Annotated in this window: 50 protein-coding genes (2 of these 50 cut by a window edge); 26 read left to right on the top strand and 24 right to left on the bottom strand. The window is 65.8% G+C overall.

What is annotated here, in order from left to right; genetic code table 11:
* Positions 1–57, top strand: partial view of a M15 family metallopeptidase gene (locus tag JEY66_RS39630; protein WP_016843293.1) — the final stretch only. The gene continues 213 nt to the left of window position 1, outside the view; the window shows 57 of its 270 coding nt (coding positions 214–270); its start codon lies off the left edge, out of view; its stop codon occupies positions 55–57.
* Between the two features lie 110 nt (positions 58–167).
* Positions 168–1,781 (top strand): glycosyltransferase family 39 protein, encoded by a 1,614-nt coding sequence (locus JEY66_RS39625; RefSeq protein ID WP_026192147.1) that lies wholly within the window; start codon positions 168–170, stop codon positions 1,779–1,781.
* Positions 1,782–1,982: 201 nt separating this feature from the next.
* On the opposite strand, the gene JEY66_RS39620 is transcribed toward JEY66_RS39625, so the two are convergent.
* The 5 genes from JEY66_RS39620 to JEY66_RS39600 all read right to left on the bottom strand — a co-directional run bounded on the left by JEY66_RS39620 (position 1,983) and on the right by JEY66_RS39600 (position 5,979).
* The gene (locus JEY66_RS39620; protein ID WP_016843291.1) at positions 1,983–2,309 is read right to left on the bottom strand and encodes an HPr family phosphocarrier protein; all 327 of its coding nucleotides are present in this window, start codon (positions 2,307–2,309) and stop codon (positions 1,983–1,985) included.
* On the bottom strand, positions 2,306–2,707 hold the full coding sequence (locus JEY66_RS39615; RefSeq protein WP_021076632.1) for a PTS sugar transporter subunit IIA: 402 nt from the start codon (positions 2,705–2,707) through the stop codon (positions 2,306–2,308). Before JEY66_RS39615 ends, JEY66_RS39620 begins: the two co-directional genes overlap by 4 nt.
* Before the next feature lie 214 nt (positions 2,708–2,921).
* Positions 2,922–3,362, bottom strand: coding sequence for an HPr kinase/phosphorylase (locus JEY66_RS39610; protein WP_016843289.1), 441 nt, complete (start codon positions 3,360–3,362; stop codon positions 2,922–2,924).
* A complete protein-coding gene (locus JEY66_RS39605; protein WP_016843288.1) occupies positions 3,359–5,167 on the bottom strand; it encodes a sensor histidine kinase in 1,809 nt (602 codons plus the stop codon). The genes JEY66_RS39610 and JEY66_RS39605 overlap by 4 nt, the downstream gene beginning before the upstream one ends.
* 110 nt (positions 5,168–5,277) lie before the next feature.
* Positions 5,278–5,979, bottom strand: a complete 702-nt coding sequence (locus tag JEY66_RS39600; RefSeq protein WP_016843287.1) for a response regulator transcription factor — start codon at positions 5,977–5,979, stop codon at positions 5,278–5,280.
* A gap of 241 nt (positions 5,980–6,220) precedes the next feature.
* On the opposite strand from JEY66_RS39600, the gene JEY66_RS39595 reads away from it, so the two are divergent.
* The 3 genes from JEY66_RS39595 to JEY66_RS39585 all read left to right on the top strand — a co-directional run bounded on the left by JEY66_RS39595 (position 6,221) and on the right by JEY66_RS39585 (position 9,499).
* Positions 6,221–6,955 (top strand): HugZ family pyridoxamine 5'-phosphate oxidase, encoded by a 735-nt coding sequence (locus JEY66_RS39595; protein ID WP_016843286.1) that lies wholly within the window; start codon positions 6,221–6,223, stop codon positions 6,953–6,955.
* 375 nt (positions 6,956–7,330) lie between these two features.
* Complete coding sequence (locus JEY66_RS39590) at positions 7,331–7,705, top strand: hypothetical protein (protein WP_125459223.1); 375 nt, start codon at positions 7,331–7,333, stop codon at positions 7,703–7,705.
* Between the two features lie 177 nt (positions 7,706–7,882).
* On the top strand, positions 7,883–9,499 hold the full coding sequence (locus JEY66_RS39585) for a phosphoenolpyruvate carboxykinase (RefSeq protein WP_016843284.1): 1,617 nt from the start codon (positions 7,883–7,885) through the stop codon (positions 9,497–9,499).
* A 290-nt stretch (positions 9,500–9,789) separates the two neighbouring features.
* Here the strand turns inward: JEY66_RS39585 and rocF are convergent, their stop codons facing one another.
* From rocF to JEY66_RS39570, 3 genes are all read right to left on the bottom strand, one after another.
* Positions 9,790–10,767: an arginase gene (gene rocF / locus JEY66_RS39580; protein ID WP_018269556.1), complete on the bottom strand. Its 978-nt coding sequence runs from the start codon at positions 10,765–10,767 to the stop codon at positions 9,790–9,792.
* 144 nt (positions 10,768–10,911) lie between these two features.
* A complete protein-coding gene (locus tag JEY66_RS39575; protein WP_018269557.1) occupies positions 10,912–11,733 on the bottom strand; it encodes an acyl-CoA thioesterase in 822 nt (273 codons plus the stop codon).
* A gap of 136 nt (positions 11,734–11,869) precedes the next feature.
* On the bottom strand, positions 11,870–14,413 hold the full coding sequence (locus tag JEY66_RS39570) for a glycogen/starch/alpha-glucan phosphorylase (RefSeq protein WP_172648911.1): 2,544 nt from the start codon (positions 14,411–14,413) through the stop codon (positions 11,870–11,872).
* 268 nt (positions 14,414–14,681) lie between these two features.
* On the opposite strand from JEY66_RS39570, the gene JEY66_RS39565 reads away from it, so the two are divergent.
* Entirely contained in the window at positions 14,682–14,915 is a 234-nt protein-coding gene (locus JEY66_RS39565; protein WP_016843279.1) for a hypothetical protein, read from the top strand.
* A gap of 253 nt (positions 14,916–15,168) precedes the next feature.
* Here JEY66_RS39565 and JEY66_RS39560 read toward each other — a convergent pair whose 3' ends face one another.
* Positions 15,169–15,462: a GIY-YIG nuclease family protein gene (locus JEY66_RS39560; protein WP_016843278.1), complete on the bottom strand. Its 294-nt coding sequence runs from the start codon at positions 15,460–15,462 to the stop codon at positions 15,169–15,171.
* Positions 15,463–15,656: 194 nt separating this feature from the next.
* Between JEY66_RS39560 and JEY66_RS39555 the strand changes: the two genes are divergently transcribed.
* Complete coding sequence (locus tag JEY66_RS39555) at positions 15,657–16,088, top strand: hypothetical protein (protein ID WP_016843277.1); 432 nt, start codon at positions 15,657–15,659, stop codon at positions 16,086–16,088.
* Positions 16,089–16,109: 21 nt separating this feature from the next.
* Here JEY66_RS39555 and JEY66_RS39550 read toward each other — a convergent pair whose 3' ends face one another.
* A complete protein-coding gene (locus JEY66_RS39550; RefSeq protein ID WP_016843276.1) occupies positions 16,110–16,907 on the bottom strand; it encodes a DUF2865 domain-containing protein in 798 nt (265 codons plus the stop codon).
* A gap of 483 nt (positions 16,908–17,390) precedes the next feature.
* Positions 17,391–17,954, bottom strand: a complete 564-nt coding sequence (gene pyrE, locus JEY66_RS39545; RefSeq protein WP_018269561.1) for an orotate phosphoribosyltransferase — start codon at positions 17,952–17,954, stop codon at positions 17,391–17,393.
* 214 nt (positions 17,955–18,168) lie between these two features.
* Between pyrE and JEY66_RS39540 the strand changes: the two genes are divergently transcribed.
* Positions 18,169–18,795, top strand: a complete 627-nt coding sequence (locus JEY66_RS39540; RefSeq protein WP_016841252.1) for a glutathione S-transferase family protein — start codon at positions 18,169–18,171, stop codon at positions 18,793–18,795.
* A 116-nt stretch (positions 18,796–18,911) separates the two neighbouring features.
* Here the strand turns inward: JEY66_RS39540 and JEY66_RS39535 are convergent, their stop codons facing one another.
* The 6 genes from JEY66_RS39535 to JEY66_RS39510 form a co-directional block, all read right to left on the bottom strand.
* Positions 18,912–19,547, bottom strand: coding sequence for a LysE family translocator (locus JEY66_RS39535; protein ID WP_026192149.1), 636 nt, complete (start codon positions 19,545–19,547; stop codon positions 18,912–18,914).
* 230 nt (positions 19,548–19,777) lie between these two features.
* On the bottom strand, positions 19,778–22,816 hold the full coding sequence (gene polA / locus JEY66_RS39530) for a DNA polymerase I (protein WP_018269562.1): 3,039 nt from the start codon (positions 22,814–22,816) through the stop codon (positions 19,778–19,780).
* 200 nt (positions 22,817–23,016) lie between these two features.
* Positions 23,017–23,754: a response regulator gene (locus JEY66_RS39525; RefSeq protein ID WP_016847582.1), complete on the bottom strand. Its 738-nt coding sequence runs from the start codon at positions 23,752–23,754 to the stop codon at positions 23,017–23,019.
* Positions 23,751–25,499: an ATP-binding response regulator gene (locus tag JEY66_RS39520; protein WP_016847581.1), complete on the bottom strand. Its 1,749-nt coding sequence runs from the start codon at positions 25,497–25,499 to the stop codon at positions 23,751–23,753. Before JEY66_RS39520 ends, JEY66_RS39525 begins: the two co-directional genes overlap by 4 nt.
* Positions 25,469–27,535, bottom strand: a complete 2,067-nt coding sequence (locus tag JEY66_RS39515) for a sensor histidine kinase (RefSeq protein WP_016847580.1) — start codon at positions 27,533–27,535, stop codon at positions 25,469–25,471. Before JEY66_RS39515 ends, JEY66_RS39520 begins: the two co-directional genes overlap by 31 nt.
* Positions 27,536–27,569: 34 nt before the next feature.
* Positions 27,570–28,526, bottom strand: a complete 957-nt coding sequence (locus JEY66_RS39510; RefSeq protein ID WP_050994294.1) for a TRAP transporter substrate-binding protein — start codon at positions 28,524–28,526, stop codon at positions 27,570–27,572.
* A 228-nt stretch (positions 28,527–28,754) separates the two neighbouring features.
* On the opposite strand from JEY66_RS39510, the gene ugpB reads away from it, so the two are divergent.
* The 10 genes from ugpB (at position 28,755) to JEY66_RS39460 (ending at position 39,958) form a co-directional block, all read left to right on the top strand.
* The gene (ugpB, locus tag JEY66_RS39505; RefSeq protein WP_026192150.1) at positions 28,755–30,074 is read left to right on the top strand and encodes a sn-glycerol-3-phosphate ABC transporter substrate-binding protein UgpB; all 1,320 of its coding nucleotides are present in this window, start codon (positions 28,755–28,757) and stop codon (positions 30,072–30,074) included.
* A 226-nt stretch (positions 30,075–30,300) separates the two neighbouring features.
* Positions 30,301–31,248 carry an aminoglycoside phosphotransferase family protein gene (locus JEY66_RS39500; protein ID WP_016841545.1) on the top strand — a complete coding sequence of 316 codons (948 nt, stop codon included), beginning with the start codon at positions 30,301–30,303 and terminating at the stop codon, positions 31,246–31,248.
* Positions 31,249–31,495: 247 nt separating this feature from the next.
* Entirely contained in the window at positions 31,496–33,118 is a 1,623-nt protein-coding gene (locus JEY66_RS39495) for an ABC transporter substrate-binding protein (protein WP_026192151.1), read from the top strand.
* 306 nt (positions 33,119–33,424) lie between these two features.
* Positions 33,425–34,438, top strand: coding sequence for an ABC transporter permease (locus JEY66_RS39490; RefSeq protein ID WP_016841547.1), 1,014 nt, complete (start codon positions 33,425–33,427; stop codon positions 34,436–34,438).
* A 2-nt stretch (positions 34,439–34,440) separates the two neighbouring features.
* Positions 34,441–35,340 carry an ABC transporter permease gene (locus JEY66_RS39485; RefSeq protein WP_026192152.1) on the top strand — a complete coding sequence of 300 codons (900 nt, stop codon included), beginning with the start codon at positions 34,441–34,443 and terminating at the stop codon, positions 35,338–35,340.
* 97 nt (positions 35,341–35,437) lie between these two features.
* Positions 35,438–37,153, top strand: coding sequence for a dipeptide ABC transporter ATP-binding protein (locus tag JEY66_RS39480; RefSeq protein WP_016841549.1), 1,716 nt, complete (start codon positions 35,438–35,440; stop codon positions 37,151–37,153).
* A gap of 93 nt (positions 37,154–37,246) precedes the next feature.
* The gene (locus JEY66_RS39475) at positions 37,247–37,426 is read left to right on the top strand and encodes a DUF4089 domain-containing protein (protein WP_018269566.1); all 180 of its coding nucleotides are present in this window, start codon (positions 37,247–37,249) and stop codon (positions 37,424–37,426) included.
* Positions 37,427–37,454: 28 nt separating this feature from the next.
* The gene (locus tag JEY66_RS39470; RefSeq protein ID WP_018269567.1) at positions 37,455–38,831 is read left to right on the top strand and encodes an AtzE family amidohydrolase; all 1,377 of its coding nucleotides are present in this window, start codon (positions 37,455–37,457) and stop codon (positions 38,829–38,831) included.
* A 1-nt stretch (position 38,832) separates the two neighbouring features.
* Positions 38,833–39,225: an oxalurate catabolism protein HpxZ gene (gene hpxZ / locus JEY66_RS39465; protein WP_016845830.1), complete on the top strand. Its 393-nt coding sequence runs from the start codon at positions 38,833–38,835 to the stop codon at positions 39,223–39,225.
* 13 nt (positions 39,226–39,238) lie between these two features.
* Entirely contained in the window at positions 39,239–39,958 is a 720-nt protein-coding gene (locus tag JEY66_RS39460; RefSeq protein ID WP_018269568.1) for a GntR family transcriptional regulator, read from the top strand.
* Between the two features lie 55 nt (positions 39,959–40,013).
* On the opposite strand, the gene atzF is transcribed toward JEY66_RS39460, so the two are convergent.
* Together atzF and JEY66_RS39450 are read right to left on the bottom strand one after the other, a co-directional pair.
* A complete protein-coding gene (atzF, locus tag JEY66_RS39455; RefSeq protein WP_026192153.1) occupies positions 40,014–41,801 on the bottom strand; it encodes an allophanate hydrolase in 1,788 nt (595 codons plus the stop codon).
* Between the two features lie 235 nt (positions 41,802–42,036).
* Positions 42,037–42,567, bottom strand: coding sequence for a MarR family winged helix-turn-helix transcriptional regulator (locus JEY66_RS39450; protein ID WP_016841122.1), 531 nt, complete (start codon positions 42,565–42,567; stop codon positions 42,037–42,039).
* Positions 42,568–42,770: 203 nt separating this feature from the next.
* Between JEY66_RS39450 and JEY66_RS39445 the strand changes: the two genes are divergently transcribed.
* Positions 42,771–44,618, top strand: coding sequence for a feruloyl-CoA synthase (locus JEY66_RS39445; protein WP_018269570.1), 1,848 nt, complete (start codon positions 42,771–42,773; stop codon positions 44,616–44,618).
* 480 nt (positions 44,619–45,098) lie between these two features.
* On the opposite strand, the gene JEY66_RS39440 is transcribed toward JEY66_RS39445, so the two are convergent.
* The gene (locus tag JEY66_RS39440; protein ID WP_016841121.1) at positions 45,099–45,623 is read right to left on the bottom strand and encodes a MarR family winged helix-turn-helix transcriptional regulator; all 525 of its coding nucleotides are present in this window, start codon (positions 45,621–45,623) and stop codon (positions 45,099–45,101) included.
* An 82-nt stretch (positions 45,624–45,705) separates the two neighbouring features.
* Between JEY66_RS39440 and JEY66_RS39435 the strand changes: the two genes are divergently transcribed.
* Together JEY66_RS39435 and JEY66_RS39430 are read left to right on the top strand one after the other, a co-directional pair.
* Positions 45,706–46,908 (top strand): cytochrome P450, encoded by a 1,203-nt coding sequence (locus JEY66_RS39435; protein WP_016841120.1) that lies wholly within the window; start codon positions 45,706–45,708, stop codon positions 46,906–46,908.
* Positions 46,909–46,954: 46 nt separating this feature from the next.
* Positions 46,955–48,181: an ABC transporter substrate-binding protein gene (locus tag JEY66_RS39430; protein ID WP_038373743.1), complete on the top strand. Its 1,227-nt coding sequence runs from the start codon at positions 46,955–46,957 to the stop codon at positions 48,179–48,181.
* 214 nt (positions 48,182–48,395) lie between these two features.
* On the opposite strand, the gene JEY66_RS39425 is transcribed toward JEY66_RS39430, so the two are convergent.
* On the bottom strand, positions 48,396–49,049 hold the full coding sequence (locus JEY66_RS39425) for an isochorismatase family protein (RefSeq protein WP_016841118.1): 654 nt from the start codon (positions 49,047–49,049) through the stop codon (positions 48,396–48,398).
* Positions 49,050–49,199: 150 nt separating this feature from the next.
* On the opposite strand from JEY66_RS39425, the gene JEY66_RS39420 reads away from it, so the two are divergent.
* Entirely contained in the window at positions 49,200–50,150 is a 951-nt protein-coding gene (locus tag JEY66_RS39420; protein ID WP_016841117.1) for an AraC-like ligand-binding domain-containing protein, read from the top strand.
* A gap of 189 nt (positions 50,151–50,339) precedes the next feature.
* Here JEY66_RS39420 and JEY66_RS39415 read toward each other — a convergent pair whose 3' ends face one another.
* Positions 50,340–51,614, bottom strand: coding sequence for an NAD(P)/FAD-dependent oxidoreductase (locus JEY66_RS39415; protein ID WP_018269572.1), 1,275 nt, complete (start codon positions 51,612–51,614; stop codon positions 50,340–50,342).
* Positions 51,615–51,729: 115 nt separating this feature from the next.
* Complete coding sequence (locus JEY66_RS39410; RefSeq protein ID WP_026192156.1) at positions 51,730–53,136, bottom strand: MFS transporter; 1,407 nt, start codon at positions 53,134–53,136, stop codon at positions 51,730–51,732.
* A gap of 181 nt (positions 53,137–53,317) precedes the next feature.
* On the opposite strand from JEY66_RS39410, the gene JEY66_RS39405 reads away from it, so the two are divergent.
* The gene (locus tag JEY66_RS39405; protein ID WP_026192157.1) at positions 53,318–53,626 is read left to right on the top strand and encodes a hypothetical protein; all 309 of its coding nucleotides are present in this window, start codon (positions 53,318–53,320) and stop codon (positions 53,624–53,626) included.
* 50 nt (positions 53,627–53,676) lie between these two features.
* The gene (locus tag JEY66_RS39400; protein WP_016841113.1) at positions 53,677–54,573 is read left to right on the top strand and encodes an RNA polymerase sigma factor; all 897 of its coding nucleotides are present in this window, start codon (positions 53,677–53,679) and stop codon (positions 54,571–54,573) included.
* Positions 54,574–54,748: 175 nt separating this feature from the next.
* Here JEY66_RS39400 and JEY66_RS39395 read toward each other — a convergent pair whose 3' ends face one another.
* Positions 54,749–55,468, bottom strand: a complete 720-nt coding sequence (locus JEY66_RS39395) for a DUF805 domain-containing protein (RefSeq protein WP_129964820.1) — start codon at positions 55,466–55,468, stop codon at positions 54,749–54,751.
* Between the two features lie 221 nt (positions 55,469–55,689).
* On the opposite strand from JEY66_RS39395, the gene JEY66_RS39390 reads away from it, so the two are divergent.
* Both JEY66_RS39390 and JEY66_RS39385 read left to right on the top strand, forming a co-directional pair.
* Entirely contained in the window at positions 55,690–56,862 is a 1,173-nt protein-coding gene (locus JEY66_RS39390) for an ABC transporter substrate-binding protein (protein ID WP_016841110.1), read from the top strand.
* Positions 56,863–57,124: 262 nt separating this feature from the next.
* Positions 57,125–57,525, top strand: partial view of a branched-chain amino acid ABC transporter permease gene (locus JEY66_RS39385; protein ID WP_018269575.1) — the 5' end (the start) only. 517 nt of this gene lie beyond the right edge of the window; only the first 401 of its 918 coding nucleotides appear in the window; its start codon is at positions 57,125–57,127; its stop codon lies off the right edge, out of view.

The raw sequence follows: 57,525 nt of genomic DNA, 5'->3' as shown, positions 1-57,525 counted from the left end.
GCATGCTGGAGGCGTTCTCACGCCAAGCTGATTTCACTGGCCACAAAAACGCGCTAAAGCGCGCTGAAATGCAGATGAGCACCCATCTGCGTTTCCGCTTCCATTCGGGCATGATCCTTCCGGGAAACCGCTTTCCACTTTTCCGGGGCATGCCTCAGGCACAGGCCATGTCGACCGCCTCCACGCTCCCCGCCGCCCGGCGCACCAACCGCAAGCTGACGATCCGGCGGATCGCCGCCTGGATCGCCTCGCGCGCCACCGATCCCGGGACCAGCCTGTGGTTCGTGATCGGCTTCGCGCTGGTTCATGCGGTGCTGTGGACGCTGATCCTGGTCAAGCTCAAGGCCGCGCAGGACATCCATATGGATGTTGCGGAAGCCTATGCCTGGGGCCAGCGCTTCCTGCTCGGCTATGGCAAGCACCCGCCGCTGTCGGGCTGGATCGCCGGGGTCTGGTTCAGGATTTTTCCCGTCACCAACTGGTCGACCTATGCGCTTGCGATGACGACGGTCAGCTTCGCGCTGGTGGTGTGCTGGCTGATCGCGCTGCGCGTCGTCGATCGCCGCCGCGCCTTCTTCATGGTGGTGATGCTCGCGCTCTACCCGATCTTCAATTTCAAGGGCTTCAAATACAATGCCGATCTCGCGCAGCTGGTGCCGCTGCCGCTGCTGGTGCTGGCCTATCTGAACGCGTTCGAGAAGCGCAGCTTCAAATCGGGTCTCTGGCTCGGCTTTGCCGGCATGCTGGCGCTGATGACCAAGTACTGGGTGGTGACGATGATCGGCGCCGTCGGGCTGGCCGCGCTGATCCATCCGCAACGGACGCAATTCCTGCGCTCGCCGGCGCCATGGGTTGCGATCGGCACGATGGCGGTGGCGATGATTCCGCATCTGGTGTGGCTGGAGGAGGTCGACTTCGTGCCGTTCATCTATGCCGGTGACGTCTACGCGCTGTCGAGCCGCGCACTCAATGTGCAGCTCGTGGTCGGCTATGTCGTGCACAATCTCGGGCTGCTCGCGATTCCCGTCGTGCTGGGCCTTGTGGCGCTGCTGCTGGGGTCGGTGCCGTGGCGGCCGTCGGACGTGCTGGCGCGGATCTGGTCGCGCGGACCGAATCCGGCCGTCAATCTTTCGCAGGCACTGAACGTCTGGATCATCCAGCTGATCGTTGCGATCGGGCCGCCGCTCGGCGCGCTGGCGTTCACCGTCTATATCAAGACCGATTGGGGCATCCCGCTGTTCTTCCTGGTGCCGCTTGCGCTGGTTGCGATCCCCTCGCTTCGCTTCCCGCGCATGGCGCTGTTCTCGATCACCGCGATCTGGTTCGTGGCCACGATCGTCACGCTGATCGCCGCGCCCAGCATCGCGACGCAGGAGATCGCGTCCAACCATGTCGGCGGTTCGACCTACGCCGCGCGCTCCGAGCTCGCGCGCGAGCTCACCCAGACCTGGCAGGACAGATTCCATTCGCGCTGGGCCGTGGTCGTCGCGCGGTCCGATATCGGCGAGCCGATGACGTTCTACAGTCCGGACCATCCGGCGTCGCTGGTGCCGGGCGAAGCCTGGTCGTCGGGGCTGACGTCGCTCGATGAAGCCAAGCGTCTCGGCTTCATCGGCGTCTGCGACACCACCGATCCGGTGTTCCTGAAGCCCTGCGAGGCGTGGATGGCGGAGCACGCCAAGGATGCCGAGCCGCTGGTGATGACCACCATGCGCTTCTTCAACGGCCATCCCGGTCCGTCGACGGTCTGGAAGGTCTATCTGGTGCCGCCGGCGAAGTAGCCATTGCCAGGCATCAGTGCCGTGCTGTTCCGTCATCCTGAGGGGCCGCGAAGCGGCGTCTCGAAGGATCGACGGCCACCGGCCGGGCCGTGCATCCTTCGAGACGCGCTTCGCGCTCCTCCAGCGACAAAGGCGAAGCCTTTGCGCGGGGATGACGGGGAAGGCTTTCGCTTAGCGTAGCGGACGAGCGCGCGGCGGCGCTTACGTGCCTTCCTCGTTGAACTTGCTGGCGACGAGTTCGGCGATGGCGTCGAGCGCTTGCTGCGCCTCGTCGCCCTTTGCGGAGACCACGACCGAGGTGCCGGGCCCGGCGGCGAGCATCATCAAGCCCATGATCGAGGTGCCGCCGACGGTCTCGGTGCCGCGGGTGACCCAGATCTCGGCGTTGAAGCGCTCGACCAGCTGGACGAACTTGGCCGATGCCCGCGCATGCAGGCCGCGCTTGTTGACGATCAGAAGCTCACGGGAGATGGCGCCCGCTGGCACGCCCGGGCCGACCTGATTTCCGCCCGGAGCCTCGTCGCTCATTTGCCTGCGAGAACGCGGCTGGCGATGGTGACGTATTTGCGGCCGGCTTCCTGGGCCATCGCGATCGCGTCGGGCAGCGAGCGCTCCTCGCGAACCTTGGCAAGCTTGACCAGCATGGGAAGGTTGATGCCTGCGAGCACTTCCACCTTCGGGCGGCTCATGCAGGAGATCGCAAGGTTGGACGGCGTGCCGCCAAACATGTCGGTGAGAATCGCAACGCCGTCGCCGCTATCGACGCGGTTCACCGCCTCGATGATGTCGCTTCGACAGAGATCGGAATCGTCCTCGGCCCCGATCGTAATCGCTTCAATTTGTTTCTGCGGACCCATGACGTGTTCGAGCGCCGCTCTGAACTCGTCGGCAAGGCGCCCATGGGTCACCAGCACTAGACCAATCATCGGAAACTCCTCGCGGGCGCCCTTTGGTGCACCGCACGAACGCGCCACTTTGACCATCCAGAGGCCCTGCGCAAGAGGGCATCTTGGCTAGTCTCCCGGTTCCTGGCGGTAGAGAGGGGAGGCTGCGCCGGCAAAATCCGACGCGATAGTGGATGTGATATGGTTACCAATTCCCTTCCCACAATTGGCCGCAAGATTACGGGAACATGAACTTTCAGGTTGTCGTCAGCGCAGCGACAACCAGCGGCAGGGGTTGAAAGCCGATGCCGACGGGAATTCGCGGTATCAAAACACCATTAAGGCGAATCGTGAGCGCCTCAGGTGGCGGCAGCCGCTCGGCGTCGTCAGCGGCGAGGTCGACGACCAGCCCCACGACGGCCTCACCTGCGAACGGACAATGGCGGATTCCGAGGCCTCGGATCTCGATCAGACCGGCCAATTGCTGGACCGGACGAACCCACAATTGTTCGCCGGCTGTGTCGAGATGGACACGGTCATCCCCCACCAAAATGGCCGGCGGAAGCGCTCCGGTGCGCCCGGCGAGAATCAGATCGAAGGCGAGACGCGACTTGCCGGCGCCCGACGGGCCGCGGATCAGCACCGCACGCTCGCCGACCAGAACGGCGGATGCGTGCACGCTCGAATTGTCGCTCATAGTGTCGGCAGCCTGACCACGAAACGCGCGCCGGCGACGGTGGGCTTGCCGTCTGCATCCGCAGGGCCGAGGCGGTTCTCGGCCCAGATGCGTCCGCCATGCGCTTCGATGATCTGCTTGGAGATCGAAAGCCCGAGACCGGAGTTCTGGCCAAAACCCTGGTGCGGCCGGTCGGTGTAGAAGCGCTCGAAGATCCGCTCCAGCGCGTCCTCGCCGATGCCGGGCCCGTCATCGTCGACCACGATCTCGACCTCGCCGCGGCTGCGGCGGCAGACGATGCGCACCTTGTCGCCCGGCTTGGAGAAGGATTGGGCGTTCGACAGCAGGTTCGAGATCACCTGGCCGAGCCGTGAATCATGGCCGGGCACCGAGAGCGTATCGGTCGGTCCGCGGCCCTCGAAGCGGGCTTCGACGGCGACGTCGTGGCCGAGCCTTGTCTCGTTGGCGACGCCGGTTAGCGTCGTCAGCAGCCGCCGCAGATCGACCGGCGCCATGTCCTGGCGCTGCATTTCGGCGTCGAGCCGGCTGGCGTCGGAGATATCGGAGATCAGGCGGTCGAGCCGCCTGACGTCATGCTCGATCACGGCGAGCAGCCGCGCGCGGCTGTTCTCGTTGCGCGCCAAAGGCAGCGTCTCGACCGCGGAGCGCAGCGAGGTCAGCGGGTTCTTCAGCTCATGGGCGACATCGGCGGCGAACATCTCGATCGCCTCGATGCGGCTGTAGAGCGCGTTGGTCATGTCGCGCAGCGCGCCGGAGAGATGGCCGATCTCGTCGCGGCGCCCGGTGAAGTCGGGAATCTCGACGCGGGTCTGGATGCGGTGGCGGACGCGCTCGGCGCCGTCGGCGAGCCGCCGCACCGGGCCCGCGATCGTGCTCGCCAGCAGCAGCGACAGCATGATCATGACGGCGGAGGCGACGCCGCCGATCTTGAGGATGGCGAGGCGCTCGGACATCACCAGCTGGTCGATGTCGTCGCCCTGGGTGGTCAGCATCAACGCGCCGCGCACGGCGCGGAAATGCTGCACCGGGACCGCGACCGACACGATGATCGCGCCGCGTTCGGTGACGCGCACGGCGCTGCCCTTCATGCCTTCGAGCGATTGCGCGACTTCGGAATAGCCCCTGCCGCCTTCGGGACCGAGCTCGCGGTAGATCGGCAGGTCGCCGCGGTTGAGCCAGGTCTTGATCGTGGCCTTGGTCTTCTCATAGAGCGACGGCTTGTCCGACGGCGGCGGCAGCTCCATGCGAAGCACGTCGCCGCGCGCGAACAGATTGCGGCTGTCGAGGATCAGGCCGCCATCGCGGTCGAAGATGCGGGCCCGCGTCTTGGTCGGCGCGATCAGGCGGCGCAGGACCGGCGCGACCCGCTCGGGATTGATCGGGAAGTCAGCCGATTCATCCGGCTGGCCATAACTTTCGCCGGGCTTGAGGTCGAGCAGGCGATCGGGATCGATGGTGACGGTATTGCCTTCGACGGTCGCCGAGGCCGCGATCGCCTCCGAGATGATCTCGGCATAGACCAAAAGGCTCTGCGTGCGCGCCTCGATCAGGCCGGCGCGAAACTGCGAGAGATAGAGGATGCTGGCGACCAGCGCGACGAGGCCGGCAAGGTTGAGCGAGACGATGCGGCGCGTCAGGCTCGAGAACGACAGCGCGAAAAAGAACTGACCGGCGCGGCGCAGCCAGCCGAGCGGACGGCGCCAGCCCTTGTCCTGCGCCAAATCTTCGGCAACGGCGTCCTGATCGAGGAGCTGTGACGCGTCCTCGGTATTCAGGCCTTGCTCGAGCTGCGTTCGATCAAGCACTGGCAAAGCTGCCGGTTGGTATGGATGTCGTCCCGCGAAGCAATCGTTCGCCCGAGCTTACCCCAGCCGTGCGGAGCCTGTCAGTTAACAAGCCGCCCGGGAAGCGCAGATCAGGCTTCCTTGAAGCGATAGCCGACGCCGTACAGCGTCTCGATCATCTCGAAGTCGTCGTCGACCACCTTGAACTTCTTGCGCAGCCGCTTGATGTGGCTGTCGATGGTGCGGTCGTCGACATAGACCTGGTCGTCATAGGCCGCGTCCATCAGTGCGTTGCGGCTCTTCACGACGCCGGGGCGGGTGGCGAGCGCCTGCAGGATCAGGAATTCGGTCACGGTGAGCGTCACCGGCTCGTTCTTCCAGGTGCAGGTGTGGCGCTCCGGATCCATCCGCAGCAGGCCGCGGTCGAGGGCGCGGGCGTCCGGCTCCTTCGGCGCGGCGGTCGGATCCTTCGGCTGGCCGCGGCGGAGGACGGCCTTGACCCGTTCGACCAGCAGGCGCTGCGAGAACGGCTTGCGGATGAAATCGTCGGCGCCCATTTTCAGGCCGAACAATTCGTCGATCTCCTCATCCTTCGAGGTGAGGAAGATCACCGGCAGGTCGGACTTCTGGCGCAGCCGGCGCAGCGTTTCCATGCCGTCCATGCGCGGCATCTTGATATCGAGGATCGCAAGGTCGGGCGGCGACGTGCGAAACCCATCCAGCGCCGACGCACCGTCCGTGTAGGTCATGATGCGATAGCCTTCGGCTTCGAGCGCGATCGAAACCGAAGTGAGAATGTTGCGGTCGTCGTCGACCAGGGCGATTGTGGGCATGTGCTGCTTTCACAATGAGAGTGGCTTAGACGGCGGGCACTCTGGCGACGCGCCGTAGAATTGGGCTTCGAACGCGGTCAACGAGCAATGCAAGCTGGGCTGAAGTGTGACCGAGTTCCGCAAAAATCCGCTTCTGCGACCCACGCGATGGGTCCCCATATAGCACCCTTGGACCGTGAGAAAAGGCCCTTTTTTCATAGGGAACCCGCCCGATTCGCCCATAAAATGACCCGATAGGCCCATGCAACCGACCGCCGACTTCGATCCTGCCCACCTTGCCCGCTCGCTGCTCCGCCGCAGCCGCCAGGGCGCCCTCGCCACGTTGATGGCCGACACCGGCGATCCCTATTGCTCGCTGGTCAATCTGGCCAGCCATCCCGACGGCTCGCCGATCCTGCTGATTTCCCGCCTGGCGCTGCATACCAAGAACATCCTGGCCGACAGCCGGGTGTCGCTGATGCTGGACGAGCGCGCCGAGGGCGATCCGCTGGAGGGCGCCCGGATCATGCTGGCCGGTCAGGCGGAGGAGGTCGCGGAGGCCGGGCGGGAGCTCGTCCGAAGGCGCTATATCGGCGCCCATCCGTCAGCGGAAGCCTTTGTGGAATTTAAGGATTTTTCGTTCTTCCGGATCAAGCCGAGCGGTGCCCATCTGGTCGCCGGGTTCGGCCGCATCGTCGACCTCAAACCCGCGCAATTCCTGACCGATCTCGGGGGCGCCGAGGGGCTGCTCGAAGCTGAGCCCGGCGCGGTGGCGCATATGAACGAGGATCACCGCGAGGCCATGAATCTTTACGCGACGCGGCTGCTCGGCGCGGGAAGTGCCGACTGGCTCTGCACCGGCTGCGATCCTGACGGCATGGACATGCAGGCCGGCCGCGACACGCTGCGGCTGGATTTCCCCGAGCGCGTCACCACCGGCACGGAGCTGCGCAAGATGCTGGTGCGGCTCGCCGGCGAGGCGCGCGCCAAAGGATAGCAAGCGATAGGAGAAAACCACCTGTCCGCCCGGCGGTGCTGCGGCCGTGGCGAGGCATGGTGTCGCATGGCCGAGGCGGCGCGCTTGCGCGGTCGCCGGGGCGAGGTGTCCTTCAACCGCGCGTCGCTTCCAGTCTGCGCGGGTTTGACAGCGCGATCATTTCGCGCGGCGTGTCATGTCATCGCCCGTGGGCTCGATGTGCATGCAGGAATGCCTGGCGCTGCTGCATCGGAAAATCAGCCGGATCGCAATGTCGACCGCGACGACGCGCGCGTGCGACCGCGCTGATTGCGTTATCATCGATCGCCAAGGGCAGCGATCGTCTCGCCGCCGAAACGCAACGTGTTGCGGAACATTCACCGCAGCTGAGCATTGATGCACTCGGGCTTCGACGAAGGCGTGTTGAGCGCAATCGAAACTGCTCGTCGGCAGCTCACATCTGCAGCTCAATGCGGATCAGGCGGTGCCGCGTGCAACACGATGGTGGTCATGCTCGGCTCTGCAGCGCTGCGTCATCGCGCGGCGGCTCATCTCAACGATACATCCTCAGCGCGAAATGCATGCCCGGCATTCTCAGCGCCGTTCGCCTCGATCGGCGACGGCGCTGCCCGCCGGCTGGCACTTTTTGTGCATCGCAAAGCTTCGTGCGCGGCGGGAAAGGCGATGAAACGTCGCCCGACTGCCGGCAAAACAACGAGAAAACGAAAGCAAGACGAAAGGGTTTCGCGCTGCGGTATTTGCGCCAGATGATGGGCCTGCCTTGGAATCAGCCAAAAGCCGTTCGATTGGCTTGGCAAGCCCGGCGATCCTCACTATTAGGTCGCCGGACCGAAGCCGAGAGGCTATATTCTGATCACGGTCACCGCGGCGGGGCGCGATTGGCGACATTCGCGCGAACAAGGATACGCGGGTTCGAGGAGGTTCTTCGTGCAAGAGACGGGCGTACATAACGGTGCCTTCGGCGCCGACAAATTCGGCTTAAAAAATCTCAAGGGCGTGCATTGGAATTATGGCGCACCTCAGCTTTACGAGCATTCGCTGCGTAACGGCGAAGCGGTGCTGTCGGCCGATGGCGCGCTTTGCGCGGACACCGGTGTGTTCACCGGGCGCAGTCCGAAGGACAAGTTCACGGTCCGCGACGGCCTGACCGACAAGAGCATGTGGTGGGCCGGCAACCAGTCGATCACCTCGGAGCAGTTCGCCGCGCTCCATGCCGACTTCCTCAAGCATGCCGAAGGCATGACGCTGTTCGCGCAGGATCTCTACGGCGGCGCCGATCCGAAGCATCGCATCAAGACCCGCGTCTTCACCGAGCTTGCCTGGCACTCGCTGTTCATCCGCACGCTGCTGATCCGCCCCGAGGCGTCGGAGCTCGCGAGCTTCGTGCCCGAACTCACGATCATCGACCTGCCGAGCTTCCGCGCCGATCCGAAGCGTCACGGCTGCAAGTCGGAGAACGTCGTCGCGATCGATTTCGCCCGCAAGATCGTCCTGATCGGCGGCTCGCAATATGCCGGCGAGATGAAGAAGAGCGTGTTCACCACGCTGAACTATTACCTGCCCGAGAAGGGCGTGATGCCGATGCACTGCTCGGCCAATGTCGGCTCCGACGGCGACACTGCGATCTTCTTCGGCCTGTCCGGCACCGGCAAGACCACGCTCTCGGCCGATCCCAAGCGCACGCTGATCGGCGATGACGAGCATGGCTGGAGCGAGGACGGCGTCTTCAATTTCGAAGGCGGCTGCTACGCCAAGTGCATCAAGCTGTCCGGCGAAGCCGAGCCGGAAATCTACGCCGCCAGCAAGCGCTTCGGCGCGGTGCTGGAGAACGTCGTGCTCGGCGCCAACGATCGCGTGCCCGATTTCGACGACGGCTCGAAGACCGAGAACACCCGCTCGGCCTATCCGCTCGATTTCATCCCGAACGCTTCGCGCACCGGCTGCGCGCCGCATCCGAAGAACGTCGTGATGCTCGCCGCCGACGCCTTCGGCGTGATGCCGCCGATCGCCAAGCTGACGCCGGCGCAGGCGATGTATCACTTCCTGTCCGGCTACACCGCGAAGGTCGCCGGCACCGAGCGCGGCCTCGGCAACGAGCCGCAGCCGGAATTCTCCACCTGCTTCGGTTCGCCGTTCCTGCCGCGCGATCCGTCGGTCTACGGCAACATGCTGCGCGAGCTGATCGCCAAGCACAATGTCGATTGCTGGCTGGTCAACACCGGCTGGACCGGCGGCAAGTACGGCACCGGCCGTCGCATGCCGATCAAGGTGACCCGCGCGCTGCTCACCGCGGCGCTGAACGGCTCGCTCCGCAACGCCGACTTCCGCACCGACAGGTATTTCGGCTTCGCGGTGCCGACCTCGCTGCCGGGCGTCGAGCCGCACATCCTCGATCCGATCAAGACCTGGGCCGACAAGGCCGAGTTCGACAAGACCGCGCGTGCGCTGGTCGGCATGTTCCAGAAGAACTTCGCCAAGTTCGAAGCGCAGGTCGACGCCGAAGTCCGCGCCGCCGCGCCGGAAGTGAAGCTGGCGGCAGAGTAAACCGCGCAGGCGATACGCGATTTGAAAAGGCGGCCCTCGTGGCCGCCTTTTTGTTTTTCGACGTAATCAGCGAAGCGTGCACCTTTTCCATCCGTCCAAGCTGAGCCGCGAACGGCGTTACATCCTCCACCGTCGTCCCGGCGAAGGCCGGGACCCATACTCCGCAGCGGGTGTTGTGAATGGGACTCGTCGTTCCGACGTCGCGCAACAATGACCATCGGTGGTTATGGGTCCCGGCTCCCGTGCGCAATTGCGCACTAGGCCGGGACGACATCGCGTGTGTTGCTTCGCTACTCCCCCATCTCCGGCAGCACCGCGTTGCTCGGCGTCTGGCGGTCGGTGATCTGCAGGCCGAACAGGCTGCCGATCAATTCGACCGCGACGCGCGCGGTGCGGCCGCGCTCGTCGAGGAAGGGATTGAGCTCGACGATGTCGAGCGAGCGCACCAGCCCGGAATCGTGCAGCAGCTCCATGATGAGATGGGCTTCCCGATAGGTCGCGCCGCCCGGCACCGTGGTGCCGACGCCGGGCGCCACCGCCGGATCGAGGAAGTCGACATCGAACGAGACGTGCAGCACGCCGTTCTTCGCCCTGACGCGTTCGATGACGCGGCGCGTGAGCACCGCGACGCCGAACTCGTCGATCTGGCGCATGTCCGCGATCGACACATTGCGCTGCCGCAGCAGCTTGCGCTCCAGCGGATCGACCGAGCGCGTGCCGATCAGGTCGAGCTGATCGGGCGGGATCGAGGCGCGCGGCAGCCCGCCGAGCAGATCGTCGAGACCGGGCTCGCCGCACAGGAACGCGGCCGACATGCCGTGCATGTTGCCGGTGATGGTGGTGGCCGGCGTGTTGTAGTCGGCATGTGCGTCGACCCACAGCGCAAACAGCGGCCGGCCCTTTTCCTGCCAGTAGCGTGCGACGCCGTTGATCGACCCCATCGACAGCGAGTGATCGCCGCCCATGAAGATCGGAATCGCGCCGGAATGCGCCAGCCAATAGGCGCGCTCGGAGAGCGCGCGGGTCCAGGTCTTCACTTCATCGTAGAACCGGGTGTTGGCCGGCACCGGGCCGTCGGCGACCACCTGGGGGATCGCAAGGTTGCCGTGGTCGTCGACCTGGAAGTCGAGCTGCTCGAGCAGGCGCGCGATGCCCGCGGTGCGCAGCGCGTCCGGTCCCATCAGCGGGCCGGCCTGCGACGCGCCGATCTCGATGGGAACGCCAAGCAGGGCGATGCGCGAGGGCTTTGACGTGTCGGCTTCGGACATGCAGCAGTGCTCCCAAAGGTGTGGAACAGAAGCGACGTGCCAATGTTCCCTCAACCCTTGAAATAGGCAATGCGGTCGGCACAGACCAATGTGGATATTTGTCTACGGCTCTACACGAGCCGGTGGCCGATCCGCTCGAAACGCCTACGCCTTGAAATAAGCGATCTGCGTCGTGGTCGCGAGCAGCCGGCCGGACGGCGACCACAATTCGCCGTGCTGGTCGCCGTAGCTCTTGTGGAAGGTCTTGGCGTCGGCGGTGGCGAGCACGCGGGTGGTGTCCTCCGCATCCAGGTCGGCCGCGTCGGCGTGGAAATAGGTCGTCAGCGACACGGTGCCGAACGGCACCAGCTCGTGCCTTGCGTGGAAGACGCGGCCGAAGAACGCGTCCGACATCGACATCAGCGACAGCGCATCGAGCTTGCGTGGCACACGGTCGGCGATCCAGAGTTTTGAGTAGGGGCTCGATAGCTGCTGCGCGGCGCCGCCGCCGGCGAACTTCGGCTCGCCCTCGGCGAAGCGGAAATCGTACTGGTTGGCCCAGGTCATCTTGAGCTTCGGAAAGGAGCGCAGCTGTTCGAACGGCACGGCGCCCGGAAACCCGGCCGGCTGGTGCGACCAGGACGGGCGGCGCTCGGCGAACACGGCGGTTGCCAGCGTCGCGACCTCGCCGCCGCCCTGCGTCATCTCGACCGACCAGTGCTGGCTCGAGCGGTTGGCCTTGACCAGGCGGACGTCGAGATCGAACGCGCCCTCGGCGACCGGCGCGCAGTAGTTGACCGTCAGCGCCAGCGGATCGCCCGCGCGCTGCGGGTGCTGCATCAGCGCGCGCAGGATGGTCGCGGCGGTGCAGCCGCCGAACGGGCCGACGAACGCCCAGTAATCGGGACTGGTTCGTCCCTGCCAGCGGCTGTCGCCGGCGGTCACGGCGGTGGCTTCATCGAAAAGGTGCGGGGTCTTGGTGAGCATGCAGATCTTTCAGTATCGACTGGCGCTTCCGTCACCGCCAGGGGCGATGACGAGCAATGACGTCCGTCATGCAATATCGCGGGCAATGGCGCTGATTTCAATGATGTCGGGCGTAATCGATTTCCGCGTCCCGGGATTATGCCTTCGCCTCGCGCTGGTTGCCGAGCTGCGGCGAGGCGCCCGGATGCACCGGCACGTGCCAGATGTCCTCGGCATATTCGCGGATGGTGCGGTCGGAGGAGAACCACGCCATGCGCGCGACATTGAGGATCGAGGCGCGGGTCCAGGCGGAAGGCACGCGCCAGCGCGCGTCGATGCCGCGCTGCGCGTCGTAATAGGAGTCGAAATCGGCCGAGACCATGTAGTGGTCGAGGTAGCGCAGCGCGTGTCCGATCGAGGCGAAGCGCGCGGCATCGCCGGGCGAGAACTCGCCGCTCTCGATGGCGCGGATCGCGCGCTCGAGCCGCGGCGATTTGCGGATCACGTCGCTGGCGTCGAGCCCCTGCTTGCGGCGGACCATGACGTCGCCGGCCTCGAGGCCGAAGATCGCGATGTTCTCCTCGCCGACATTGTCGCGGATCTCGATATTGGCGCCGTCGAGCGTGCCGATGGTCAGTGCGCCGTTCAGCGCAAGCTTCATGTTGCCGGTGCCTGAGGCCTCCATGCCGGCGGTCGAGATCTGCTCGGAGAGATCGGCGGCCGGAATGATCACCTCGGCGAGGCTGACATTGTAGTCGGCGAGGAAGGCGACCTTCAGCCTGCCGCCGAGCGAAGCGTCGTTGTTGACGACCTCGGCGACGTCGTTGATCAGCTTGATGATCAGCTTGGCGTAGCGGTAGCTTGCGGCCGCCTTGCCGGCGAAGATTTTCACGCGCGGCACCCAGTCGCGCTGCGGCTCGTCCTTCATCGCGTGGTACAGCGCGATCGTCTCCAGGATGTTGAGCAGCTGCCGCTTGTATTCGTGGATGCGCTTGATCTGCACGTCGAACAGCGCCGACGGGTCGACCTGGATGCCGTTGCGCTCGCGGATCAGCCGCGCCAGCGCCAGCTTGTTGTGATGCTTGACGTCGCGGAAGCGCTTCTGGAATTCCAGATCGCTCGAATGGGTCTCGAGCCGCTCGAGCAGCGAGAAGTCGTCGAGCACGGCCTCGCCGCAGGTTTCGCGCAGCAGCGCGGTCAGCCGCGGGTTGGCCAGCATCAGCCAGCGGCGGAAGGTGATGCCGTTGGTCTTGTTGGTGATGCGCGACGGATAGAGATGATGCAGGTCGTGGAACACGGTCTCCTTCATCAGGTCGGAATGCATCGCGGAGACGCCGTTGATGCGGTGCGAGCCGACGAAGGCGAGCTGGCCCATCCGCACGCGGCGGCCGCTGCGCTCGTCGATCAGCGAGACCGAGGCGCGATATTCGATGTCGCCGGGGAAGCGTTCCTCGGCGAGCGCGAGATGGGCCACGTTGATGCGGTAGATGATCTCGAGATGCCGCGGCAGCAGCCGCTCGAACAGTTCGACCGGCCAGGTCTCGAGCGCCTCCGGCAGCAGCGTGTGGTTGGTGTAGGACAGCGTCGCGACCGTGATCTTCCAGGCCTCGTCCCAGCGGAAATTGTGCAGGTCGACCAGGATGCGCATCAGCTCGGTGACCGCGAGGCTCGGATGGGTATCGTTGAGCTGCACGGCCGCCTTCTGCGCGAGGTTGCGCAGGCCGCCGTCGGAGGCGAGATGCCGCTTCACGAGATCCTGCAACGAGGCCGAGACGAAGAAATATTCCTGGCGCAGCCGGAGCTCGCGGCCCGCCGCGCTCTCGTCGTTCGGATAGAGGAATTTGCAGATCGCTTCCGCGCGCGCCTGTTCGGCGCTGGCCGAGACGTAGTCGCCGGTGTTGAAGACGTCGAGCTGGAGCGGATCGGGCGCATGCGCCGACCACAGGCGGAGCGCGTTGACGTGCTGGCCGCGCCAGCCGACGATCGGCGTGTCGTAGGCCATGGCCTCGACGGTTTCCGCCGGGTGCCAGGTGGCGCGGTCGCGGCCGCGATCGTCGACATGCTCGACATGGCCGCCGAAGTGAACGTTGTACACCACCTCCGGCCGCTGGAATTCCCAGGGGTTGCCGAAGGCGAGCCACTCGTCGGGATATTCCTGCTGCCAGCCATGGTTCATGATCTGGCGGAACAGGCCGAAATCGTAGCGGATGCCGTAGCCGGTCGCGGGGATCGCCAGCGTCGCCATGCTCTCCATGAAGCAGGCCGCAAGCCGGCCGAGGCCGCCATTGCCGAGCGCCGCATCCGGCTCGCATTTGCGCAGGTCCGAGAGATCGACGCCGAGGTCGCCGAGCGCCGCCTCGAACAGCGGCAGCAGTCCCATATTGTTGAGCGCGTCGGTGAACAGGCGGCCGATCAGGAACTCGAGCGAGAGATAGTAGACGCGCTTGGCGCCGGCGTCGTAGCTTTGCTTCTCGGCCGTCAGCCAGTGGTGCACGATGCGGTCGCGCAGCGTCAGCGCCGCGGCCTTGTACCAGTCGCGTCTGGTCGCAACGGTGGCGTCCTTGCCGATCGCAAGGCGAAGCTTCGCCAGGATCGCGCTCTTGATCTCGGTCAGTGCCAGCTCGTCGATCGGCTGGTTCAATGCCGGGTAGTTTGTCTGTTCCTGCAACGCGCCCAATCCCTGCCGTTCAAACCGGAACATGATGCGATGACGCGCGTCATGACCCCATCTCATTGGTGGAGCATGGTTCCCCGGAAATCCCGGTTCCGCAGCCTTCCGATCACGCTCCAGCGCAATGATACCCGCGTCGCATGGCAATCGAAACCGTCAGGGACGATGCCATACACAGCGCTGCCGTGATTTTATGCAAGGACCGGGCCGCTTCGGGAACCTTCCGGACCAGCCGTCATGAGTCTACCATGGCGTTGCAGAAGCCGGGATTTCGCGACAATTGACCGGAGCATGCACGATGAGACTCTTGATCGAGATCGCGGCCGCGGCGTTGCTCGTGGTGTGCATCACGGCGACCAGCGCAGCCGATGCAGCGGGCAGACCGGGCCGCAGCGCCGACGGCCTGAGTTGCGGCTTCAGCGTGGCGCAGAACGCATCGCCCGCCGCGCGCTGCGCCGCCATCAAGCGGCAATGCGGCGGCAAGTTCTACGCAAACGCCTGCGGCGACAAGCTGCTCTCGGCGGCGAACTAAGCGGCCGCGCAACGCGCTTTCGCGCGCAATCCGAAACACCGTGGTGATACGGATTTCCAAGCCTTAACGGAGCCTTTACAAACACAGCTGTCGCTCGTGGGGCGGGCACGTTTTTCAGCTCCGACGCATTTCATTCCGAAGCCATTTTCAACGGGCCGCTGACCTGGTCAGCGGCCCGAATTGCTTTGCGGGCAGGCATGCAGTGCCGCCCACATCGTCGTCCTGGCGAAAGCCGGACCCATTACCCCAATAGTCAGATGAGGCCCGACAGGTCGTTCCAATCCGGATTTTCCGCTTCGATCAGCTTGATCTTCCAATCGCGCTTCCAGAACTTCAGTTGCTTCTCGCGGGCGATCGCTTCCTGCGGCGTGGCGAATTCCTCGACATGGACGAGGCGGAAGACCTGATATTGGTACACAAACTTGGAGCCTCGGCCGGAACGATGCAGTTCGAGCCGCGGGCGAAGATCGTTCGTAACGCCGATGTAGATCGTGCCGTGATGCCGGCTTGCGAGGATGTAGACGTAATAGCTGCCAGCGGTGCTCATTCGTGGCCCAAGCTCGCGAGATGTCGGCCTATTGGGGTAATGGGTCCTGGCTTTCGCCAGGACGACGTCCGGGGGCGGTCTATAAACCAATCAGAACGAATTAAGAACACTTTAGCAAGTCTTTGATATATCATTGTGATTCGGCGGCTGCGCCGACACAATATCTATGGTCTTTCAGTCTCTGCGAGGACTACATGTCCACCATCGCCTTCGATCAATTCGCCCTGACCCGGATTGCCGATTTCGCGCGGTCGCTGTCGCGGCTGCACCAGGCCTCGCGCCGCCAGCCGATCGACGACGACCAGCTCGATCGCGAGTTCAACGCGGTCTGCATGTCGATCTGGGGCTACACCACGGATGATTTCAGCGACGAGCTGTTCTCGGACGAGGATCACGCCTGGCTCGACTCGCTCGATGAAGCGCATGCGCGGATTTTCGCCGGCGAGCAGGGTTATGATCTCGTCGACGATCACGGCATGCTGACGGACTGGTGGGGCTATTGCTGGATGATCCTCGCCGAGAAGCGCGGCATCCTCAATCCGGAGAACCGCGCGGCCGCGCGGGCCGCGATCGAGGAGAAATACATGGCCGCGCCGAACGTGATCGGCGTGATCGTGGCGCGCTGACAGGCGCTCAGCTCGAGGCCGTCAGTTCGCCTCGGCCCGCTTGGCGGGCTTCGCGCCGTTGCCCTTCGGCGCAACAGAAGACGGTGCCGACGGCGCCACATCGCGGCCGGTTTCCGGCAGGGGCGCGTCGCCCGCGATCTCGGCGCTGACGGGGGCGACCTTCATTTCGCCGAGCCGCGCACGGACTGCCGAGGTCAATCCGGGGTAGGAGGCGACCGGCGTGAAGTCGAAGGACTGCTCGTTGCCGACGCGGATGCCGGTGTAGGCGACGAGGCCGTCGGTGGTCGCGATCACGTCGCCGGCACGCAGCGAGGCATCGAGCGCGAGGTCGACCGGCGCGAGCCCCGCCGGGTCGCGGCCGTTGCAGGTGCAGTCGGCGCGCAACGCCTTGCGATAGGCGAAGGCGTTCTCGCTGTCGGCGTAGCGTTCGCCGGCGGTCGATGCGGCGCTGTCGATATGGCTGCCGTAATAGACCTTGGTCGCGCTCGCCGGACAGAAGGCCTGGCAGAGCTGCGCCGGCGTGGCGTTGCCGCGCATCGTCAGCGGAAAATATTTGCCGTCGCAGCTGCGCACGCAATATGCCGGTCCGGAACCGGCCACGCGCGGCGCCGAGATGGGGGCGGACGGCTGCCGCTCGGCCTGCTGGTTGAGGCCGAACGGGTCGGCGAAGAAATTGGCTTGCGGCGGCGCCTGCCGGCTCTGCTGCTTCTGGGAACCGCCGAAGAAGAAGTCGAACAGCCCCTCGGCCGAGACGGGCGCGGGCACCACCAGGATGGAACCCGCAAAGGCTGCGGCGGCCAGCATCACGCGGCGCCGCATGCGCCGATCACTCAACTCTGTACGCAACGCCAACTCCACCCGACGCGCCACGCCGCGGCGACAAGCTGCCCCGGCGGACTCACCTTAAGGCGGGATGGTAAACGAGCGATTGATTGAGGGTGACGGCGTCACATGAAACGCGCACCGCGCGGACTGCCTTTCACCTCGCCCCGCTTACGGCGGGCTATCGCATATGAGGTTTGAGGTGCAACGGCATCGGTACTGCGCCCCCTCTCCCGCTTGCGGGGGAGGGTTGGGGTGGGGGTTTCACCGCGATGGGACTCGTGGAAAGAGCCCCCACCCGGATCGCATCTGACGATGCGATCCGGCCTCCCCCGCAAGCGGGAGAGGCGAAGCGAGTTCGCGGATCGATCCAGTACAGGTCTCTCAACAGATGTAAGCGGGGAGAGAGCCCCAACCCTCTATGAGCGAGCTTCGCTCGTCTCGACCCCGCAAGAGCGGGGCGAGGGAGAAGAGAGACCGTCAGTCCTTCAGGAACTCGCCCGCCTTGTACAGCGCGCGGAACGGCAAGCCGGCTTCGGCAAACGTCTCGGTCGCGCCTTCCTCGCGGTCGACCATGGTGAAGACCAGGGCGATCTCGCCGCCGGCCTCGCGCACGGCTTCCACCGCCTTCAGCGCCGAGCCGCCTGTCGTGGTGACGTCCTCGACGATCACGATGCGCTTGCCCGCAAGGCTCTCGCCCTTCGCGAGCCCTTCGACGGAAAGCTTCGCGCCATGCTCCTTCGGCTTCTTGCGCACGAAGAACGCCGCGATCGGGTGGCCCTTCAGCCAGGACAGCTGCGCGATCGCGCCGGCCAGCGGCACCGCGCCCATCTCGAGCCCGCCGACGAAGTCGAGCTTGTCGTCCTTCAGCGCTTCATAGGTGAGCTCGGCGAGCAGCGCCGCGCCCTCGGGATCGAGCATCGTCGGCTTCAGGTTGAAATAGAAGTCGCTCTTGCGGCCCGACGCCAGCGTGATCTCGCCGCGGCCGAACGAACGCTTGCGGATGATCTCGGCGAGGCGGGCGCGGGAGGCTGATTTGGACAAAGACTTTTTCCCTTGAGGGTTTGAGGCGGGCGGCAATCTATCCACGCTTACTGGCACATTCCAGCGCGGAAATCGGGCCGTCAACAGTGCCCAAGCCGCGATTTCCGCGGGCGTGCTTTCCGGAAAGCGCGGTTGTGCGGCCGTTCCGTTCCCCGTAAGCAGGCGCCAAACACTCGGCCAAACACTTGCCCAAACACTTGCACGGGAAGCGGAAATGACCATCGAGCTGCACACCTGGAACACCCCCAACGGCCGCAAGATCTCCGTGGCGCTGGAGGAAATGGGCCTGCCCTACAAGGTGATCCCGGTGAACATCGGCAAGGGCGAACAGATGGCGCCCGCCTTCCTTGCGATCAGCCCGAACAACAAGATCCCGGCGATCGTCGATCCGGATGGGCCGGGCGGCAAGCCGGTCAGCATTTTCGAATCCGGCGCGATCCTGCTCTATCTCGGCGAGAAGACCGGCAAGTTCCTGCCGAAGCCGCTGGCGGAACGGATTCCGGTCTATGAGTGGCTGATGTGGCAGATGGGCGGCTTCGGCCCGATGCCGGGCCAGGTGCACCATTTCATCGCGCTGGAGAACGAGCAGGACCGCGCCTACGGCCTGAAACGCTACATGGCGGAGACGCGGCGACTCTACGGCGTGCTGGATCGCCGGCTTGATGGGCGCGAATTCGTTGCCGGCGATCTCTCGGTCGCCGATTTCGCCATCCTCGGCTGGGCCTGGCGCCATCCGCGCCACAAGGTCGAGCTGGCCGACTTCCCCAACGTCAAGCGCTGGTACGAGACGCTGATGGCCCGCCCGGCGACGAAGCGGGGCATGGAGGCGAAGCTGGATTGAGGAGAGGTCGTCATTGCCGGGCTTGACCCGGCAATCCATCCTCTTCGCAAGCGAGTCTTGACGCCTGCATGCGCAGGCGATGGATGCGCGGGTCAAACCCGTGCATGACGAGTCGGCTAGGCCCTTCGCGCCTCGAGCGCCATCTTCATCGCCAGTCCCGCCAGCACCGTGCCCATCAGCCAGCGCTGCACCAGCAGCCAGCTCGGGCGGGTGCCGAGGAACACCGCGATCGAACCGGCGGCCAGGGCGATCATCGCGTTGACGCTGACGCTGATCACGATCTGGATCGAGCCGAGCGCGAGCGACTGCGTCAGCACGCTGCCGCCGGCGGGATCGATGAACTGCGGCAGCAGCGCCAGATAAAGCATCGCGATCTTCGGGTTGAGCAGATTGGTGACGAAGCCCATCGCGAACAATTTGCGCGGGCCGTCGACCTTCAGCGCCTTGACCTGGAACGGCGAGCGGCCGCCGGGCTTCAATGCCTGCCACGCCAGCCAGAGCAGATAGCCCGCGCCGGCAAAGCGCAGCGCGTCATAGGCGTAGGGAATCGCAAACAGCAATGCGGTGATGCCGAACGCCGCGCACAGCATGTAGAACACGAAGCCGAGCGCCACGCCGCCGAGCGAGACGATGCCGGCCGCGGGCCCCTGCGTGATCGAGCGCGAGATCAGATAGATCATGTTCGGCCCCGGCGTCAGCACCATGCCGAGGCAGATGAGCGCAAAGCCGAGCAAAGCGGATGTGTGGGGCATGACGGGTCTCGCGAGGAATGCGCGCACTTCTAGCGTGTCATCCGCGGCGCGGCCATCTCGGAATTGCTCTCGGAGCAATGTGGTGGCGGCGGTGCAAGGGCTCCCTCTCCCGCTTGCGGGGGAGGGCGGGGTGGGGGTGCCTCCGCGCAGAGTCTTTCAGCGGAGAGAGCCCCCACCCGCCGCGCTTCGCGCGTCGGCCTCCCCCGCAAGCGGGAGAGGCGAAGGAGCCGCTAATGCGCCTCGTCCCAGTTGTTCGCGGCGCGGGCGTCGACCTGCAGCGGCAGCGACAGGATCACCGCTGGGAACGGCGCGTCCTGCATCACCTTCTGCACCACCGGCAGCGTCGCCGCGACCTCGTCGTCCGGCACCTCGAAGATCAGTTCGTCATGCACCTGCAAAAGCATCTGCGCCGAGAGCTTTTTCTCGGTCAGCGCGTCCTCGACGCGGATCATGGCGCGGCGGATGATGTCGGCCGCGGTGCCCTGCAGGCGCGCATTGATCGCGGCGCGTTCGTTGAAGGCGCGCACCGAGGCGTTGGAGGCCTTGATGTCGGGGTAGTAGCACTTGCGCCCGAACAGCGTCGTCACATAGCCGTTGCGGCGGCAGAAATCCTTGGTCTCGTCCATATAGGCGCGGATGCCCGGGAAGCGCTCGAAGTATTTCTTGATGTAGGCCGAGGCCTCCTCGCGGGCGATGCCGAGCTGGTTGGCGAGGCCGAACGCCGAGATGCCGTAGATGATGCCGAAATTGATCGCCTTGGCGCGGCGGCGCACCTCGCTCGGCATGTCCTTGATCGGCACGCCGAACATTTCGGAGGCGGTCATGGCGTGAATGTCGAGCCCGTCGCGGAATGCCTGGCGCAGCACCGGCACGTCGGCGATCTCGGCGAGCAGCCGCAACTCGATCTGCGAGTAGTCGGCCGACACCAGCTTGTGGCCGGGCGTTGCGATGAAGGCGCGGCGGATCTTGCGGCCGTCCTCGGTACGAACCGGGATGTTCTGCAGGTTCGGCTCGTTCGACGACAGCCGGCCCGTGGTGGTCGCGGCCAGCGCGTAGGTGGTGTGGACGCGATGGGTCTGCGGATTGACGTAGGTCGGCAGCGCGTCGGTATAGGTCGACTTCAGCTTCGAGACCTGGCGCCACTCCAGGATCTTCTTCGGGAATTCGTGGCCCTGCTCGGCGAGCTCGTCGAGCACCTGCGCGGTGGTCGACCACGCGCCGGTCTTGGTCTTGCTGCCGCCGGGCAATCCCATCTTGCCGAAGATGATGTCGCCGATCTGCTTCGGGCTGCCGACATTGACCGGCTCGCCGGCGATCTCCTGGATCTCGGCCTCGACGCGCGCCGCGGTCTGGGCGAAATCGCCCGACAGCCGCGACAGCACCTGGCGGTCGATCGAGATGCCGCGCCGCTCCATCCGCGCCAGCACCGAGACCAGCGGCCGCTCCAGCGTCTCGTACACCGTCGCCATCCGCTCGGCGACGAGACGCGGCTTCAGCACCCGCCACAGCCGCAGGATCACGTCGGCGCTTTCGGCCGCATATTCGCTGGCCTTGTCGATCGTGACCTGATCGAAGGTCAGCTTGCCCTTGCCGCTGCCGACGAGGCCGCCGTAATTGACGACGGCGTGGCCGAACCAGCGCTCGGCGAGCGCCTCCAGCGCATGCGAGCCGCGGCCCGCATCGAGCGCGTAGCTCATCAGCTGCGCATCGTCGATGTTGCGCAGCGTGATTCCGTGCTGCGCCAGCATCACCGAGGTGAACTTGACGTCGAAGCCGACCTTCTGGATGCCGACGGACTCCAGCAGCGGCTTGAGCGCCGCCAGCGCCTCGGCCGTCTTGATCTGGCCGGGCGCGAGGCCGGCGTCGAACAGGCCCGCGCCGCCGCCGGCCTGCCGGTGGCTGAGCGGGACGTAACACGCATCGTTCGGCGCCAGCGCCAGCGCAAGGCCCGAGAGCTCGCCCTGCATCGGGTCGATCGATTCCGACATCGCCTCGATCGCGACGTAGCCGGTGTCGGGCACGCGGGCGATGAAGGCGTTGAGCTGCTCGAGGCTGCCGATCGCCCGATACGCCTTGCGCTCGAAGCCGGTCTTCCGGATCGCCTCGCCGCGGGCCTCGGCCAGCGTCGCCGGGGTGCCCTTCAGGCTCGAATTCTTGTCGTCACGCGCGCCGGTCGGCTTGGCTTTCGGCAGCGGTGCCGCGGCCGATGTCGGCGCGTCTCCGGGCGCCGGCGTCACATCCGACGACGGCAATGGCGAGAACACGCTCGCGCCGCTCTTGTTGCCGGGATCGGCATCGACATTGGCCGGGTCGATCTGCGCGTAGTCGGCGACGCGGCGGGTGAGGGTGGTGAACTCCATCGCCTTGAGGAAGGCGATCAGCCGGCGCGAGTCGGGCTCGTTCACGGCGAGGTCGTCGAGCGGCACTTCGAGCTCGACCTTGTCGTCGAGCAGCACGAGCTGGCGCGAGATCCGCGCCTTCTCGGCGTTCTCGAGCAGCGCCTCGCGCCGCTTCGGCTGCTTGATCTCGCCGGCGCGGAACAGCAGCTGATCGAGATCGCCATATTCGATGATCAGCTGCGCGGCGGTCTTGATGCCGATGCCGGGCACGCCGGGCACGTTGTCGGTGGAGTCGCCGGCCAGTGCCTGCACCTCGACCACCTTCTCCGGCGGCACGCCGAACTTCTCGATCACCTCGTCGCGGCCGATGCGGCGATCCTTCATCGTGTCGTACATCACGACCTTGTCGTTGACGAGCTGCATCAGATCCTTGTCCGATGACACGATCGTCGTGGTCGCGCCGCGCTCGCTGGCGAGCCGCGCATAGGTCGCGATCAGATCGTCGGCCTCGAAGCCGACCTGCTCGAGGCAGGGCAGTTCGAAGGCGCGCACCGCCTCGCGGATCAGCGCGAATTGCGGGATCAAATCGTCGGGCGCCGGCGGCCGGTGCGCCTTGTAGTCGGGATAGAGCTTGTTGCGGAACGTGATCTCCGACTTGTCGAACACGATCGCCAGATGCGTCGGCCGGTTGTCCTCGGGCATGTCGCGCAGCAGCTTCCACAGCATGTTGCAGAAGCCGAGCACGGCGTTGACCTGCAGCCCGTCGGATTTGCGGTTCAGCGGCGGCAGCGCGTGGTAGGCGCGGAAGATGTAGGACGAGCCGTCGACCAGGAAGACATGGTCGCCCTTCGCCGTGGCCTTGGCGGCAACGGGCTTGGGGGCGGTCTTCGATGCGGGCTTGGCGGGGGCTTTGGAGGCTGTTTTCGGCATGGCCGAAACTTAGGGATTTTTGCGCGGATTGACAGCCTTTGTGTCGCTGAATCCGCCGGTGCCACACAATCAAATCGTCGTCCCGGCGAAGGCCGGGACCCATAACCACAGCCGTTCGCTGTTGGAGCTCGCTGTGGCCCTATCGTCGTCTCACCACAGGTAGTCGGGGTAATGGGTCCCGGCTTTCGCCGGGACGACAATCAGGCCTTGTCCCCGGTCGGCGAGAACAGGTAGCCGCCGCCGCGGATGGTGCGGATCACCGACGGCTTGGTCGGGTCGAATTCGATCTTGCGGCGGATGCGCATGATGCGCAGGTCGACGGCACGGTCGAAGGCTTCCGCGTCGCGCGCATTGGCGAGTTCCAGGAGCCGCTCGCGCGACAGCACCCGCTTCGGGTTGGCCGCGAACACCTTCAGGAGGCCGAATTCGGAGGCCGTCAGCGGATGCTCGTTGCCCTCGTCGTCGCGCAGCGCCTGGGCCTCGAGATCGAGCCATTTGGTGCCGAACCGCACCAGCTGCTCCTTTTCGGCCTTCGCACTCGCCGGTTCCGGCGTCGCCGTCTTCGCCGGCCCGCTCCGCCGCAGCACCGAGCGGATGCGCGCCATCAGCTCGCGCAATTCGCAGGGCTTGGCCACATAGTCGTCGGCGCCGAGCTCCAGCCCGACGACCCGGTCGATCGGGCTGGCAGTAGCTGTCAGCATGATGACGGGGACGTTGATCTTGCTCTTGAGGTCGCGAATGATCGACAGTCCGTCCTCCTCGGGCATGTTGAGGTCCAGCACCACGAGATCGGGCGTGCAGCCCTCGATCTCCTTGCGCAGGCTCTTGCCGCCATCACACAGCGTCACGCCGAAGCCGTGCATCTTGAGGTAATCGCCGACCATTTCGCGGGCCGGCGCCTCATCGTCCACGATGAAGATATGCGGGTTCTGGCTCATGATGTCTCTGTCGCCGGCAGTGTAACCGTAAAGGTCGACCCCTGTCCGGGGCCCGGGCTCTGCGCGGTCACATGGCCGCCATGCATGTCGATGATGCGCTTGACGATGGAGAGGCCGAGGCCGGTCGAGCTCTCGCCCGCGGTCGGCTTGGCCGACAGCCGCTGGAACCGGCCGAACAGCCGGCCGAGATCCTCGGGGCTTAGGCCGGGACCCTGGTCGACGATCCGGATCACGGTGTCGTCGCCCTCATGGCTGACCGTGACCGTGATCTTGCCGCCGATCGGCGAGTACTTGATGGCGTTGCTGACGAGGTTGTCGATCGCCTCGCGGATCCGGTCGGCGTCGCACATCGTGACGAATTGCTGCGGCCCCGAAACCGAGATGCTCTGCTGCTTGTTGACGGCCGAGGGCAAATTGGCCTCGGTGACCTCGTTGACCAGGGCCGCGACGTCGACCGGCTCGCGGCGGATGGTGATGTCGAAGGCATCGGCCATCGCGTCAGAGATCAGATGGTCGACCATCGAGGTCAGCCGCTTGGTGGCGTCGCGGATGTGCTCGACCTGCGAGGTGACGTTTTCCTTCGGCGAGCCGGCGCCGATCAGTTCGGTCAGCATCTCGGTGCGGCCGAGGATCACGCCGAGCGGGTTCTTCAGGTCGTGGGCGACGGTGCCGAGGATCTCGTTCTTGAAGCCGTTGGCGCGCTGCAGCCGCAGCCATTGCGCCGAGAGCCGCCGGTTGGCCTGCATCAGCGCGCGGGTGCGCTGCGCGACGCGGTCCTCGAGCTGGGTGTTGGCCTCGTGCAGCTGCTGGTAGAGGATCACGTTGTCGAACGCGATCGACAGCCGGCTCGAGAAGATCTCGACCAGCGCACGGTCGGTGTCGGAGAGCTGGCGCTCGGCCTGCAGCAGCACCACGACCTCGCGGCCGCTGCCGGTGCGCGAATAGAGCACGCTGCGGTGGTCGGCGAACTCGTTCTTGCGGCGCTGGAACGCTTCCTCCACCATGTGCCGCAGGTCCGGATCGAGCGCCTTCGACGAGGTGGTGCCGATGAAGCGGCTGTAGCAGCCCGAGCAGGCCAGCACCGAGAAATCGGCCGCGGCCGCGTTGCCGTCGTCGCGCAGCACCAGGATCCCCGCGCAATCGACATTGAGCAGCGAGGCGAGTTGCGTCAGCACACCTTCGGCGAGCCGCTGCATCGACTTGAAGTCGTACAGCGTCGAGGCCGCGTCGATGATGATCTCGAGCCCGCGCCGTGTCTGCACCATGCGCTCGAGCTGCTGGTAGCTGCGCAGCGCGGCGGTCAGCGACGTGAACAGCTTGTCGGCGGTGAGCTCGGTCTTCGCCTTGTAGTCGTTGATGTCGTACTGCACGATGACGCGCCGTTCCGGCGCCTGGCCGGGCTGGCCGGTGCGCAGGATGATGCGCACGGTCTCGTTCTTGATCTCGTTGCGGATGAACTCGACGAGCTCGAGGCCGGCGACGTCGGTCTCCATGATGACGTCGAGCAGCACGGCTGCGATGTCGGGGTTGTCCCGCATCAGCGTGCGGCCTTCGGCCGCAGAGTAGGCCGAGAGGATCTCCAGCGTCGAACCGTTCAGGTTGTAGTCGCTCAGCGCGAAGCGGGTGCCTTCATGGACGGCGTGATCGTCGTCGATGACGGCGATCTTCCATTTGCGGGCCGACGAGTCCTCCGGGGGGCTCTCGGTATCGTCGATCAGTTGGAGGACATCGTCCTGTTCGGCCATTGACTGGTTCCGTCGGCTGCTGCGTCAGCGATCGTGGGCTCGCCCTTGGCAGCCCCCTTGGCGATCCTGGGCATGATAATGCGAAAAGTGGTGCCTTGTCCTACCCTTGACTCCAGCATCATGCGTCCACCGAGCTGCTGGGTGACGAGGTTATAGACGATGTGGAGGCCAAGGCCCGTACCACCTTCGTTGCGGCGCGTCGTAAAGAACGGGTCGAACGCCTGCCGCTGCACGTCCGGCGTCATGCCAGCCCCGTCGTCCGCGAAGATGATCTCCACATCGTCGGCGCCGCGCCCGCGCGCCGAGATGGTGATGGTGCCGGAGCGGCCATCGGCAAAGGCATGATTGACGGCGTTGAGGAAAAGATTGGTTAAGATCTGCCCATAGGCGCCGGGATAGCCGTCGATCAGGAGCCCCTCGGGCACATCGACCGACAGCGCGATCGCGGCCTTCTTCAGCACCGGCCGCAGGCTCGCCACGATCTGGTCGGTGGATTCGCTCAAGGCAAACTGCCGGCGCTCGGCATGCGAGCGATCGACTGCGACCTGCTTGAACGACTGGATCAGCTCGCCGGCGCGCTGCAGGTTCGCGACCAGTTGCTGCGATGCGTCACGCGAGGCGCGCACGAACTCGTCGAGCTTGGAGCGGCGCAGCGGCTCGGTCTTCAGGTCGTTCTCGAACATCTCGCTGCGGCGGGCAAAGCTCGAGGCCACCGTCAGGCTGATGCCGATCGGGTTGTTGACCTCGTGCGCGACGCCGGCAACGAGGCCGCCGAGCGCGGCGAGACGCTCGGCATCGATCAGGTTCTGCTGCGCGGTATTGAGCTCGAGCAGCGCGCTTTCGGCCTCCTCCTTGGCGGTGCGCAGCTCGTCCTCGGTCTTGCGCTTGGCGATCGCGTTTTCGCGGAACACTTCGACCGCACGCGCCATGGCGCCGACCTCGTCCTTGGCCGAGGTGCCCTGCACCGGCCGGTCGAGGTCCCCCGAGGTGATGGTGCGCATCGCGGCCATGATCTGCGCCAGCGGCAGGCGGATCGACAGCGCGATCATGACGCCGGCCGACATGATGACGCCGAGGAAGATCACGGCAATCGACAGCACCCGGCGCGAGATCGAGGTCAGCGTCTTGTCGAACGTCTCCTGCGCCTTCTGCTCGCGCTGGCGCATCTTCACCGAGAGATCGTCGATCGCGCCGATCGCATCCGCCTGGCTGGCGTCGATCGAGTTGCGCAGCAGATCGGTGCGGTTGGTGAGCTGCTCGCTGAGCTTGCCGAGCCCGTCGCGCAGCTCGGCGGTCTTGACCTTGAGCCGCGCCAGCGCCATGCGCTGCAGATCGTTCTCGGCCAGATCGGTCATGACGGGAATCGTCCGCTCGATCGTATCGATGTTGCGGCGGGCTTCCTCGGCCGACGATGAGGCTAGCGAGAGGTAGTAGGCGTTGGCGGCGACCAGCAGCGAGGTGAACGCTTCGCGCGACTTGCCGAGCGCGGGCCAGATCAGTGCGTCGCGATGGCCGGTCGCGCCCTCGATGATCGAATAGAGCCCGGCCATGTCCTTGGTCGGCGACAGCACCTGCTCGTCATAGGTCTTGGCGATTCTGGTCTGCACGGTGCGCAGCTCGCCGAAGCCGTCGAGGAAGCGGCTGGTGACGCGCTCCAGCTGCTCGACCGAGCCGGACAGCATCGGGTCGGTCGAGGCCCGGTTGGTCAGCGTGCCGAGCACGGCCTCGCGGAGCAGCAGGATTTCCGCGAACAGGTCCGGGCTCGGCTGGTTGATGTAGCGATGGATCAGGTTCTGCAGGCGGCTGGTCTCGCTTTCGAGCTTGGCCAGGATCTTGTCGGATTCCCGCACCTGGCGGACATCCTCCCAGGCCGAGCCGAGCACCTTCGAGCCGTTCCAGATCAGCACCGCCAGCACGATCACCACCGCGGAGTTGAGCAGGGCGATCGAAAGGATGCGCCAGCGGATCGGCACCGCACGCAGCAGCTGGACGATGCGGAAACGGCCCTGCGGCCCGAAGGCCGCCCGCCGTCGCATCGTCCCGTCCTGCTTTGCTGCGTCCAAGATCCGGTTACTCCATGTTGCGGATGCGTTCGATCAGCGCCGATGTCGCGGGATCGCGCTCGGCCCTGGCGTAGATGCCGGCCATTGCAGCTTCGAACGGCTTGCGGTCGATGTCGGTCACGATCTCGACGCCCGCCAGCTCCGCCTGCTTGCGCGAGCGCTCCTCGAGCTCCCGCCACCTCTCGCGCATGTAGACGCTGGAGCGCTGCGCGGCCTCGCGGAAGATCGCCTGCTCCTCGGGCGAGAGGCTGGCCCAGGCCTTTTGCGACATCAGCAGCACGTCCGGACTGAAAGTGTGTTGGGTCAACGTGTAGTAGCGGGCGTGTTTGTAGTGACCGGTGGTGACGAAGGACGCCCAGTTGTTCTCGGCGCCGTCGATCAGTCCGGTGGCGAATCCGGTCAGTACCTGGCCGTAGGGCATCTGGACCGGCTGGGCGCCGAGCGCGCGCATCACGTCCGACATCCGTTCGGATTGCTGCACGCGCAGCCGCAGTCCCTTGACGTCGTCGAGCGAATGGACCGGATGGACGCTGTTATAGATCGAGCGGGCGCCGGAATCGTAGAAGGCCAGCCCGACGAAGCCGTGAGCCCCGAGACTGTTCAGGATCTCGCTGCCGATCGGTCCATCCAGCACGTTCTGCAGGTGTTCGGGCGATCGAAACAGGAACGGCATTGCCAGCACGTTGACCGACGGCACCATTGTCCCGATCAGCGCGACATTGGTCCGGTTCAGGTCGATGGCGCCGGCCCGGGTCTGCTCCAGCGTCTCCCTTTCCTCACCGAGCTGGCGGGAATGGAAGACCACGATGCGGTGCCGGCCGGCGGTGCGTTCGGCGATCAGGCGATCCATGTAATTCAGCGCCTGGACGGTCGGATAGTCCTCATTCTGGGTATCGGCGGTGCGGAATTCGCGCGCAAAAGCGCTCGCCGGGACCGCTGCCCATGACAGCGCGACGGCAAGCATCGTTATCCGCGAAAGGCCGGCGCGGCGGTACACAGGCTACAATTCCCCTTGTGATTTGTGTCCAGGGCGGGAAGAAAAGGTTCAACGCATTTTTAGCAGAATGGCGCTGGTTCGCCATCGGCCAAACGTTAAATCCGCGGTGCAACCTGCGGTGTCGGTTGAATCTGCGGTTGTGGCGCCTTATGAGGGCGTGTTGGCATCCGGGAACGGCTCGTCGTGAAGTTCGCTTTGAAGCTCGCCTTGAAGCTTTTGCACCTCGTCGTCGCGGCTCTTCTGCTTGTGTCGCCGGCGCGGGCGGCCACCGAGATCATGTGGTGGCACGCGATGTCGGGCGAGCTCGGCAAACAGCTCGAGAAGCTTGCCGCCGATTTCAACGCCTCGCAATCCGACTACCGGATCGTGCCCGCCTACAAGGGCAACTACACCGAGACCGTCACCGCGGCGATCTTCGCCTTCCGCTCGCGCAGCCAGCCGGCGATCGTACAGGTCAACGAGATCGCGACCGCAACCATGATGGCGGCCCGCGGCGCGATCTATCCGGTGTTCGAGCTGATGCGCGATCAATCCGAGGCATTCGCGCCGTCGGCCTATCTGCCCGCGGTGGCCGGCTACTATGCCGATGTCGACGGCAACATGCTGTCGTTCCCCTTCAATGCCTCGACGCCGATCCTCTACTACAACAAGGATATGTTCCGGTCCGCCGGGCTCGATCCGGGTGTGCCGCCGAGGACCTGGCCGGAGCTCGGCGTGGTGGCCAAGCGGCTGCGCGCGGCGGGCGCGATGTGCGGCGTGACCACGTCGTGGCCGTCCTGGATCAATGTCGAGAACTTCTCCGCCTTCCACAATCTGCCGATCGCAACCAAGGCCAACGGGTTTTCCGGGCTCGACGCGCAGCTGATCTTCAACAATCCGCTGGTGGTGCGCCACATCGCGCAGCTCGCGCAGTGGCAGGCCGACAAGACCTTCGACTACAGCGGCCGCGGGCAGGCGGCCGAGCCGCGTTTCCAGAAGGGCGAATGCGGCATCTTCATCGGTTCGTCGGGCACGCGCGCCGACATCAGGGCCAATTCCAAATTCGAGGTCGGCTACGGCATGATGCCGTACGAACCCGACGTGCAGGGCGCGCCGCAGAACTCGATCATCGGCGGCGCGACGCTGTGGGTGCTGCGCGACCGGCCGCGCGCCGAGTATGCCGGCGTGGCGAAGTTCTTCGCCTATCTGTCGCGGCCGGAGGTGCAGGCCGCCTGGCACCAGAACACGGGCTATCTGCCGATCACCCGCGCCGCATTCGATCTGACCCGCGCGCAGGGTTTCTACGATCGCAATCCCGGCGCCTCGATCTCGATCGAGGAGGTGACGCTGAAGCCGCCGACCGACCATTCGAAGGGCATCCGCCTCGGCTCGTTCGTCCTGATCCGCGATGTGATCGAGGAGGAGCTCGAGCAGGTGTTTTCAGGCAAGCGTTCGGCGCAGGCCGCGATGGACAATGCCGTCGAGCGCGGCAACCGCCTGCTGCGCCAGTTCGAGCGCGCCAATCCGGATAGGTGAGGGGCATCCAGACTGCTCAACTGCTTCTCCGTCATCCTGAGAGGATGTGAATGTATCGCTCGCAAGCGGCGCCACACACTCAGGGTCGTCCTGGCGAAAGCCAGGACCCATTACCCCGGCTGCTCATCGTTGCGCGAGGCTAGGGCCGCGATCCCGCTTACAATCAAATTCGGTGGTTATGGGTCCTGGCTTTCGCCAGGACGACAGCGTTAGAGGCCGCGCGCGAATGCATCTTCCTTCCCTGACCAACTACGACTCCTACCGCGCCTGGCGCGGCGACGCGTCGCGCTGGCTGCCGGTCGCGCGTGATATTGCTGATGGCCACGGGCTGTCGTGCGTCGCGCCGCATGTGTTCTCGACCGGCACCAATCTCGTGATCGCGCTGGACGACGGCCTGATCCTCAAGCTCTTCCCGCCGTTTCTGCGTCCGCAATTCGTGTCCGAGCGCGGCGCGCTCGCGGCGTTGCGCGGACGGCTTGGCATTCCGATTCCCGACCTCATCGCGGAGGGCGAACGTGACGGCTGGCCCTATCTCGTCATCACGCACCTCGCCGGCACCGTCGGCTCGGAGGTGTGGCCATCGCTGCCGGAAGCCGAGCGGGAGCGTGTGCTCGCCGAGATCGGGGCCGTGATTGCCGAGGTGCAGCGCGTGCCGCCCGGCAGCCTGCTCGCGCTCGAGCCGCGCTGGGAGGCCTTCATGCGCGCCCAGATCGCGCAGTGCCGGGCGCGGCACGAACGGCTCGGCCTGCCGGCGAAATTCCTCACCTCGCTCGACGATCTCTTGCGCGACGCCACTGAGTTGATTCCGATGAGCGCGCCGCCGGTGATCCTGACCGGCGAATACATCCCGGAGAACTTTCTGCTCGGACGCCGGGCCGACGGCTGGCACGTCGCCGGCCTGTTCGACTTCGGCGACGTCCGGACGGGGTGGGGCGAGTACGACCTGCTCGGCCCCAGCGCCTTCATGGCCGCCGGGCATCCGCGCCGGGTCCGCAGCCTGTTCGAGGGTTTCGGCATCTCGCGCAATGACGTGACGTTCACGCTGAAGCGGCGGCTGATGGCGCTCATGATGCTGCACTCGGCCAGCGATCCGCTTCGGCATATCTGCATCGCGGGCTGGCCGGACCGGGTTGATGACTTCGTGCAGTTGCAGGAGTTGATCTGGCCCGACTAGCTCTCTTCAGCGCGCGACATCCATTGTCGGCCACAAAGCAAGCAGGAGCCATTTCCTGCTCATATCTTGAGCATATAGCCTGTCTTTGTATGCAATTGACGATCTGAGATTTTGCCCGACCGGGATACCGGTCGGCGTTTTCTCCCGCCTCGGCAAGGCATTAGCAGGACATAAGCTTTCGTTAAGGATTGGCACAATCCTTGCGATCTGAGTTCCAAGGCCGTTTCCCAAGGCGTTGGAGCATCACATGAAGCGTCGCGATTTTCTTAAATCGGTGTCCGGGCTGGCAGCGGGCGCCTTGGCGCCGACCGCGCCCGCGATCTGGTCGCCGGCCAAAGCCGACGCGCGCTCCGAGACGCTGCTGATCGTTTCCGAAGGCGGTCCCAACAATCTCGACATCCACGGCGTCGGCACCAATGTGCCGGGCTACGAGGTGTCGTGGAATTGCTACGACCGCCTGATCAGCCACGAGATGAAGAGCGGTCCGGGCGGCGTGCCCTATTACGACCGCGACAAGTTCAAGGGTGAGCTCGCCGAGGACATCAACATCGGCGACATGTCGGTCACCTTCAAGCTGCGCAAGAACGCCAAATTCCACGACGGCACGCCGGTCACTGCGAAGGACGTCAAATGGTCGCTCGATCGCGCCGTCTCTGTCGGCGGCTTCCCGACCTTCCAGATGAGCGCGGGCTCGCTGACCAAGCCCGAGCAGTTCGTGATCGTCGACGACACCACGGTGCGCGTCGACTTCCTGAAGAAGGACAAGCTGACGATCCCCGATCTCGCTGTCATCGTGCCCTGCGTCGTCAATTCCGAACTCGTGAAGAAGAACGCCAGCGAAAAGGATCCCTGGGGTCTCGAATTCACCAAGCAGCAGACCGCGGGCTCCGGCGCCTACAAGGTGACCAAGTGGACCGCCGGCACCGAAGTCGTCATGGAACGCAACGACGATTGGGTCTGCGGTCCGCTGCCGAAGATCAAGCGCGTGATCTGGCGCATGGTGCCGCAGGCCGGCAACCGCCGAGCGCTGCTCGAGCGCGGCGACGCCGACATCTCCTATGAGCTGCCGTTCAAGGACTTCCAGGAGATGAAGGCGAACGGCAAGCTCAACGTGGTGTCGCTGCCGTTCTCCAACGGCATCCAGTATATCGGCATGAACGTGACCAAGCCGCCGTTCGACAATCCCAAGGTGCGGCAGGCGATGGCCTACGCGATGCCGTATCAGAAGATCATGGATGCGGTGCTGTTCGGTCTCGCCAACCCGATGTTCGGCGCGGCAAAGGACAAGCCGACCGAGGTCGCCTGGCCGCAGCCGACCAAATACTACACCGACATGGAGAAGGCCAAGGCGCTGCTCGCGGAGGCCGGCTACGCCAATGGTTTCGAGACCACGATCTCGTTCGACCTGAATTTCGCTGGAGTCAACGAGCCGCTCTGCGTGCTGGTGCAGGAGAGCCTCGCGCAGCTCGGCATCAAGACCACGATCAACAAGGTGCCCGGCGCCAACTGGCGCACCGAGCTCACCAAGAAGGAAATGCCGCTGTTCACCAACGTGTTCTCGGGCTGGCTCGATTATCCCGAGTACTTCTTCTACTGGTGCTATCACGGCAACAATTCGATCTTCAACACGATGAGCTACAAGTCATCAGAGATGGACAAGCTCATCGACGGCGCGCGCGTCGCTGCCGCGAATGGCGATACCGCGGCCTATGATGCCGACGTCAAGGGCTTCGTCGATCTCGCCTTCGCCGACATCCCGCGCATCCCGCTCTATCAGCCCTTCGTCAACGTCGCGATGCAGAAGAACGTGACCGGCTACCAATATTGGTTCCACCGCCGCCTCGACTATCGCGCGATGACGAAGGGGTGAGGCGGTGACAAGCGCGCGCGACGCACTCGCGTGTGTCGACCTCGTTAGTGAGGCGAGCACGCTTCTCAGGCTCCCTCTCCCGCTCGCGGGGGAGGGCGGGGTGGGGGTGATTCCACATTGGGAATCCCTGCGTGGAGAGAGCCCCCACCCGCCGCGCTCTTCGAGCGCGTCGGCCTCCCCCGCAAGCGGGAGAGGCGAAGTAAGCCAGCCGATCAGCTCGTGCGCCCCATATGTGATTGCCCTGCCTTGTGGGGGAGGGAGCCCTCGCAGTCCCGTTGTGGCCTGCGATAGAGCTGAGATCGCGCCATGCTGACCCTGATCGGCAAGCGGCTGCTGTTCGCGATCCCTTCGCTGATCGGGGTCGTGATTGTGACGTTCCTCTTGACGCGCGCGCTGCCGGGCGATCCCGCAGCGTATTTCGCCGGCCCCGCGGCGACGAAAGAAGCGGTCGATCAGATCAGGAAGAAGCTCGGCTTCGACAAGCCGCTGATCGAGCAGTTCGTCCGCTACACCAGCGATCTCGCCCACGGCGATCTCGGCACATCGCTCACCACCGGCCAGCCGGTGGCGGCCGAGCTGCGCAACCGCCTGCCGGCGTCGGCCGAACTCACGCTGCTCGGCCTTGTCGTCTCCATCGTGATCGCGATCCCGCTCGGCGTGCTGGCGGCGACGCGGCCGGGCTCCTGGATCGACCATCTCTGCCGCGTCACTACCACGGCCGGCGTGTCGCTGCCGGTGTTCTTCACCGGGCTCGTGCTGGTCTATCTGTTCTATTTCCGGCTCGGCTGGTCACCGGCGCCGCTCGGCCGGCTCGACGTGTTCTACAGCGCGCCGCCGACGGTCACCGGCTTCTATCTCGTCGACACGCTGATCGCGCGGGACTTCGAAGCGTTTCGTTCCGCGCTCAGCCAATTGATCCTGCCGGCGGTGACGCTCGCGATCTTCTCGCTGGCGCCGATCGCGCGGATGACGCGCGCCTCGATGCTGGCGGTGCTGGCGTCCGACTTCGTCCGCACCGCGCGCGCCAGCGGCCTGTCGCCCGGCAAGGTGATCGTCACCTATGCCTTCCGCAACGCAATGCTGCCGGTCATCACCACGCTCAGCATGGTGTTCTCGTTCCTGCTCGGGGCCAATGTGCTGGTGGAGAAGGTGTTCGCCTGGCCCGGCATCGGCTCCTACGCGGTCGAGGCGCTGATCGCATCCGACTTCGCGCCGGTGCAGGGCTTCGTGCTGACCATGGCGGTCATGTACGTGCTGCTCAATCTGATGATCGACATCCTCTACGGCGTGATCGATCCCCGCGTCAGGCTGGAGGGCTAAGCATGAGTACCGTAGCTCCGACCGTCGAACCCGCAGGCCCCGTCCGCACGTCGGGGCTTGCCGCAGCTTTTGAGCAGACCCGCTACGTCTTGAGCGAAAACAAGGTCACCGGCTTTGCCTTCGCGCTGCTGGTCCTGATCGTGTTTGCCGCGCTGTTCGGGCCGTATGTGGTGCCTTACGACCCGCTTGCCTCGGACACCGCGGCGGCATTGAAGCCGCCGTCCGCCGCGCACTGGTTCGGCACCGATCAGCTCGGCCGCGACATCTTCAGCCGCGTCATCGTGGCGACGCGGCTCGACACCTTCATCGCCGTCGCCTCCGTGGTGCTGGTGTTCCTGATGGGCGGGCTGGCCGGCATCGCCGCCGGCTATTTCGGCGGCTGGACCGACCGCATCGTCGGCCGCATCGCCGACACCATCATGGCGTTTCCGCTGTTCGTGCTGGCGATGGGCATCGTCGCGGCGCTCGGCAACACCGTGCAGAACATCATCATCGCGACCGCGATCGTGAACTTCCCGCTCTACGCCCGCGTCGCGCGCGCCGAGGCAAATGTCCGCCGCAACGCCGGCTTCGTGCAGGCGGCGCGGCTCTCGGGCAATGGCGAATACCGCATCCTGCTCGGGCACATCCTGCCGAACATCATGCCGATCATGATCGTGCAGATGTCGCTGACCATGGGCTATGCGATCCTCAACGCCGCGGGCCTGTCCTTCATAGGGCTCGGCGTCCGGCCGCCGACCGCCGAGTGGGGCATCATGGTCGCCGAGGGCGCCGGCTTCATGGTGTCTGGCGAATGGTGGATCGCGCTGTTCCCGGGCCTTGCGCTGATGATCGCGGTGTTCTGCTTCAACCTGCTCGGCGACGGCCTGCGCGACATCGTCGACCCGCAGCGGAGGACGTGATGCCTGTCCCGGTCCGGTGTCGTGCTACCGCTTCGCTCCTTTGCATGGGGTTGTTTTGCGGATTTTTGGATGACGCGCCCCGTGAGCGGAGGTGCGCATGACCGCCCAGCCGCTGCTCGACGTCAGCGACCTCACCGTCGAATTCACCACGCGCCGCGGCATCGTCAAGGCGGTGCAGCACGTCGACATATCCGTCGGCAAGGGCGAGACCGTCGGCATCGTCGGCGAGTCCGGCTCCGGCAAGTCGGTCACGTCCTATGCCGTGATGCGGATCCTCGACCGCGCCGGCCGGATCGCCGAGGGCTCGGTGATGTTTTCCGGCATCGACGTCAAGGCGGCGACCGAGAGCCAGATGCGCGATCTGCGCGGCCGCGAAGTCTCGATGATCTTCCAGAACCCGCGCGCCGCGCTCAATCCGATCCGCAAGGTCGGGCACCAGATCGAGGACGTGTTGCGCCAGCATGTGCAGCAGGCGCAGGTCACCGATCGCGGCGAGACGGCGATCGAGGCGCTGGAGCAGGTCAAGATCGCGCGCGCACGCGAGCGCTACCACGCCTATCCGTTCGAGCTGTCCGGCGGCATGTGCCAGCGCGTCGTCATCGCGCTCGCGCTGGCCTGCAATCCGCAGCTTCTGATCGCCGACGAGCCGACCACCGGGCTCGACGTCACCACCCAAAAGGCGGTGATGGACCTGATCGTCGAGCTGACCCGGCGCCGGGCGATGTCGACGATCCTGATCACGCATGACCTCGGCCTTGCCGCCGCCTATTGCGACCGCGTGGTGGTGATGGAGAAGGGCCGTGTGGTCGAGACCGCTGTCTCGGCCGACATCTTCGCCGCGCCCCAGCACGCCTACACCAGGAAGCTGATGCGCGCGACGCCGCGGCTCGGGGTGTCGCTGCGGGATCTGTTGCCGGAGGAAGAGGCGAACTCGCCGCGACAAACCTCCGTCAAACCCGGGGGTGACGAGCGAACACAGCCCCTCCTATCAGTCGAAAAGCTCGTCAAGGAATATCCGCGCCAGGGCGCGGGCGGGGTGCTCGCAAAGCTGTTCGGGCGCAAGCCGCCGGTCGAGGAGGAGATCTTCCGCGCGGTCGACGGCATCAGTTTCCAGGTCGACCATGGCGAGAGCGTCGGGCTGGTCGGCGAATCCGGATGCGGCAAGTCGACGACGTCGATGATGGTGATGCGGCTGCTGGATCAGACTTCCGGCCGCATCATGTTCGACGGCGAGGACATCGGCGGCATCGCGCCGCAGTCCTTCGCGCGGCTGCCGCGGCGCAGCCAGATCCAGATGGTGTTTCAGGATCCGACCGACAGCCTCAACCCGCGCTTCACCGCGGCGCGCGCGATCGCGGACCCGATCATGCAGCTCGGCGACATCAGTGGGCGTGATGCGCTCCGCGACCGCTGCGAGGAGCTCGCGCGGCTGGTCGGTCTGCCGGTCAATCTGTTGGACCGCTTCCCGCACCAGCTGTCCGGCGGCCAGAAGGCCCGCGTCGGCATCGCGCGCGCCATCGCGCTGCACCCGAAGCTCGTGATCCTCGACGAGCCGACCGCGGCGCTTGATGTCTCGGTGCAGGCGGTGGTGCTCAATCTGCTGCAGGACCTCAAGCAGTCGATGGGCATGAGCTATTTGTTCGTGTCGCACGACCTCAACGTCGTGCGCCTGCTGTGTGATCGCGTCATCGTGATGCGCGCCGGCCGCATCGTGGAGCAGGGCACATCCGAACACGTCTTGGGCAATCCGCAGGATGCCTATACAAGGGAACTGCTGACGGCGATCCCGCATCCGCCGCTGCCGGTGTCTTGACGCATGATCCGGAAAAGTAGGAACCGGTTTTCCCTGCGACAAACGCGAAGCGTTTGCGCGGAGATCATGCGCAAAATCGTTATTGGGAGCGAAATGACCGATCATCTCGACGACTATATGAACGCCGTCGCCCGCGCGATGGCGTTGCCGCTGGAGGACGCCTGGCGTCCCGCGGTGCGCGCCAATCTCGACGTCTCGCTGCGGCTGGCGCGGCTGGTCGATGACTTCCCGCTGCCGGACGACGTCGTGTCGGCTGCCGTCTATTCGACCTGAGATCGCGATGTCCGAAACTTCTGCTTCCATGTCGGCCGCCGAGATCGCGCAGGCCGTATCGAGCCGCAAGATCACGGCTCTTGCCGCGACCGAGGCTGCGCTGGCGCGGATCGCGGCGCATGACAAGGTCCTCAACGCCTTCACCGACGTCACCGTCGATCGCGCGCGCGCCAGGGCCAGCGCGATCGATGCCGCGATCGCCGCAGGTCAACCGGTCGGCCCGCTGGCCGGCGTTCCGTTCGCGGTGAAGAACCTGTTCGATGTGCAGGGTCTTCCGACCCGCGCCGGCTCGAAGATCAACCGCGACCTGCCGCCGTCGCCGCGCGACGCGACGCTGATCGAGCGGATGGAGGCGGCCGGTGCAGTGCTGGTCGGCGCGCTCAACATGGGCGAATACGCCTACGACTTCACCGGCGAGAACGTGCATGACGGCCCGTCGCGCAATCCGCATGATCCGGCGCGGATGACCGGCGGCTCTTCCGGGGGCTCCGGCAGCGCCGTCGGCGGCGCGCTGGTGCCGATCGCGCTCGGCTCCGATACCAACGGCTCGATCCGCGTGCCGTCGTCGTTCTGCGGCACGTTCGGCCTGAAGCCGACCTACGGCAGGCTGTCGCGCGCGCGGTCCTATCCGTTCGTCGCCAGCCTCGATCATCTCGGCCCGCTGGCGCGCAGCGTGAAGGATCTCGCGCTTGCCTATGATGCCATGCAGGGACCTGACGCCGATGATCCGGCCTGCATTGTGCAGTCCCTCGAGCCGACCTTGCCGTTGCTTGCCAATGATATTGGCGGGCTGCGGGTCGCGATCGCCGGCGGCTATTTCCAGCAGAATCTGTTTCCGGAGGCGGCAGAGGCGGTCGCGCGTGTCGCGAAGGCGCTCGGTGCCACGCGGACCGTGGAGCTTCCCGAAGCGGCGCGCGCCCGTGCCGCGGCCTACATCATCACCACGACCGAGGGTGCCGCGCTGCATCTCGATCACCTGCGCAAGCGTCCCAACGATTTCGATCCGGCCGTGCGCGACCGTCTCATTGCGGGCGCGATGATCCCGGCGGTCTATGTCGACAAGGCGCAGAAATTCCGCCGCTGGTATCGCGCCAGGGTGCTGGAGCTGTTCCAGTCGGTCGACGTGATCCTGGCGCCGGCGACGCCGTGCACCGCGCCGAAGATCGGCCAGGCCAATTTCACGCTCGACGGCGTCGAGCTTCCGGTGCGCGCCAATATCGGCATCCACACCCAGCCGATCTCCTTCATCGGCCTGCCGGTGGTCGCCGTGCCGGTGCCGCTTGAACCGATGCCGATCGGCGTGCAGATCATCGCGGCGCCCTGGCGCGAGGACGTCGCGCTGCGGGTCGCCTACGCGCTCGAACAGATGGGCGTTGTGGCCGCGCCAGCGCCGAGAGGGATCTAACATGGATATCGATCTTCCCGACGTCGTCGCCGAGGTCACCGCGCAGTTCCAGCGATATGAGAAGGCGCTGGTCTCGAACGATGTTGCCGTGCTCGACGAGCTGTTCCGCGACGACCGCCGTACGCTGCGTTACGGCATCGGCGAGAATCTCTATGGCTATGCCGAGATCATGGCGTTTCGCGCAGGACGCTCGCCGGTCGGGCTGATGCGCAAGATCGAGCGGACCGTGATCACGACCTATGGCCGCGACACCGCGATCGCCTCGACGCTGTTCTACCGGGACAGCGCACCGGGTAGGGTGGGGCGGCAGATGCAGACGTGGATTCGTTTCCCCGAGGGCTGGAGAATCGTCGCGGCCCATGTCAGCGTCATCGATGAACCCAAAGGTGCTTGAAGGGCGCTCGAGGATGAGCCTGGACGATCTGCCGCAGGGTGCAGAATCCGAGATGACGGTGCGCCGCATCGACCGTCCGTCATCGCTGGTCGACAAGATCACCCGTGCCGAAGAGCTGCGGCTGCAGCTTGCCGACGAGATCGTGCGCGGCACGCTGCCGCCGGGCGCCGGGCTCGACGAGACCGACCTTGCGCGGCGATTCAACGTCTCGCGCACCCCGGTGCGCGAGGCGCTGCGGCAGCTTGCTGCCAGCGGCCTGATCGATGCCCGCGCGCATCGCGGCGCCGTGGTGGCGCGGCCCTCGCTTGAACGGCTCACCGGCATGTTCGAGGCGATGGCCGAGCTGGAGGCGATCTGCGCCGGCCTCGCCGCCGAGCGGATGACGCCGGCGGAGCGCCACGCGCTGGAAGCGATCCACGAGGAATTGCGGGTGTTGAGCTATACCGGCAATCCCGAGCGCTTCCACGAGGTCAATGAGCGCTTCCACAACGCGATCTATGCCGGCTCGCAAAACGCCTATATCGCCGAGATCACGCTGGCGACGCGGGTGCGCGTGCAGCCGTTCCGCCGCGCCCAGTTCCGCAACCTCGGGCGTTTGGCAAAATCCCACGCCGAGCACGACCGCGTCGTCGTCGCCATCATGCGCGGCGACAAGACAGGCGCCGCCGCGGCGATGCGCGCCCATATCGAGCAGGTGCGCGGGGAATACGAGACCTACGCGGTGTCGGTGTAGCTTCTTCTTACCTCTCCCCGCGAGAGCGGGGCGAGGTAGTGCACCGCCGGAGCGGCTAGGTCTTCGCCCTTTCCGCCATGAACGCCCGCCAGCCGCCATAGGATGAAATATCGCTCGCGCCATGGATCGCGGCGGGCTCGACGATGAAGCCCTTGGCTTGCCGGCCGTCGGCGAGCCTGATCGTGCCGATCGACAGCGGCGGCGGGATCGCGGCGACGAATGTTCCGAATGCTGCCGGTGACATCGCCCACAGTTCGAGCTTGATCGATGCGCCGGCACCGGCCTCGATGCGCAGCATGCCGGGCTTGGGCGGCGTGGTGTCGAGTGCGTAGAGCTTGTAGTCCGGTGCGGTGACCGCCTCTTCCAGCAGGCGCGCATCGAGCGTCGTCAGCTCGTGGTTCAGCGCCATGCCGGAGAGATGTGCGCCGACCACCGCGATGGTGATCTCACCGGAGCCGGTCTGCATCGGCGCGGCGGCGAGCGGCGGCTGCGGCAGTGAATTGGCGCCGAGTGCCAGTCCGGTGTCGGCATGGAAGACGCGGCCGATGCCGGCAAGCTCCGCGTCACGGCCGGCGGGAGCGAGCAGCGTGATGCCGAACGGCGCGCCGTCGGGCCGCATCGCGGCCGGCAGCGCCAGGCCGCACATATCGAGCAGGTTGACGAAATTGGTATAGGTGCCGAGCCGCGAGTTGAGCTCGATCGGATTGGCGAGCACGTCAGCGGTGGAATAGACGGTCGGAGCGGTCGGCAGCACGATCGCATCAAGGTGTGCGAGGCTGCGCTCGGCGACGCGGCGCAGCGCCTCGAGGCGGTACAGCGCCGAGAAGGTGTCCGCAGCGGTGGGGCGCGATCCGCCGACGGTGATCTCGCGCGTCACCGGATGGACCGCCTCGGGTGACGACGCCAACAGGTCGCGGATCACGAGATAGCGCTCGGCGACCCACGGGCCCTCATAGAGCAGCCGCGCGGTCTCATAGAACGGCGCGAGGTCGAACCCGACGAGGTCGGCGCCAAGCGCCTGCCAGCGCTTGCACGCCTCGCCATAGGCCTTCTCGGCCTCATGATCGCTGAAGAATTTCAGCTGGCCGCTTTGGGGAATGCCGAGCTTCAGCTTCGCCGGAAACGCCGCGAGCGGGGCCAGCGGCCGACCGCGCGAGAACGGATCGGACTGATCGGGCCCGGACATCACGGCGAGCGCCGCCAGCGCGTCGTCGACGGTGAGCGAGAAGATCGAGACGCAGTCGAGCGTGCGGCAGGCCGGCACGACGCCGGTGGTCGAGATCAGCCCAAGGCTCGGCTTGAGCCCGACGATGTTGTTGAGCATTGCCGGTACGCGGCCGCTGCCTGCAGTGTCGGTGCCGAGCGCAAGCGGCACGAGGCCCGCGGAGACCGCGACCGCGGAGCCCGAGCTCGATCCCCCCGGCACGAGATCGCCGCGCACCGGATTTTTGGGAATGCCGTAGGGCGAGCGCACGCCGACCAGGCCGGTGGCGAACTGGTCGAGATTGGTCTTGCCGATGATGATGGCGCCGGCCGCACGAAGCCTGGCGACCGCCGTGGAATCCTGCGCGGGCAGATAGGAGAACGCCGGGCAGGCGGCGGTGGTCGGCAGGCCCTTGACGTCGATATTGTCCTTCACCGCAACCGGCACGCCATAGAGCGGCAACGTCGGATCGGCGAGCCGCCCAGCCTCGGCAAGCGCATCCTTCTCGTCGCGCAGGCTGATGAAGATGGCGGGGTCGTTGTGCTCACGGATGCGCTGGTAGCTGCGCGCGACGGTTCGGGCCGGCGTCATGGTCCCGGCGCGGTGCGCGGCGACGATCGCGGCGACAGTTTCAGTCACGTCGTTGGCCTCATCTCGTGAGCGGGCGGCGTCGAACGCCATCCGCAAGGGAATTGCAGCCCGATCGAAGCAAGCAATGTGCCATTGTGTACAATTCGCCCGCGCCCGTTATGAGGCAGATTATTGCACAATATCAGTTGCTTGAAATGCTCGTCGGGAACGGGCGCCGGTTGGCTTGAGAGGTATCTGCCCAATTTAAAGGCAGGCCTGATCAAGCCGAAATCTCGTCGCGAGGTCAGGTGAAGCAGGCCAGGATCTGCAGCAGCTGCTCGCGATTTTCCTTGCCGATCTTCTCGGCGACGTGCCGCTCATGCTCGGCGGCGAGCCGCTTGAACCGCGCCAGCGCGGCCTTGCCGCGCGCGGTCAGATGCAGCGCATGGGAGCGGCGGTCGGTCGCGGAGGGGACGCGGCTGACGAAGTCGCGTGCTTCGAGGCTGTCGAGCAGATGCACCAGCCGCGCGCGCTCGATCCCGAGCCGCTTTGCCACCGCCATCTGGCTGAGGCCAGGATTGGCCCCGATCACGGTCATCACCGAATACTGGGTTGGGCGGATATCGACCGTCGCCAGCGTCTTGATGAAGTCCTGAAAGATCCAGAGCTGGAAGCGCCGCACCGCATAGCCGGCGTGACCGACCAGCGCGTCGAGGCCGATGTCGTCGCCGGCCTCGCCACTGCGCGCCCCGCCATTTGCTCTGTGCGACCGGGGGCGGCGGGTTGCCACTGCCGTTCCTGCCGCCTTGCGCGATGTCTTTTGCTGGCTTGCCATGACCGCAAGGCTAGCGCGGTCGAGGCGGGAGGGAAAGATTGTTGTTGACGACAACAATTGATGTCCGCAACATTATGATCAAAGAGCCCGGCCGGGACCGCGGCGCCGCACCATGTTGCGGCGCGGTCCCGATAAGACATGGGTGACAAGACCTGGGCGACAAGACCTGGGTGACAAGACTGGGCGAGGAGGAAACCATGACGATGGCCGCCGCCAGCGGAGACAATCCGAGCAGCCTGTTTGCGACGCCCGCGATCGTTGCGGCCAGCCGCAACGACGGCAGCATCCTGGTCCGCTCCACCACGCCGTTGAAGCAGGGCGCCCGCTGCGTCGGCGACTGGCTGGAGCATTGGGCGCGGCTGGCGCCGGATCGCATCTTCCTCGGCGAGCGCGCCAATGCCGAGGTACCCTGGAGCACCGTCAGCTATCGCGACGCGCTCGGCATCGTGCGGCGGGCCGCATCGTGGGTGCTGGCGCAAGGGCTGAGCGCTGAACGTCCGCTTGTCATTCTTTCCGACAACGGCATCGATCACGCGTTGTTCGCGCTCGCCGCGCAGCATGTCGGCGTGCCCTCGGCCGCGATCTCGCCGGCCTATTCGCTGATGTCCCGGGATTTCGACAAGCTGAAGGGCATGATCGAGTTGCTCGACCCCGGCGCGATCTATGCCACGAGCACAGGGCCGTTCGCGGCGGCGCTTGCCGCAATCAAGCCGCTGCATCGCGCAACCATCGTCAGCGGCAATCCCGACGCATTGCCGTTCCGTGCCGTCGCTGCCACGCCGGAAGCGCTCGAGGTCGCCAAGGCGTTCGCGGCCGTGACGGCGGACACGATCGCAAAATTCCTGTTCACCTCGGGCTCGACAGGGACGCCGAAGGCCGTGATCAACACCCAGCGCATGCTGACCTCCAGCCAGCAGGCCAAGGCGCAGACCTGGACGTTCCTGGAGCAGTCGCGTGATGATCTGGTCATCCTGGACTGGCTGCCCTGGAGCCACACCTTCGGCGCCAACCACAATTTCAACCTGGTGCTGCGCAACGGCGGCACGCTCTATATCGACGGCGGCAAGCCGGCGCCCGGGCTGTTCGCGACCTCGCTGGCCAACCTGCGCAGCGTGGTGCCGACGGTCTATTTCAACGTGCCGCGCGGCTTCGACATGCTGATCGCGGCGCTGCGCACCGACGACGAACTGCGCAAAAAATTCTTCGAGGGCACCAAATTCGCCTTCTATGCCGGCGCGGCGCTGCCGCAGAATCTGTGGGACGCGCTGGAGGACTTGTCGCTGCGGACCGTCGGCCGCCGGCTGCCGATGGTGTCGGCCTGGGGTTCGACCGAGACCTCGCCGCTGGCGACCGATTGCCACTTCCTGGCAAAGCGCTCCGGCAATATCGGCGTGCCGATTCCCGGCACCGAGCTCAAGCTGGTGCCGTCGGGCGACAAGCTGGAGGTGCGGGTGCGCGGGCCCAACGTCACGCCGGGCTACTGGAAGGCGCCCGAGCTGACCGCCGAGGCCTTCGACGACGAGGGTTTTTACAAGATCGGCGACGCCGTCACCTTCGCGGATCCCGCATGGCCCGATCTCGGCCTGTTCTTCGACGGCCGGGTGGCGGAGGATTTCAAGCTCAATTCCGGCACCTGGGTCAGCGTCGGCACCTTGCGCGTCGCCGGCATCGCGGCGCTGGCGCCGCTCGCGCAGGACATCGTCGTCACCGGCCATGGCCGCGACGAGGTGCGCTTCCTGGTGTTTCCGAACCTCGCCGCCTGCCGTTCGCTGGCAGGCCTGCCCGAGAGCGCCGATGCGCGGGAAGTGATCGGCCATCCGGCGGTCCGTTCCGCGATCGGGCGGGGGCTGGCACGGCTCAAGGCGCAAGGTGGCCATTCCTCCGGCCACGCCACCCGCGCGCTGCTGCTGGCCGAGCCCGCCTCGGTCGACGGCGGGGAGATCACCGACAAGGGCTACATCAACCAGCGCGCCGTGCTGACGCGCCGCGCCGCAGCGGTGGCGGTATTGGAGGACGATGGGTCGTCCGAGGCGATCGCCTGCGCGGGCTGAGATTGGGGGTAGAAAAGGCGGACGTAAGGAAGGCACCAGCGGAAGGGTTCCCTCCCCCCTTGCGGGGGAGGGTTAGGGAGAGGGGTACCGCTTGCTCCGCTGCCGATTGAACACGAGGACACGCGTTCGTCGGTGAGCCAAGTCGTTGACGTGGCGTTGCGCAACGGCTCGAGTTGAGCCCGGGGCCACCCCTCTCCCCAGCCCTCCCCCGCAAGGGGGAGGGAGCCTGGGCGGCGTGCTCGCCTGACCTGATGGCGGCGTCACGTCCCTCCGCTTGCGACCCGACGACGCAGTGCATCATCTGTTTTTAGTTGCCCTAGCAACTAGTCTGTGCGAGTTTCCGCTCCCATAGAGACAGGGCCGGTCAACGGCCGCGCGTTTGGGAGGAGAATGTTGCGCAGCACGGCGCGAGCGGCACGCATGGAAGATCTGGCGAATTCCACGGTGGCGCAGCGCGCCGCCCGTGGCCCGGCTACGCGGTCAGGTCGTGCTTTGCCCGGTGACGGCGCCGAGATTCTCGTGCAGCCGGCGCAGCAGCTCGATCAGCACCTCGCGCTCGTCCTTTTTCAGGCACGCCAGCAGCCGCCGCTCGCGCTCCAGCGCCGCGACGATGACCTTGTCGTGGATGGCGCGGCCGCGCGCGGTCAGTGTGATCGAATGGGTGCGGCCGTCGTCCGGCGCGGTGCGGATGGTCAGCAGGCCGCGCTTCTGCAATGCCGCGAGGTTGCGGCTGACCGGTCCCTTGTCGAAGCCGATCACCTGGCAGATCCGGGAGGCGGGAATGCCCGGCTCGATCGCCAGTTGCGAGATGATCCGCCACTCGGTGACGTTGACTCCGAAATTCTTCTGGTAAAACGCGGTGGCGCTGTTCGACAGCTTGTTGCCGATGAAGGTGATGAACGCCGGCACATAGCGATCAAGGTCCAGCAGCGGGCCGTTACTGGCGTCTGCGGGATCGGCCGGTCTCGGCCGGCGGGGCTTTCGGGGGAGGGGCTGGCTGCTCATCTCTCAAATCATCGCTGCGAAACTGTTCGGGAGCAATAGATATGCGGCCCGTGTTGACAAGATCAAACCTCGGGAGGTCCCGATGACTGCAACAGAAGCTGCGTCCGTCCCGCATCTCGACGTCGATCCGTTCGCGCTCGAATTCTTCGCCGATCCATTCCCGACCCATGAGCGGCTGCGCGAGGCCGGGCCGGTGGTCTATCTCGACAAGTGGAATGTCTATGGCGTGGCGCGCTACGCCGAAGTCCATGCGGTGCTGAACGATCCCGCGACCTTCTGCTCCAGCCGCGGCGTCGGCCTCAGCGACTTTTCCAAGGAGAAGCCGTGGCGGCCGCCGAGCCTGATCCTGGAGGCCGACCCGCCCGCCCATACCCGGACCCGCGCCGTGCTGAGCACGGTGTTGTCGGCGACCGTGATGAAGCAGCTTCGCGGGCAATTTGCCGCCGCCGCAGAGGCCCGCCTCGACGCGCTGCTGGAGAAGCGCAGGTTCGACGCGATCGCGGACCTTGCGGAAGCCTATCCGTTGTCGATCTTCCCGGATGCGCTCGGCCTGAGGCCGGAAGGCCGCGAGCATCTGCTGCCCTACGCCAGTCTGGTGTTCAATGCCTTCGGCCCGCCGAACGAGCTCCGCAAGGAGGCGATCGAGCGCTCGGCGCCGCATCAGGCCTATGTTGCCGAGCAATGCCAGCGCGACAATCTGACCCCGGGCGGCATCGGTGCCTGCATCCACGCCCATGTCGATACCGGCGCCATTACCGCGACCGAGGCGCCGCTGCTGGTGCGCTCGCTGCTGTCGGCCGGTCTCGATACGACCGTCAACGGCATCGGCGCCGCCGTCTACTGCCTTGCCCGCTTTCCCGACCAGTTCCAGAAACTGCGCGACGATCCGACGCTGGCGCGCAACGCCTTCGAAGAAGCCGTGCGGTTCGAAAGTCCGGTCCAGACTTTCTTCCGCACCACGACGCGTGACGTCGAGCTCAGTGGAGCCAGGATCGGCGAAGGCGAGAAGGTGCTGATGTTCCTGGCCGCGGCCAATCGCGATCCGCGCCGCTGGGAAGCGCCCGACAGCTACGACATCACGCGCCGCACGTCCGGTCATGTCGGCTACGGTTCGGGCATCCATATGTGCGTCGGCCAGCTCGTCGCCCGTCTCGAAGGCGAGGTGATGATGGCGGCGCTGGCGCGTCGTGTCGCCAGGATCGACATCACCGGCGAGCCAAAGCGCCTGTTCAACAACACACTGCGCGGGCTCAGCAGCCTGCCGGTCGAGATCACGCCGGCCTGACGAGACATCGGGGCTGGCTGAGGAGCGAGGCAAGGGAGGGGAGACGATGAGGGGCTTCGGGGTTGGGCGATTTAGGATTGGACTTGCGCTGGCATTGGCCTGCGCCGCGGGGAGCGCACGCGCGGAGATTTCCGGCGACGTGGTCCGCGTCGGCGTGCTCAACGACATTTCCGGCATCTTCCAGGACACCAACGGCATGGGTTCGGTGGAAGCCGCGCGGATGGCCGCGGAGGATTTCGGCGGCGGCGGCAAGGGCATCAAGGTCGAGATCGTCTATGCCGATCACCAGAACAAGGCCGACGTGGGATCTGCGATCGCGCGCAAATGGCTCGATGTCGAAGGTGTCGACGCCATCGTCGACGTGCCGAACTCGGCGGTCGGGCTCGCCATCAACACCATCCTGCGCGATAGCCGGATGACGTTCCTGGCGTCGTCGACCGCGAGCTCCGATCTCACCGGCAAGGCCTGCTCGCCGAACACCATTCAATGGGTCAACGACGCCTGGGCCACCGGCAACACCACCGCGGCCGCGATGATGCAGCGCGGCGGCAAGGACTGGTATTTCGTGACCGTCGATTATGCGCTCGGCAAAGGCATTGAAGCCGAAGCGACGAACTACATCGAGAAGCACGGCGGCAAGGTGCTGGGCTCCAGCAAGCATCCGCTCGGCACCTCGGACTTCGCGTCCTTCCTGCTCCAGGCTCAGAGCTCGAAAGCAAAAGTGATCGGGCTCGCCAATGCCGGCGGCGACACCATCAATGCGGTAAAGCAGGCCGCCGAGTTCGGCATCCAGCAGGGCGGCCAGACCATGGTCGCTTTCCTGCTGTTCGTGAACGACATCCACGGCATGGGCCTGAAGGTGGCGCAGGGCCTGCAGCTGCTGGAAGCCTTCTACTGGGACATGAACGACGACACCCGCGCGTTCGCAAAGCGCTTCGCCGCGCGTCCCGGCATGAACGGCAAGATGCCGAGCGGCAACCAGGCCGGCGTCTATGCCGCGACGCTTGCCTACCTCAACGCCGTTGCCGCCACCGGCAGCGACGACGCCAAGGCGGTGGTGCCGCAGATGAAGACCTTCAAGGGCAAGGACAGACTGTTCGGCGACACCACGATCCGCCAGGACGGCCGCGTCATCCACCCGATGTATCTGTTCGAGGTGAAGAAGCCGGAGGAGTCGAAGTACCCCTACGATTATTACAAGCTGATCGCGACCATCCCGGCCGACCAGGCGTTCCGCCCGCTGGCCGACGGCGGCTGCTCACTGGTGAAGTGACGAGGGTGGCTGCCGCCCCGGTCTCGCGTTTCGCCTCGCCCCGCTTGCGGGGAGAGGCCGACGCGCACCGAACGATGCGAAGCATCGTCCGGAGCGCGGCGGGTGAGGGGGACTCTGCGCGAATTGTGCTCGTGGATGGAGCCCCTCACCCCAACCCTCTAAGAGCGAGCTTCGTTCGTCTCGACCCCGTAAGAACGGGGAGAGGGAGAAGAACCTACGCCGCCTTCGAACCCGCCACCTTCACCCGCGCCAGCATCTCGGCCGCCGTTATCACATGCGCGGTTGAGAACGCGAGGATCGTCAGCGTGGCACGGTGCACCTCCTCGGCGGACAGCGCGCCCTGGCCGACATCGGGATAGTCGAACGTGCCGGTCGCGTCCGACAGGAAGACGACCTTGTAATTGTGGAACATGGCGTCGCGCGCGGTGGCGTGGCAGCAGTTCTCGGTCGTGGTCCCCGAGATGATCACCGTGGTGATGCCCCATTCGCGCAGGATGAGATCGAGATCGGTGGCGAAGAACGCGCTGTAGCGGTGCTTCTTGATGACGTGCTCGCCGGGGGCGGGCGCGAGGTCGTTGAAGATCTCGACGCCCTCGGTGCCGTCGACCAGCGACGACCGGTCGGCGATCGGCGAATAGAGATCGTCATAGAGCCCCATGTCGCTGCCGTCGCGGCGATGCACATGCGCGGTGTAGATGACGCGGATGCCCTTGTCGCGGCAGGCCTTCAGGGTCTGCGCCAGCCGCGGCACCATGGCAGCGGCCTGGGCCGAACGCAGCTTGGCGCCCTCGGCCACGAAATCGTTCTGCATGTCGACAACGATCATGACGGTTCGCGCCGGATCGATGATGTCGCACTGGTAGCCCATATGATGCCTCCTCTCCTGGTGGGAGACGTTTTCTACACCAGCCGCGGCGGCCGTTCTTGGCTGCGCTGGCCAGCCGCTGGTCTCTGCTTGCCAGAACGGAGGGCTGGACGCAGAATATCCCGCTGCCGGGTTGGGCGGGAGCAAGGTCCGATGCAGACCCCAGATCACACAGTCGTCGCGCAAACGCTTGTTGCGCCGGGTGACAGTTTCGACCGCTGGCATCACGTCACCTGCCGCGAATTCTCGCTGACCGAATGCCGCCGCGTCGCCGACGAGGCGTTCCAGGCCTCGATCTCGATCCGCCATCTCGGCCCGCTTGCGATCAACGACATCTGGTCGTCGACGCCGGCCGCCGACCGCATCCGGGTGATGCGCAGCGCGAGCGACGTCCGCAGGGATCCGCGCGACTATTTCATGCTGTGGCTCACGCTGCGCGGCGAGGTCGGCTTTGCACAAGGCGGCCGCGACGTGCGCATGCGCCGGGGCGATCTGATGCTGCATGACCAGGCGCAGCCGTTCACGCTCGAATTCGCCCCGAGCGCGCGCGCGATCATGGTGTCGATCCCGCGGCCGCTGCTGCTCGCGCGCCTGCCGGATGCGCAGCGCCTGACGGCGCGGCGGGTCGGCAGCGCGTCGAAAGTGGGAGCGCTGGCGGGATCGCTGATCCGCCGGCTGACGCGGCTCGATGACGCGGCGGGACCGGCGGCGATACGGCTAGGCGCGGCGGCGCTCGATATTTTCGCGACGACGCTGCAGACCGAGCTGACGGACGAAGCGCCCCAGCGCGGCGACGAAAGGCTCATGCGGGTCAAGGCCTACATGTTGGCCAATCTCGACGATCCCGGGCTCGATCTCGATGCGATCGCCGCCGCGCAGAACATGGCCCCGCGCACGCTCAATCGCCTGTTCGCGCGTGAAGGCACGACGCCGATCCGCTGGCTGTGGCAGCAGCGCCTCGCCGGCGCCTATCAGGCGCTGGCCGAGCGGCGCTTCAGCCATGTCACCGACGTCGCGCTGAGCTTCGGCTTCAGCGACGTCTCGCATTTCAGCCGCGCCTTCAAGGCCGCGTTCGGCCGCTCGCCGCATCAGGTGATGGGGTGAGGGGCTGCGGTTTGATACAGATCGTGGCTCCGTCATCCTGAGGAGCGGCGAAGCGGCGTCTCGAAGGATCGACGGCCCCACTATCGCCGTTAGACGATCAACGCACACCAAGCGATCCGGGGCCGTGCATCCTTCGAGACGCGCCTGCGGCGCTCCTCAGGATGACGGAGCTAGTGCGTGCAAGCCGCCCTACTGCGCCACCTTGCTGCTGCCTTGCGTGATCAGCCGCGCGGCGCGCTGGTCGCGGGTGTGGATCCAGAGCCAGTTCATCGCCACCGCAATCCGATGGCGCACGCCGATCAGGAAGTAGATGTGGGCGAGACCCCAGATCCACCATGCCAGCGAGCCGCGCAGCTTGAGCCAGCCGAAATCGATCACCGCCTTCTTCTTGCCGATCTGGGCGAGGCTGCCGGCATGCTTGTAGCGGAACGGCGGCAGCGTCTTGCCGTCGAGCCGGGCCTTGATCAGCGCGGCGACATAGCGCCCCTCCTGCTTGGCGGCCGGCGCGATGCCGGGCACTGGATTGCCGTCGGGGCCCTTGATCGTGACGGTGTCGCCGATCGCGAAGACATCGGGGTGGCCCGGCACGGTGAGATCGGGCTCGACCTGCAGCCGATGGGCGCGATCGGCCGGCGCGTTCAGCCACTCGGCGGCGCGCGAGGCGCGCACGCCGGCCGCCCAGACGATGGTGCGCGCCTCCAGCCGCTTGCCGCCGAACACCACGCCGTCGGCCGAGCATTCGGTGACCGGCTCGCCCAGCATCACCTCGACGCCGAGTTTTTCCAGCGAGGCCTGCGCATAGGCCGAGAGATCGTCGGGAAATCCTGCCAGCACGCGCGAGCCGGCCTCGATCAGCACCACGCGCGCCTTGCGCGTGTCGATGTGACGGAAGTCTTGCGGCAGCGTGTCCTTGGCGAGGTCGGCGATGGTGCCGGCCATCTCGACGCCGGTCGGGCCGGCGCCGATGATGACGAAGGTCAGCAGCGCCGCGCGCTTGTCCGGATCGGTCTCGCGCTCGGCGCGCTCGAAGGCGACCAGGATGCGCCGCCGCAGCGTGGTCGCGTCCTCCAGCGTCTTCAGGCCGGGCGCGAACGGCTCCCATTCGTCATGGCCGAAATAGGCGTGGCGCGCGCCGGTGGCGAGAACCAGCGTGTCATAGGGAATGCTGCCGCCGTCGTCGAGCTGCACGCATTTCGCTGCCGCGTCGACGCCGCAGACATTGGCGAACAGCGTCGTCACCTCGGGCCGGTCGCGCAGCAGATACCGGATCGGCCATGCGATCTCGCTGGTGGCAAGCGAAGCGGTCGCGACCTGATAGAGCAGCGGCTGGAACAGATGGTGGTTGCGGCGGTCGATCAGCGTGATCTCGACCGGCGCCCCTGCGAGACCGAAGGCGGCTTCCAAGCCGCCGAAGCCGGCGCCGACGATCACCACGCGATGAGGTTTGGCCGGCGCTTGCGTCATCTGATGTCGCTCTCGGGTTCGAACGGCTTCGTCGTTTGATTATGTATTCATTCGCAGCCTCATTCCAACACGAAATGCCCGATCGCCCGATAGCAAAACCCAATCGCAGCAGGCCTCACGCATCCTGCGGCGCGGCCGCGGCGACGGCCCGCCGCCGCATCGGCAGGAACAGTCCCGCGACCGCGCCGGCGAACGACAGCGTTGCGGCAAGGCTCATCGCCGACGCGAATCCGTTGGCGAAATGACCGGATGAATCGGCTGCGCCATTGGCGGAAAAACTTGCCACCAGCGCCGCGATGCCGAACATGCCGCCGACGAAGCGGCCCATGTTGAAGACGCCCGACGCCTTGCCCATCTCGCTGACGGCGACCGCGCCCAGCACCGCGTTCTGCGCGGCCGGCATCGCCATCGACACGCCGACGCCGGCGAGCACCAGCGGCGCGACCAGCGCCGAATAGGGCACTGTGGGGCTCACGATCTCGCTGATCCAGCCGAGCCCGATCGCCTGCATCAGCAGGCCGGCGACGACCAGCGTGCGCTCGCCGAACCGGTTGACCGCGGCGCCGGCGATCGGCGCGGTGACGAACAGCGTCGCCGTCCACGGCAGCAGACGAAGCCCGGCGCCGAAGGCGTCGAAGCCGAGCGCGATCTGCAGGAACTGCGGCAGCAGGAACAGCACGCCATACATCGCGGCGTAGAACAGCACGCTTGCGGCCATGCCGGATGCAAATGGCCTCGTCGCGAACAGCCGCATCGGCACCATCGGGCTTGTCGCACGCAGCTCCCACAGCACGAACATCACGGCCAGCGCGGCGCCGGCGATCAGCGCGCCCGCCACTTCCGCGCTGGCCCAGCCGACGCCGTTGCCGCGCAGCAGGCCCCAGACCAGCGCCAGCGCCGCGAGCGCGACCAGCGTGAGGCCGGTGATGTCGAGCGGCGCGGTCGGCCCAAAATTTTCGCGCAGGCGCGCGATCACGAGGGCGATCGCGACGAGGCCGATCGGAAGGTTGATCCAGAAGATCCAGCGCCAGCCGAGATGCTCGGTGATGAAGCCGCCGATCGCGGGGCCGATGATCAGCGCGCATCCGGTGATGCCGCTGAAAACGCCGAGCGCGCGGGCGCGCTCCTCGCGGCCGAAGGCGCCGCTCAGGATCGCCATCGCCAGCGGCATCACCAGCGCCGCGCCTGCGCCCTGCAGGGCGCGGGCGGCGATCAGGGCCGCGGCGTTGCCGGCCAGCGCGCAGGCCGCGGATGCCACGACGAACAGGCCGATCCCGGCCGCGAACATCCTGCGCCGCCCGAACCGGTCGCCGAGCGCCGCGCCGGTCAGGAGCAGCACCGCGAAGGTCAGGTTGAAGGCGTTGACGGTCCATTGCAGCGTCTCCACCCGGCTTCCGAAATCGGCGCGGATGGTGGCGAAGGCCGTGGTCATGATCATGGCGTCGAGCGCCATCATGAAGGATGCCAGCGCGGTGAGGCCGAGCACCCAGCGCTGTTCGGCGCGCTGCTGAGGGGTCTGCATGGTCGTTCTCCGTTGCCGCGTCGCGAGGTTGCGGCGCGCTTCGCCGGCAAGGACGAACCGGAACGGGCAAAGGATGCGGCCGAAATTTATTTTTGCCGGACCGCATCCTTTGGCGGTTCGCGAACGTCCTTGGGTCTGACGCGGCCGGTTCAGGCCGCAGAACCAGGCCAAGGAGGCTGCGATGAGACGGACCCTGATCAGGTACAAGGCGAAGCCGGAGATGGCGGAGAAGAATGCCGCGCTGGTGTCGGCCGTGTTCGCCGAGCTGAAGGCGGCCAAACCGGACGGCGTGCGCTATCTGACCCTGCGGCTGGAGGACGATACCTTCATCCACGTGGTCGAGACCGCGGCCGAAGACGGCTCGAGCCCGATCCCGAAACTCGCCGCGTTCCAGGCCTTCCAGGACGGCATCCGCGATCGTTGCGCCGAGCCGCCGCTGGTTCGCAGTGCGGTGATTGTCGGGAATTATCGTATGCTGGATGAGCCGTGAACCGACACGCGTTGAACCGGCGGGCAGTGCACCGATCTGGCGGAGCCAACATGACGTCACCACACCAAGCGCCGGCCGCGACCGACGTCGACGCGCTCCTGGCGGCGATGCGACCAAGGCTGCATCGCTACTGCGCCCGCATGGTCGGATCCGTCATCGACGGCGAGGATGTGCTGCAGGACGCGCTGATCAAGGCGGTGGAAGCCTTCGCGTCCGCCGCGCCGATCCAGAATCCGCAAGCCTGGCTGTTCCGGATCGCACACAATACCGCGCTCGATTTCCTCAGGCGGCGCAACCGCCAGGAAGCGCTCCACGCGCCGGAGGAGGTGGACATGATGGCCGGAGAGCTCGATGATTTGGGCCGCCGCGAGATCGCCGCGACCGGCCTGCGCACCTTCATGCGCCTGCCGGTGGCGCAGCGTTCCAGCGTGATCCTGATGGACGTGCTCGGCTGCTCCCTGCAGGAGATCTGCGGTATCATGGATTTCAGCCTGCCCGCGGTGAAAGCCGCGCTGCACCGTGGACGCACGCAGTTGCGCGAGTTTGCGAGCGAACCGGACGATGCGCCGCGGCCCGGCCTGTCGCCGGCCGATCGCATCAGGCTCAACGCCTATGTCAGCCGCTTCAACGCCCGCGACTTCGACGCCATTCGCGCCATGATCGCCGATGACATCAGGCTCGAGCTCGTCAACCGGACACGGCTGAACGGCAAGGCCGAGGTGTCGCGCTACTTCGGCAATTATTCGAAGATCGACGACTGGCACCTGGTGACCGGACAGGTCGAGGGACGTCCCGCGATCCTGGTGTTCGACCCGAACGCACAGGGCGCGCCGCCGAGATCGTTCATGCTGCTCGACTGGTCGGCCGACAAGGTTGCGACGATCAGGGATTTCCGCCACGCGTCCTACGCGATCGACGGCGCCGAATGGGCGGTGGATAGAGGCTAGTCGCCGACGGCGGCAAATTCCGTGTCGTCCCGGACAACCGAAGCGCGATCCGGGACCCATAGCCACCAATGGCAATTGGTGTGCGATGCTGGGGCCACAGCTTGCTTCGACAACACAGGGCGATGTGGTTATGGGTTCCTGCTTTCGCAGGGACGACAGCGTGCGAGAGCGCGCGCTAGCGCGTCTTTCCGCCGAATTCGCCGTTGGCGATCCGCGCAACGCGGCTGCCGCCTGCGGCCGGTGTGCTGCGTCTTTCAAACAGGCCGTCGCCACTGCCGTTGCTCGGCAATGGCGGCGGTTCTTCGAAATAGCCGCCACTCCGCCAGACCAGCAGGACGATGTTCATCGCGCCATTGACGGCGGCGCCGACCACCGTTTCGGTGTGCTGATAGGTCAGCGCATATTCGGGAAATCGTCCGGCAATGGCCCTGTCGAGCACGAGGAGGGCGATCCATGCCGCCATCACGCAGACCGGATCCCAGCCCATGTCGCGCACCCGCATCGACTGCAGCATGAAGCAGATGACGAGCATGCCGTAGAAGGCAATGACCAGCACGGGGCTGCTCGATGCCTGCGCCAGCAGCACGTCCATCCGGCCGCTCGCCGGTGCGTTGCCGGTGACGCCGTAGACCAGCATCACAAAGCCGAGGCCCACCACCAGGGTGCAGAAGAAGAAAGCCAGTCGGCCCATCCGGGCATTGAAGCCGAAGATGTAGTTCAGCATGTGACGCACCCCTTTGGCGGCAGCGTCGGCCAGGGATGCTTTCCGGACCATGAAGCCCGCAGGCGCTTGCCGGCCCGTGGTTTCCGGGTGCTTTACCGGATCGTTAAAGCCTGCTGCAGTGCGGGCGTAGGTCGTTGCAGACGGCCAACACCTGCGACAATCGTTGCCCACGCAACCGGCATTATATTTCTTGCCATGGTCGATTTAGACGAATTATGATGCAAGGTGCTGGGGTATGCGCCGAAGGTTCTAAGTCAGCGCCGTCGGTTCATGCTTGCTGCAGACTTGCGATATCGCGCACAAAATACGTCACAGAACGACGCGCGCAAAGCGTGACCCCCGGGCCTCGTGATCGAGCCTGGCGGGATCTTTGGTTGAGGAGGGGAGTGAATATGAAAAAGGCATTTTGGCTGGCAGGCGCCATGGCTGTGGCGCTGGCGCAGCCCGCGATAGCGGCTGACAGCGTCAAGATCGGCTTCGTCTCGACCTTCAGCGGTCCGACCGCCGTGATCGGCAACGACATGCGCAATTCCTTCGAACTTGCACTGGACCATCTCGGCCGCAAGATCGACGGCAAGCCGGTCGAGGTGATCTACGAGGACGACCAGCAGAAGCCCGATGTCGGCAAGCAGAAGACCGAGAAGCTGGTGCAGTCCGACAAGGTCGACTTCATCGTCGGTTACATCTGGTCGAACGTGCTGCTGGCGTCGCTGAAGACCGCGGTCGATTCGAAGACCTTCCTGATCTCGGCCAATGCCGGTCCGTCGCAGCTCGCCGGCGAACTGTGCTCGCCCTACGTGTTCTCGACCTCCTGGCAGAACGACCAGACCCCGCAGGCGGTCGGCACGTACATGAACCAGAAGGGCGTCAAGTCGGTGTTCCTGATCGGCCCGAACTATGCCGCGGGCAAGGACATGCTGGCCGGCGTCAAGAGCACGTTCAAGGGCGAGGTGGTCGGCGAGGAATATACGGTGTGGCCGAGCCAGCTCGACTTCTCCGCCGAGCTCACCAAGGCGAAGAACTCCAAGGCCGAGTCGATCTTCGTGTTCTATCCGGGCGCGGCCGGCGTCCAGTTCCTGAACCAGTATGCGCAGGCCGGCATCAAGCAGCAGATCCCGCTCTACACCGCCTTCACGATCGACGAACTGTCGCTGCCGCTGCAAAAGGACAATGCGCTCGGTGTTCCCGGCGCGCAGCAATGGGTCAACGACCTGCCCAACGAGGAGAACAAGAAGTTCGTCGCCGACTACCGCAAGAAGTATCCGGGCCTGCGCCCGACCTTCTACGGTGCGCAGTCCTACGACGCTGCCAACCTCATCAACAGCGCCGTGGTCGCGGTGAAGGGCGACCTGACGAAGAAGGACGCGATGAAGGCCGAGATGGAGAAGGTGAACTTCAAATCGGTGCGCGGACCGTTCAAGTACGGCAACAACCACATTCCGATCCAGAACTTCTACCTGCAGGACGTGGTCAAGGACGCCGAGGGCCAGCTGTCGCTGAAGACGGTCGCGACCATCGTCAAGGACGACCAGGATCGCTTCCACGACAAGTGTCCGATGAAATAACTCTTGGGCGATCTTGGCCCAAGCCTTGCTTTCCATTCACCTCGCCCCGCTCCTGCGGGGAGAGGTCAATCGCGAAGCGATTGGGTGAGGGGCTCTTTCCGCGAGCTCGATTCGTGGAGATGGCCCCTCACCCCAACCCTCTCAGGGCGAGCTTTGCTCGTCCCGGCCCCGCAAGAGCGGGGCGAGGGAGAACCCGCAACGTGCAAATGCGGCGGCGTGCTCGCGCTGCCGCTGTTTCATTTAAAGGTGACGTAGCCTCACGATGTATCTCGTCGTCGAACAACTGCTGAACGGCCTGCAATTCGGCCTCCTGCTGTTCCTGCTGGCGGCCGGACTGACGCTGGTGTTCGGCATCATGGACTTCGTCAATCTGGCGCACGGCTCGCTCTACATGATGGGCGCCTATTTCGCGGCGACCTTCGTGGCCTGGACCGGCAGCTTCGTGCTCGGCGCGCTGATGGCGCTGGGTGCCACGCTGTTGCTCGGCATCGTGCTGGAATATGTCGCGCTCAGGCATCTCTATGGCCGCGACCATCTCGACCAGGTGCTGGCGACGTTCGGCCTGATCCTGTTCTTCAACGACGCCGTCCGGCTGATCTGGGGCCCGGCCGGTCTCGCGCTGCCGCTGCCGGCCTGGCTCACCGTGCCGGTGCAGATCATTCC

This window comes from Bradyrhizobium elkanii USDA 76, from assembly GCF_023278185.1.
GTDB lineage: Bacteria > Pseudomonadota > Alphaproteobacteria > Rhizobiales > Xanthobacteraceae > Bradyrhizobium > Bradyrhizobium elkanii.
Note: the sequence above shows the minus strand (reverse complement) of the source record. Positions and strands in the feature narration are given on the sequence as shown.

Coding starts and splice junctions, on each gene's coding strand:
- JEY66_RS39430 (WP_038373743.1), top strand. CDS start 46,955: ATGAGGGGCTTCGGGGTTGGGCGATTTAGGATTGGACTTGCGCTGGCA.
- JEY66_RS39560 (WP_016843278.1), bottom strand. CDS start 15,462: ATGAGCACCGCTGGCAGCTATTACGTCTACATCCTCGCAAGCCGGCAT.
- JEY66_RS39515 (WP_016847580.1), bottom strand. CDS start 27,535: ATGCGACGGCGGGCGGCCTTCGGGCCGCAGGGCCGTTTCCGCATCGTC.
- hpxZ (WP_016845830.1), top strand. CDS start 38,833: ATGGATATCGATCTTCCCGACGTCGTCGCCGAGGTCACCGCGCAGTTC.
- polA (WP_018269562.1), bottom strand. CDS start 22,816: ATGCCGAAAACAGCCTCCAAAGCCCCCGCCAAGCCCGCATCGAAGACC.
- JEY66_RS39575 (WP_018269557.1), bottom strand. CDS start 11,733: ATGCTCACCAAGACCCCGCACCTTTTCGATGAAGCCACCGCCGTGACC.
- JEY66_RS39475 (WP_018269566.1), top strand. CDS start 37,247: ATGACCGATCATCTCGACGACTATATGAACGCCGTCGCCCGCGCGATG.
- JEY66_RS39520 (WP_016847581.1), bottom strand. CDS start 25,499: ATGGCCGAACAGGACGATGTCCTCCAACTGATCGACGATACCGAGAGC.
- JEY66_RS39595 (WP_016843286.1), top strand. CDS start 6,221: ATGCAACCGACCGCCGACTTCGATCCTGCCCACCTTGCCCGCTCGCTG.
- JEY66_RS39460 (WP_018269568.1), top strand. CDS start 39,239: ATGAGCCTGGACGATCTGCCGCAGGGTGCAGAATCCGAGATGACGGTG.
- JEY66_RS39600 (WP_016843287.1), bottom strand. CDS start 5,979: ATGCCCACAATCGCCCTGGTCGACGACGACCGCAACATTCTCACTTCG.
- JEY66_RS39485 (WP_026192152.1), top strand. CDS start 34,441: ATGAGTACCGTAGCTCCGACCGTCGAACCCGCAGGCCCCGTCCGCACG.
- JEY66_RS39405 (WP_026192157.1), top strand. CDS start 53,318: ATGAGACGGACCCTGATCAGGTACAAGGCGAAGCCGGAGATGGCGGAG.
- JEY66_RS39400 (WP_016841113.1), top strand. CDS start 53,677: ATGACGTCACCACACCAAGCGCCGGCCGCGACCGACGTCGACGCGCTC.
- JEY66_RS39555 (WP_016843277.1), top strand. CDS start 15,657: ATGTCCACCATCGCCTTCGATCAATTCGCCCTGACCCGGATTGCCGAT.
- JEY66_RS39535 (WP_026192149.1), bottom strand. CDS start 19,547: ATGCCCCACACATCCGCTTTGCTCGGCTTTGCGCTCATCTGCCTCGGC.
- JEY66_RS39615 (WP_021076632.1), bottom strand. CDS start 2,707: ATGATTGGTCTAGTGCTGGTGACCCATGGGCGCCTTGCCGACGAGTTC.
- JEY66_RS39435 (WP_016841120.1), top strand. CDS start 45,706: ATGACTGCAACAGAAGCTGCGTCCGTCCCGCATCTCGACGTCGATCCG.
- JEY66_RS39420 (WP_016841117.1), top strand. CDS start 49,200: ATGCAGACCCCAGATCACACAGTCGTCGCGCAAACGCTTGTTGCGCCG.
- JEY66_RS39565 (WP_016843279.1), top strand. CDS start 14,682: ATGAGACTCTTGATCGAGATCGCGGCCGCGGCGTTGCTCGTGGTGTGC.
- JEY66_RS39445 (WP_018269570.1), top strand. CDS start 42,771: ATGGCCGCCGCCAGCGGAGACAATCCGAGCAGCCTGTTTGCGACGCCC.
- JEY66_RS39410 (WP_026192156.1), bottom strand. CDS start 53,136: ATGCAGACCCCTCAGCAGCGCGCCGAACAGCGCTGGGTGCTCGGCCTC.
- JEY66_RS39540 (WP_016841252.1), top strand. CDS start 18,169: ATGACCATCGAGCTGCACACCTGGAACACCCCCAACGGCCGCAAGATC.
- JEY66_RS39550 (WP_016843276.1), bottom strand. CDS start 16,907: ATGCGGCGCCGCGTGATGCTGGCCGCCGCAGCCTTTGCGGGTTCCATC.
- JEY66_RS39490 (WP_016841547.1), top strand. CDS start 33,425: ATGCTGACCCTGATCGGCAAGCGGCTGCTGTTCGCGATCCCTTCGCTG.
- JEY66_RS39470 (WP_018269567.1), top strand. CDS start 37,455: ATGTCGGCCGCCGAGATCGCGCAGGCCGTATCGAGCCGCAAGATCACG.
- JEY66_RS39590 (WP_125459223.1), top strand. CDS start 7,331: ATGCACTCGGGCTTCGACGAAGGCGTGTTGAGCGCAATCGAAACTGCT.
- JEY66_RS39390 (WP_016841110.1), top strand. CDS start 55,690: ATGAAAAAGGCATTTTGGCTGGCAGGCGCCATGGCTGTGGCGCTGGCG.
- JEY66_RS39500 (WP_016841545.1), top strand. CDS start 30,301: ATGCATCTTCCTTCCCTGACCAACTACGACTCCTACCGCGCCTGGCGC.
- JEY66_RS39415 (WP_018269572.1), bottom strand. CDS start 51,614: ATGACGCAAGCGCCGGCCAAACCTCATCGCGTGGTGATCGTCGGCGCC.
- JEY66_RS39425 (WP_016841118.1), bottom strand. CDS start 49,049: ATGGGCTACCAGTGCGACATCATCGATCCGGCGCGAACCGTCATGATC.
- JEY66_RS39610 (WP_016843289.1), bottom strand. CDS start 3,362: ATGAGCGACAATTCGAGCGTGCACGCATCCGCCGTTCTGGTCGGCGAG.
- JEY66_RS39480 (WP_016841549.1), top strand. CDS start 35,438: ATGACCGCCCAGCCGCTGCTCGACGTCAGCGACCTCACCGTCGAATTC.
- JEY66_RS39510 (WP_050994294.1), bottom strand. CDS start 28,526: ATGCTTGCCGTCGCGCTGTCATGGGCAGCGGTCCCGGCGAGCGCTTTT.
- JEY66_RS39495 (WP_026192151.1), top strand. CDS start 31,496: ATGAAGCGTCGCGATTTTCTTAAATCGGTGTCCGGGCTGGCAGCGGGC.
- JEY66_RS39620 (WP_016843291.1), bottom strand. CDS start 2,309: ATGAGCGACGAGGCTCCGGGCGGAAATCAGGTCGGCCCGGGCGTGCCA.
- JEY66_RS39570 (WP_172648911.1), bottom strand. CDS start 14,413: ATGTTCCGGTTTGAACGGCAGGGATTGGGCGCGTTGCAGGAACAGACA.
- JEY66_RS39440 (WP_016841121.1), bottom strand. CDS start 45,623: ATGAGCAGCCAGCCCCTCCCCCGAAAGCCCCGCCGGCCGAGACCGGCC.
- JEY66_RS39625 (WP_026192147.1), top strand. CDS start 168: ATGTCGACCGCCTCCACGCTCCCCGCCGCCCGGCGCACCAACCGCAAG.
- JEY66_RS39450 (WP_016841122.1), bottom strand. CDS start 42,567: ATGGCAAGCCAGCAAAAGACATCGCGCAAGGCGGCAGGAACGGCAGTG.
- rocF (WP_018269556.1), bottom strand. CDS start 10,767: ATGTCCGAAGCCGACACGTCAAAGCCCTCGCGCATCGCCCTGCTTGGC.
- JEY66_RS39525 (WP_016847582.1), bottom strand. CDS start 23,754: ATGAGCCAGAACCCGCATATCTTCATCGTGGACGATGAGGCGCCGGCC.